The organism is Acidimicrobiia bacterium, from assembly GCA_040880805.1.
Taxonomy (GTDB): Bacteria; Actinomycetota; Acidimicrobiia; order IMCC26256; family DASPTH01; genus DASPTH01.
The window spans coordinates 1-48,627 of record JBBDHW010000004.1 but is presented as its reverse complement, the minus strand read 5'-3'; the positions used below and the strand labels follow the sequence as shown (position 1 = coordinate 48,627).

The window sequence follows — 48,627 nt, the reverse complement described above, 5'->3', positions numbered from 1 at the left end:
GTGGCGCGGTGTGCTCGCGGCCGCGAGCGGGCTCCCCGTGGTACGGCGTGCCGTCGACGACGCCGCGTCCGTCGGCGCGCGGTTGGTCGTCGCGGCCGCGCTCGGTGAGCGGCTCGACGCCGACGCGGTGAACCCGGTGGTCGAGCGCGAGCCGCCCGACGCGTCACTCGTCGAGACCTACCGTCCAGTTCGAGTTGTCTCGGATGCAGCCGCCACGGCCGTGCTCGGCATTGCCCCCGAGCCAGAGCTGCGAGAACCGTCGCTATGGGCCCCCACTAACGACAGTTAAAGAGTAAACTGTCACTTATGAGCAGCCGAGCGCTGGTTGGTGATGGGACCCGACGTGGCTGACCCGCGTTCGGTGGCCGTCGTGGCCGAATGGCCGGCGCACACGCAGGAGCCTCGCCCATGGACGACCAACCCCGACGCGCGCGACAGTTCTGGACGCCGGCCCCCGTACGAGGATCGCACGCTCGAAGAGATCATGGTCTCGATCCCGCCGAGCATCGCCGATATCACTCCTCGACTCTCGCCGTCGACCACGATCGCGGTCGAAGAGGCCGCGGCAGCGATCGTGACCCTCGATGAGGGCATTGGAGCGCGGCTCGGTGCGCTGAGTGGGTTCCTGCTTCGGTCGGAGTCGATTGCAACCTCGAAGATCGAACGGATCTACGCAAACCTCGACGATTTCGCGCGAGCGCTCGCCGGCCAGCACGCAGGTGAGGAAGCCCGTCAAACTGCTGCCGCGGTCGCGGCGATCGGGAGTCTCGTCGACCGCGCCGAAACGAGTCCCCTCACGGTAGAGGTGATCGACGAAGCGCACAGAAGGCTGCTCGCCGACGACCCAACCGAGGGACACTACGCCGGTACTCACCGACCGATGCAGAACTGGATCGGAGGGAACGACTTCTCGCCACGGCTTGCCGAGTACGTGCCGCCCCCTCGCGAACTTGTCGGCGCCTTGATGGGCGATCTCGAAGCGGCGGCGAACCACACCGACGTTCCCGTGTTGTCGCAGGCTGCGATCGTGCACGCGCAGTTCGAATCGATTCATCCCTACACCGATGGCAATGGGCGCATCGGGCGCGCGTTGATCAACGTGGTGCTGCGCAGGAGACGGCTCACTCGCCGGCTGGTCGTGCCGATCGCGTCGGTCATGCTCGCTGACGTCGACGAATACTTTGCGCGCCTCGACGCCTATCGCGGCGGCGATGCTGACGGTTTCGTGAGGTACACCGCGAACGCGGCCACCCTCGCGTCCGATGAGGCGACCACGAGCGCTCTGGCACTCGCCGAGTTGCCGGGACGCTGGCGAGGGGCAGTGCACGCGCGAGGAGGTTCTGCCACCGACAAGCTTCTTGATCGACTCCTCGACACACCGGTACTGACTGATAAGACTGCTGCTGCTGCCGCGGGCTCGTCGGTGCGCAGGATCTACGACGCGCTCGAGCGTCTCGCCGAGGGACGCATCCTGACCGAGGTGACCGGCAAGGAGCGCGACCGGGTCTGGGTGGTCGCCGACGTGCTCGACGAACTCGATCGACTCGAACAGCGCATCGGCCGACGCAAGCGCGGAGCAGGCTGACGGACTTTCCGGCGGTTCAGCCCTGCCGCACGGTGATCGACGCGGTGGGGCAGTGCTGGGCTGCCAACTCGACGCGGTCTTCACGACCGGTCGGATCTCCGGTAACGACGGCCAATCCCTCGTCGTCGAGGTCGAACACTCCGGGTGCCCAGAACGAGCAGTTGCCCGACCCCATGCACGTCTCGCGGTTGATCTGGATCTCGACGCTCATGCGGGATCGAACACCAGTGGAAGGTGCTCGGCTTGGCGGATACCGAGGGAGTAGTGGACCTCCGCACCGTCGGCGACGCGGTAGTCGGGGATCCGCCGGTGGAACTCGTCGAGGGCGACGCGCAACTCCAGCCGGGCGAGGTGCGCGCCGAGGCACAGGTGATGGCTGCCCCCGAACGCGAGGTGCCGGTTGGGGTCACGCGCGAAGTCGACCTCCGAGGGTCCGAATTCGTCCTCGTCGTCGTTGGCCGCGCCGAGCACGAGGTTCACGCTGTCGCCCGCTTTGAGCTGCACACCGCGCAGCTCCACGTCTTGCGCGACCGCTCGCGGAACGAGCATCACCGGGGTGAGCCATCGCAGCAGCTCTTCGACCGCGGCGGGTATGCACTCGGGGTTGTCGACGATCTCGCGTCGGTGGTCGGGATTCGCCGCGAGGAACGCGATCATGCAGTCGAGCGTGGCGGTCACGGTGTCGAGCCCGCCGATGAGGAGCAGGTGGCTCATCCCGAGCAGCTCGCGCTCGCTCAACGGCTCGCCGTCGATCGTCCACTGGACGATCTGTGACAGCAGGCCGTCGTTGGGTTCCTCCCGCCGGAGCGCGATCGCCTCGCGGAAGTACTCGTTCATCTCGAGGCTCGCCTGCCGGCGGATCCGTGCGGCCCCCTCGAAGTCGCCCGGTTCGACCGCCGGGCGGACGTTGTCGTCGCGCCACTGCAGGAACTTGGGCAGGTCCTCCCGGGGCAGGCCCATGAGCGGGAGGAAGATGCGCGACGGCAAGGGCGTGGCGAGCTCCTCGTGGAAGTCGCACGAGCCGCGACCCGCGAAGCCGTCGATGAGCTCGCGCACGGTGCCGCGCACCTCGGGCTCGAGCTTCTCGATCTCGCGGGGTACGAACTGGGGGTTGAGCAGCCGCCGGTACTTGGTGTGCTGAGGGGGGTCGACCTCGAGCGGAATCTGGGGTTGCTCGCCGAGGTACAGACCCATGTCCTCGGAGGTGAAGTACTCCGGGTGGCGCATCGCCCAGAAGATGTCGTCGTAGCGGCTGAGGAAGACCTCGCCGCGAGGCTCGGTGTCGCGACGCGCGACGGGGCACTCCTCGCGCAACCGGCGGTAGTTGGGATGAGGATCGTCGGCGGTGGCCGAAGTGAGCAGCGCACGGGTCGCGTCGGACTTGTGGGTCTGGGTCATGTCACTCCCTGCGATCGAAGCCGTCGCGCGAAGCCTCCGTCCCCCGACCGTACCCGTTACGCCGGAGCAGACGCCCGGTCCTTGGCCACCTCGTCGAGGAGCGTGTACTCCTCGCCGGTGTCGACCCAGTCCTCGAACTGGATCACGCCGAGCTCGGTGAAGCGGTCGCGCAACCAGCCGTCGCCGGCGTCGAGCAGTCCGAGCTTCTTGCAGTTGGGCACGATCTTCGAGAACAACATGCCCTGGAAGATCGGGCGGTCGGGCGAGTTCTGCATGGCACGGACGGCTTCTTTGACGTCGACGCCGAGGCGCTCCCACGTTTCCTGCTGGAGGAACCGGTCACGCATGCGCACGGCGGCCTCGAACGCGAACTCCTGGCGTTCCTTGATCTCGGCGGCGCCGAGCTCGGCGTAGTACTCCTTGAGGGAGAGCACGCCGAACGCGACGTGACGGGCTTCGTCGCTCATGACGTAGCGGAGCAGCTTTTTGAGCAGCGGCTCGGTGGTCATCTGGTGGAGGAACCCGAACGCGGCGAGCGCGAGGCCCTCGACCATGATCTGCATCCCGAGGTAGGTCATGTCCCAGCGGGAGTCGGCGATGATGTCGTCGAGCAGCATCTTGAGGTGCGCGTTGATCGGGTAGTAGCCCGAGAGCTTGGTGTCGAGGTAACGGGCGAAGACCTCCACGTGGCGGGCTTCGTCCATCACCTGGGTCGCGGCGTAGTACTTGGCGTCGATCCACGGCACCGTCTCGACGATCTGCGCGGTGCAGATCAGCGCGCCCTGCTCGCCGTGCATGAACTGCGAGAGGGTCCAGTTCTGCGATTCCACGCCGAAGCGGACCCACTCCTCGTCGCCCCACTTCTCGAACGGGGTGCCCGCGAAGTCGCCCTCGCGGTTGAAGCCGTTCTGGTTCTGGTTCTCCGCCGCCACCTTCTCCTGGTCGACGTCGGTGTCCCATGGGAGGTCGTTGGCGTTCCACTGCGACGTCTTGGCCTTCTCGTAGAGCTTCACGAGCGCGGGACGGCTCCGGTCGTAGTCCCACGTGAAGATCGCTTCGGCATCGGCGCGGACCGCGTGCTCCACCTCGTCGACGTCGGTGTTGGTGATGGCCAGGATCGCGTCGAGGTCGTTCACCTCGTTGCGACCGATGAGCTCCGAGTTCGATGTCATGGCAGCTTCTTCTCGTAGTCCGACCCGATCATGTTACCGACCGGTAACCCGAGAACAATACGTCCCGGGGAGGTGCGGCGGCGGCCCGTCGGGCGCGCCGCGGATACGATGCGCGCCGACTGGGGGTGATGAGTCGGTGACCGAGGTCGAGTCGGCGTGGGGGCGCTACCCCGACTATGAGATCGATCTCGTGCCGTGCGGGGCGACGGCGCGGGTCTGGTTCGGCGACCTGCTGCTGGCCGAGAGCGACTCGTGCCTGCGCGCCGAGGAGACCGAACACGTCGACCGGCTGTACTTCCCCGAGGACGACGTCCGCTGGGAGCTGTTCACGCCCACCGACCGCCACACCGTCTGTCCGTTCAAGGGCGAGGCCGATTACTGGACGCTCACCGCGAGTGACCCGCCGGAGGAGAACCTGGTGTGGGCCTATCGCCGGCCCTTCGACGAGGTCGGGGGTATCAAGGGCCACGTCGCCTTCTACCAGGAGCGCGTCCGCGTCGAGCTCGAGGAGCGGTGGGCCGGCGACGACGCGCGCGCTGTCACCACGAACCGCTTCCCGGCGTGGGGCGACGCGGCAGATCTCCTCCGGCTGCTCGACGTCGAGCCTGACGGACCGAACCGATTCGTCGGACCGCCGTACCGCGACGTGTCGCGCAACGTGGTCGAGGGCGGCCAGATGCTCGCGCAGGCGATCGTGGCCGCGTCGAAGACGGTCCCGCATCAGCGAGTGACGTCGGCGTACATGATCTTCTCGAAGTCGGCCTCGTTCGACGCACCGCTCGACCTGAACGTGGAGGTCCTGCGGGCCGGCCGGACGTTCTCCACGGTCGAGGTGGTCGATCAGCACGACCAGTTGCGCAGCACGGGCTTGCTCCTGCTCGACGCCGGCGCCCCCGACGTGTTCACGGGTGCAGCCGAGATGCCTTCGGTGCCCGGCCCTTACGAGGCCGAGCCCCTCGACATGCGCGTGACCGGCCGCGATCTGCGCATCGTCGACGGCGCCTACTCGCAGGACGCCGACCAGGTAGGCCCGCCCGAGATCTACGCCTGGGTCCGCTTCCGCGACGCGCCCGTCGAGCCGTACCTGCACGCCGCCCTGATGGCCCAGTCCACGACCCACTGGACGATCGCGGCCGCCATGCGGCCCCACCCGGGTTTCGGGGAGGCCCACGCTCACGTCACACTGTCGACCGGCATCATGTCCATCGCCATCGCGTTCCACGACGACGTCGAAGTGACCGAGTGGCTCCTGTACGCGAACCCGGCGACGTACGCCGGGCGGGGCCTCGCGCAGGGCGAAGGCCGCGTGTTCACCGAGGACGGCCGCCTCGTCGCCTCGTACTCGGTCCAGGCGATGATCCGCGGCTTCGCGAAAGATCCCTCCGCGCTGGGACTCGACGCGACCAACGCGATGTGACGACGGGTCGCGTCAGGCGTTCTCCGTCGCAACCGCCGCGGGGCGGTGGAGCACGGCGCGGGTCGGTCGGATGCGGATCATGTTGTCGCCGTTGCCCGTGCCCGACGTATGGGTCACGTCGGCGTCGACGATCAGGCTGTAGCCGGTGGGTTCCTTCGGCGGCCAGAGCACGCTCACGAGCGCGCGTGCACGCGCGTATTCGAGTGTGCGGTTCCCGACCGAGAGCTCCAGTTCGTCGCCGTGCCACGTGAAGTCCACGGCGACGCTATGGGGACGTCCGTCGTCGGACACGGTGAGCAGGTAGGGGGCGCGGTCGGTGTCGTCGATCGCCTCGTGCAGTTGTCGCAGCTCGACCGGGATGCTCACGCGGGGACGGCATTCGCCAGGCCGGCGACGTCGAAGCCGAAGACCTTCGCCGCGTTGCCCGACACGATCGCGCGCAGATCGTCGTCGGGCACGTCGGCGAACTGGCCGCTCGCGACCTCTTGCGACGTGGGCCACGTGCCTTCGGGGTGCGGGTAGTCGTTGCCCCACATCAGCGTCTCCACGCCGGTGATGTCGCGGTTGTTGATCGCGACCGGGTCGTACATGAAGGTCGCGGCGCATTGACGCCGGATCAGCTCGCTGGGTTTGAGCGACAACTTGGGGTTCGCCCACATGTTGTGATCTTCGTAGATGGCGTCGGCCTGGGTCATGATCCACCCCAACCATGCCGCGCCGGTTTCCACGGTGACGAGCCGCAAGCCCGGGAACCGGTCGAGTGCGCCGCCGGCCGCCATGGTGAGCAACACCATCGGTCCGTCGAGTTGCGCGCCCATGATGTAGTTGATCACCGCGCCGCCCGGGCCGCGCACCACGCGCGGCTCGTGGCCGGTGCCGGAGTGGAACGTGAGCGGCAGGCCGATGTCTTGCGCGACTGCCCAGAACGCGTCGTATGCCCCGTCGTTGTACAGGCGCTGCGGCACGTGCGCCGGGAGGAACAACGCGCGGAAGCCCTGTTCGGCAACTCGCTTCGCGTCCTCGATCGCGCCGTCGATGTCGAGCATGGGCACGATGCCGACGGCGAGCAGGCGGGGATCGTCGAACACCTCGGCCGCCCAACTGTTGTAGGCACGGCACAGCGATCGCTGGAACTGCGGGTCGTCGGACGAGAAGCAGGCCTGCAGTGCGAAGGTCGGGAAGATCACCTCCGCGCTCACTCCGTCGCGCGCCTGATCGCGCAGACGATCGGCGGCGTCGAAGTCGCCGACGACAGCGACCTCGCGCTCGGATGCAGGCATCAGCCGTCGCGGCCGCATGTTCTCGACGAGCAGGGTGCGCCACTCGCCGACGGTCTCGATGCGCGGCACCCGGTCGCGGAACTGGGCGTCGACTCGCTCGGCGAAGAGCTCGATCGGCTCGGTCACGTGCGCGTCGGTCGAGATGAACGTCTCGCCTCGGTAGGTCGCGGTCATGTGCGGAACTGTACCGGGCCGAGTCAGCCTCGGCTTCGCCGCGCGTACGCCTCTCGCTGACGCTCGGACATTCCGGCGGGGTCCGAGAGACCTACCGAGCCCGCGGCGATCGCGTCCGGCGACTTCGGCGGGAGATGGAGCAACTCGCGCACGTCGTCGACCGGTCGATGCGCGAGCGCGTGGAAGTCGACCGCGAACAGGTCGGTGCCGAAGCCCTCGGCGACGGCCTTGCCGCGGCGCAACGCGTCGGCGAGTCGCGCGCCCATACCCGTGCCCTGCAGCTTCCGCTCGCGCACGTCCATCTGGAAGAAGCCCTGCTCGTGCACGTAGCCGGTCTCGAAGAGGCCCACCATCGTGGCGATCCACGCGAATCCCTTGGGGTCGGGGTCGGCCCGCCCCACGAGCGCGAATGTCTCCAACTCGCCCTCCAGGTTGGTGCCGTAGTCGCCGAGCACGTGCACGAAGTCGTGTTGGGCGATGAAGGCCGACGCGCCATTGGGATTACCGGGAAGCGCGAAGCCTCGGGTGTCGTACATCTCCCACGTTGTCCGCCCGACGGTCCCCGGTTCCAGCTCGGCAAACGCCGCCCAACTCTCTTCGAGCGCAGGATCGGCGATCGGGTGGTCGAACGGGTCGTCGAAACCGACCGACGTGTGGAGGGCGTCGGACGTCGTTTCGTCCCACCGGTCGGTGAAACCGCTCCGGCGCAGGTCGACCCAGGCGAGCCCGAACGTGCCTTGCGCGTAGCGACGAGCCACACGCACGAAATCGTCGTCGATGCCCAGCGCGTGCGCGTAGGTCGCGACGTTCTGCGCGACCTCGGCGGGAAGCGGTCGCAGGACGAGCTCGCCCAAAACCATGTGGTGCACGATGCGTTGCCGGTATTCGGGGCCGTGCCGCTCGAGCGTCTGCGCCAGCTCCTCGGGGCCGAGGGGCTCGAGATCGCGGTAGTCGACGGAAACGTCGGTGAGGGCCTTCGTGATCGCCTCGAGGACCGCTACCTGCACGTCGGTCAGCCCCGACTCGGGCGCGACCGCGGTGGCGATCCCGCGCGACACTGCCAGGATCTCCTGAGCGTCAGGAGGAGAGAGGTCGAACTCCCGCACCGGTCCGCTCATCGCCCCCAGAATGCCAGGCCGACGGCGTCCTGTGGTAACCGGCATGATCTCGTGACATGGAGGCACCAGTATGAGCGTCAGTGAGAAAGCAGGATCGACTCCCCATGCCGGCGTGCTGGCCGCGCGCACGCTGCGCGCGCACGACGCCGACACTGTCTTCACGCTCAACGGCGGCCATATCTGGCCGCTCTACGACGGTTGCGTCCGAGAAGGCGTGCGACTCGTCGACACGCGTCACGAGCAGACGGCCGGGTTCGCGGCCGAGGGTTGGGCCAAGGTCACTCGCCGCGTCGGCGTCGCCGCGCTGACCGCGGGGCCCGGGGTCACGAACGGCATCAGTGCCATCACGAGCGCATGGCTCAACGGGACGCCCGTGTTCGTGGTCGGCGGTCGCGCGCCCGCGGGTCGTTGGGGTCAGGGCTCGCTGCAGGAGCTCGATCACGTCCCCCTCGTCGCGCCGATCACCAAGTACGCGGCGACGGCTTCCACCGCCGACGACGTGCCCGGCGCGTTCGACTGCGCGCTCCGGGCCGCGCGCACGCCACACCGCGGCCCGACGTTCGTCGACGTTCCCCTCGATCGCTGGGGTCCCACCGATGCCGCGGTGATCGCGCCGGTCGGGCCGGCGGAGACGGCGGGCGCGGCACCCGACCCGGACGCGATCGCGCGCGTGAGTGGACTGCTCGTGGCCTCCGAACGCCCGGTCCTGCTGATCGGCGGCGACGTGTATTGGGCGGGGGGCGAGACCGAAGCCCGCGCGCTCGTCGAGGCGGTCACGCTTCCTGCCTTTGCCAACGACATGGGTCGGGGCGTGCTCGCGGCCGACCATCCGCTCTGCTTCGCGCGGGCGCGCTCGGTCGGCTTCCGGGAAGCCGACCTGGTCGTCGTCGCCGGCACGCCGCTCGACTTCCGGCTTTCCTTCGGTCGGTTCCCGGACGCGGCCGTGGTCCACCTCGTCGACTCGCCCGGCGCGGTCGCGACCCACGCCGACCTCGCCGCGTCGACCGTCGGCGATCTGCGGGCGACCCTCGGCGCGCTGGTGGAGCAGGTCGGTCGCGTCGGCGACACGGGAGGCGCCCGCGCGGCACGGGCTGACTGGGCGGCGCGGCTCCGCGACGAGGAGCAGGCCGCGCGCCACTCCGACAACGCGCGACTCACATCCGACGCGTCGCCGATCGATCCAGTGCGCGTATACGGCGAGCTGCGCCGACGGCTCGAGCGCGACGCGATCGTCGTGGGCGACGGCGGTGACTTCGTGTCCTACGCGGGCCGGTACGTCGACACCTACACGCCTGGCTGCTTCCTCGGTCCCGGTCCATACGGCTGCCTCGGATCCGGAACCGGCTACGCGCTCGCGGCGGCGCTGGCCCATCCGGAACGCCAGACGGTCGTGCTCTACGGCGACGGCGCGATCGGCTTCAGCCTCGGCGACCTCGACTCTCTCGCGCGCCACGGCGCGAACGTCGTGGGCATCGTCGGCAACAACGGGATCTGGGGACTCGAGAAGCACCCGATGCAGGCGCTGTTCGGGTACGACGTGATCTGCGACCTCGCCCCAGCGACGCGCTACGACCTCGTGGCGCAGGACCTGGGTTGCCACGGCGAGCTCGTGACCGAGCCCGCGGAGCTCGGGCCCGCGCTCGATCGCGCGTTCGCGTTCGACGGCCCGACCCTCGTCAATGTGCTCACCGACCCCGCCGACGCCTACCCGCGTTCGAGCAACTTGGGGTAGGCGGCACCACCCAACGGGCCGACCAATCGGGTCCAAAGGCCCTACAGCGAGCCGCGGGCCTCGTGCACCATGCGGTAGGTGCTGCTTTGCGGCAGCCCATGCGGTCGCGGCGCTTCTTGGATCGCGGCTCGAGTTTGAGAGGTGGACTGCGTGACTCGAATCCGAAGGGTGGCGACGCGCGGAGTTGGAATCGCGCTGATCACGATCGTCGCACTGTTGCTCGTCGCTCCGGCGAGTGCTTTCGCGCGGCCGTACCGCGTGGCTTCGGCCTCGACGGCCGTCACGACGGTAAAAGTGGAGGTCGGCGACACCGCGGGCGTCAAAGGCCCGATGACGATGACGGTGACCCCCACGTCCGCGCCGGCGGGCAAGGTGAAGTTCACGGTGACGAACAACGGCACGATCATTCACGAGATGGTGGTGCTGAAGACCAACACCGCGTACGACAAGCTGCCGGTGAACTCCAAGACCCACAAGGTCAGCGAGGCGAAGAGCGTCGGCGAGGTCGAGGACGTCCCCAAAGGCAAGACGAAGTCCAAGACGCTCACGCTCAAGAAGGGCAAGTACGTAGTCGGCTGCAACATCGCCAAGCATTACGACATGGGGATGCGCGCAGCGTTTACGGTTACCTGATGGCCGCGCGTTCGAGCAGCGCGACAACGATCGGCTGGGGACGAGCGCTCGTATCTGCCGCGGTCATCCTCGTCGCCGGGGCGGTGCTCTTGGTGTTCGTGCCCAATTGGCTGCTCACGCATCTGACGGGACTGTCGCGAAACGGGCGTGTCGCCGTCGTCACAACGTCGTTCGTCGTTGTGTTCGTCGCGTTCGCGTGGGTGTTGCGGCGACTGCAGGCACGGCGCGTGATCTGATGCCCGGCGAACCGCGCGTGCCTGACGCGCAGTGGTTGTGGGAGAACGAACCCTGTCGCGCGGCGTGCCCGGTCCGCACCGACGCGGGTGGTTACGTCACCGCGATCGCGGAGGGCCGTTACCGGGATGCCTACCTGATCGCGCGGGCTCCGAATCCGTTCGCGTCGATCTGTGGTCGCGTCTGCGCGGCGCCCTGCGAGACCGCGTGCCGGCGTGGCACGGTCGACGCGCCGATCTCCATCCGTGCGCTCAAGCGGTTCGTGACCGAGCGCTTCGGGGTCGAGAGCTTCGCCGCCAACGCCGTTTGGCACGAGGCACACGGCCCGGTGCCGCCCGCGACCGGACCGTCGGTCGGCGTGATCGGCGGCGGCCCCGCCGGTCTGGCGGCCGCGCACGATCTTCGCCTCGCCGGTCATCCGGTCACCGTGTACGAGGCCAACGAGCGGCTCGGCGGGATGATGGTGCTCGGGATACCCGAGTACCGACTGCCCCGAGGCGTGATCGCCCGTGAGATCGGCGCGATCCTCGAACTCGGCGTCGACACCCGCCCCGGCTTTCGCGTGGGCACCGACGCGAGCCTGACCGAGCTCCTCGACCGGCACGGCGCGCTCTTCCTCGCGGTGGGCACCGGCCGCGCTCGCAGCCTCGATCTGCCCGGACACGACCTCGACGGCGTGCTCCGTGCGATCGAGTACCTGCTCAACGTGAACCAGGGCTTCCGGGTCGATCTCGGCGAGCGTGTCGTCGTGGTAGGTGGCGGCAATGTCGCGTTCGACGCCGCGCGCACGGCGCTCCGCGCCGCTGCCGACGGCTCCGCGTCAGAGCCGGCGTCCGTGCCCGGTCCCTCGCTCGAGGACGCACGCCGGGCAATGACGACCACCCTCGACGTGGCGCGTGCCGCGCGACGCGCCGGTGTGCTCGAGGTAACGGTGATCGCGCTCGAATCGCCCGAGGAGATGCCGGCCGATCCCGAAGAGATCGCCGAAGCGGAGCGCGAGGGCATCACGATCCTGTACCGGCGAGGGCCGCATCGCTTCGTGGGCGGCGATCGGGTACGGGGGCTCGAGACGATCGTCGTCGAGTCCGTCTTCGATCGCGAAGGCCGCTTCGCGCCGACGTTCCTCCCCGGCACCGAGGAGGTCCTGCCCGCCGACTCGGTCATCCTCGCCGTCGGCCAGGCCGCCGACCTGAGCCTGCTCGGAGAGGTCGCCCTCGAGCAGACCCCGCAGGGCACCGTGCGCGTGGACCCGATCACGCTCCAAACGTCGCATCCCAAGATCTGGGCCGGCGGCGACGTTGCCAAGGGGCCGCGCAACCTCATCGACGCGATCGCCGACGGGAAGCGCGCGGCGGCCGCGATCCACGCTGCGCTCGGCGACGCGCGTCCCGCGTCGCCGCTCGCGCTCGCGATCGAGATCAGCATCCGTCCGGGCTTTCGCCGTCTCGACAGCGGCTACGACGCCATTCCTCGCGTCGACGTGCCCACGACGCCCACCGATCGTCGCATCGGCTTCGCCGAGGTCGAGGTGGGCTTCGACGAAACCGACGCCACGCTCGAGTCGCTGCGTTGCCTGCGCTGCTTCGACAACATCATGCTCGACCCCGCGCTCTGCATCCTGTGTGGCCTCTGCGTCGACATCTGCCCCACCGACTGCATCACGATCGTGCGAGCCGACCGCGTCGGTGCCGGCGCCGAGATGCAGTCTGCCTTGCTGCTCGAAGAAGACCGCTGCATCCGTTGTGCGCTGTGCGTGAACCGCTGTCCGCCCGGCGCGTTGTCGATGGTCTACGCGAGGGAGGTCGTGCGTGCCTGAGCCGACGCGCGACGCGCTCGAGCCCGAGGTTGCCACGCCCGCGCACGGCCTGATGGGGAGGATGCAGCGCAGTGAGCTGTGGCGGTCGATGTTCCGTCACCCGCAGCTCGACACCCCGCGCGGACGCGCGCTCCAGTCGTTCAGCAACTTCTTCCTCCACGTGTACCCGGTCAAGATTCCGGCCCGGGTGTTGCGGCTGCGCTACTCGTTCCGGCTCGGGTTCATCGCCGCGGTGCTGTTCGGGATCCTGGTCGCCACGGGCGTGTACCTGATGTTCTTCTACACGCCGTCGCCGACGGCCGCGTACGGCGACATGCAGCACCTGAAGACCGGAGTCGGCTTCGGCCAGCTCATCCGTAACGTGCATCGCTGGTCGGCGCATCTCATGGTGCTGGTCATCGTGCTGCATCTCGTGCGCGTCTTCTACGCCGGCGCGTACAAGCGCCCGCGCCAGTTCAACTGGGTGATCGGCGTGATGCTGTTGCTGCTCACCCTCGGTCTGTCCTTCACCGGATACCTCTTGCCCTGGGACCAACTGAGCTACTGGGCCGTGACTGTGGGCACGAACCTGGTTCATTACGTGCCCGTGCTGGGCGGAACGCTGCAGGACCTGCTCATCGGTGGCGACCAGATCGGGGCGAGCACGCTGCTGCGCTTCTACGCGCTCCACGTCGCGGTGCTGCCCGGGTTGCTCATCCTCGTGCTCGCGGTCCACATCTGGCGGGTCCGCAAAGACGGGTTCGCGGTGACGCGTTCGAGTGCAGGTGCGTTCGAGGAGGAAGCAACCGCCCGGCCTGCTGTGGGCGTGCCTGCCCTGGGCGCGCCCGCCGCGCTGTACGAAGGGCGGACGCGGCTGCTCGGTGTGGTCGACCGCGAGTCCGTGACGGCCGAAGATCGTCCGGTCGACGACACGGTCTTCAGCTGGCCTCACCTGGTCGCGCGGCACGTGGTCGTCGCGCTCGGGGTGGCGGCCGTCGCGCTCGCGATGGGCGTGGCCTTCGTGGCGCCACTCCGGGGGCTCGCAAACCCGAACGTGACCCCCGAGCCCTCGAAGGCGCCGTGGTACTTCTCGGCGCTGCAGGAGTTGCTCTCGCGCTTCGACCCGCTGGTCGCCGGCGTCCTCGTTCCCCTGGGCATCGTGCTGGTGCTCGTGCTGCTCCCGTACATCGACCACAACCCCGCGACGGAGGCCCGCAACCGCAAGGTGGCGGTGCTCCTCTTCACCGGGCTGCTGGCGACCGCGGTAGTGCTCACGGTGGTCGGCACGTTCTTCCGAGGTCCGGGCTGGCGTTTCGTCGCCCCGTGGACCCACTGGTACGTCGAGTTCTAGGTAGAAGCGGCTCGCAGAGAGCGACCCATAGTCAGGAGCGAACGGTTGCGAGCCGGGTATCCCGGCTCGCAGAGAGCGACCCATAGTCAGGAGGCCCGACATGGCGCGCAGCAGGCGGCAGTTCCTCGTCGATCTCTGGAAGGTGGGCGGCATCTTCCTGATCGGCGCGGCCGGCTACACCACCTACGAGGCGTTGCGCCCGCTCGCGAGCGCGGCCGGGGGCGGCAAGCTGAAGCTGGGACGGGCGAAGGACTTCGAGCGGGGCACGGCCACCTACTTCCCCGAAGGGCGCCTCTACGTGACGAGCGCGAAGGGCGATCTGTTCGCACTGTCCCAGAAGTGCCCCCATCTCGGCTGCCAGGTGCCCTTCTGTGAGAGCTCGGGACGCTTCGAGTGTCCCTGTCACGGTTCGATCTTCGACCTCGGGGGCGAGTGGATCACCGGGCCGTCGCCCCGCGGGATGGATCGTTACCCGACCGACGTGCAGGGCGGCGTGGTCGTCGTCGATACCGGCACGCTCGAGGCCGGACCCGACCAGGGTGCCAAGAAGTACCTCACGCCCGCCAAGGGCCCGAACTGCGTGAAGGGGGGGTGACGTGCCACGCGAGCGACCGCGGCCGGGCCCGTTTGAGCCGGAAGCGCTCGAGCGGACCCTCAACCGGTATCTGGTGATGGGCCTCGTCTTCATGTTCGTGCTCGTCGCCGGATTCGTGGCCTACCGGGTTCGGGAGCCGTCGTTGCGAGCCGACGCGGCGAGCTCCCAACGCGCGACCTATACGAAGCTCGGCAAGGAGTTGTTCGCGAACAATTGCGCCGAATGCCATGGCGACAACGGCAGCGGCGGCGGCGACGCGCCCACCCTTCACTCCAAGGAGTTCCTCGAGAACACCTCGGACGAGCAGATCCACGCGCTGACCTCGGGTGGGGTCTCGGGCACGGAGATGTCGGCGTGGGGCATCGACTTCGGCGGAACCATGACCGACGAGCAGGTCCGCCAGCTCGTCACGTACCTGCGGTTACTCGAGAAGCACGCGCCGAGCATCCCCGACTGGCGCACCGGCGCGACTGCGCCTTGACCATGGGTCACTCACTGCTCGCCGGGATACCCGGCTCGCAGTCGTTCACTCCGAGCGCGCGGTGGTACCGGTCGTCGGTCGCGCCGTGCGACACGAGCAGATGGAGCCCGGCGTCAAACGGCCGAGGTAGCGCATCAGCCACTCGCGTTTGGACTCCCCGGGCGTGCCGCGCATGCTCAACACGTCGACCGACGCGAACGGCAGCGACCACTCTGAAATCGCTCGTCATCTGTACCGGAACTGTTCCATATGACGCGCGAAAAAACGCGGGTTGCGCGGGCGGGGAGACCATTCGATGATGGGACCTGTGGAGCTCACCTCGGTATTGCAGGGTGGCATCAACGATGGCTCGCTCGACGGCAAGGTGGCCATCGTGACCGGTGGCGGACGCGGGATCGGCCGAGCGGAGGCGCGCCGGCTCGCCGCTGAGGGTGCGAGTGTCGTCGTCAACGACTTCGGGGGAACGCTCGTCGGCGAGAATGCGGACTCCGCGCCGGCAGAAGTCGTCGTCGAGGAGATCCGCGCGGCGGGTGGCAACGCGGTTGCCGACACGGGCGACGTGACTGAATGGGCGACCGGTCGTCGCCTCGTTGCCACAGCGCTCGACGCGTTCGGCCGCCTCGACATCCTCGTCAACAACGCGGGCATCGCTCGCCCGCGCATGAGCTTCAACATGTCGGAGGACGACTGGGACTTGGTCACGAAGATCCACTTGACCGGATCGTTCACGGCGACGCGCTTCGCGGCCGAGCACTGGCGCGACGAATCGAAGCGCGTCGATGCGCCCGTCGACGCAGCGGTCGTGTTCACGACGTCGGTCAACGGGCTCCGCGGCGCGCCCGGGCACGTGAACTACGCGGCAGCGAAAGCCGGGATCGCGGCGATGACCACGGTGCTCGCATCCGAGCTCGCTCCCTACGGGGTGCGGTGCAACGCCATCGCGCCGTTGGCCATGACACGGATGACCGAGGAGTTGCACGAAACTCCGATCTTCGCCGGGCACCCGCCGGATGCGCTCGCGCCTGAGCACGTCGCCGCGCTGGTGACCTGGCTGGTGTCGCCGCGGGCCGCCGGCATCACCGGCCAGGTCGTGGAAGTCACCGGCGAGCGGCTCAACGTGTGGGAGGGCTGGCGACCGGTCGCACGCGCGTCGATCGAAGGCGAGTGGACGCTGGAGCGTCTCGACCGCGTGCGCGAGCAGCTCTTCGGCTGATCAGTTCGCCGGCTCGCGCGGTGCTACGGTCGGGGCTCTTCCCGCGTTTGGGCTAGATCCCCCGCTCACTGCTCCGGACCTCGGTGGTGTGCCACTCGACGACCCCGAGGTTGCAATGCAGATCGAAGCCGAGCACGCAGCGCTCGCAGAGTCCCCCGCTCATCTTGTCGCCGGTGCGGCCGCGCCGCCCGAGCCTGGGACACCGTCGGGTCGCGTGCCGTGGCATCAACGGATCCCCACGGCCGTCATGGTGCTCGCACCTCTTGTCGCACTCTCGCTCGTGGTCGCGGGCTTCCTTGGTGGCGCCAGGTTCGCGTGGCGCAACATCGCTATCGCGGCTGTGCTGTACCTGATCATCGGACACGGTGTCACGATCGGGTTCCATCGTCTCTTCACGCATCGCAGCTTCGAAGCGTCCCGACCGCTGAAGATCGCTTTGGCGATCGCGGGTTCGATGTCGTTCCAGGGATCGCTGATCGGGTGGGTCGCGGAACATCGTCGACACCACATGTTCACCGACCGCGACGGCGATCCGCACTCGCCGGTTCGCCCGGCGTCGCAGAGATTCGGCCGCGCCCGCGGGCTGTTCCAAGCTCACATCGGCTGGTTCTTCAAGCGCGAGGGCACAGTCCGTGAGAAGTACGCGTCGGATCTGCTCGCGGATCGCGACCTTGTCGTCATCGACCATCTCTTCGTCCCGTGCTGCGTTGCCACACTGTTGTTGCCCTTCGCGCTCGGCTACGGAATCGGGGGAAGCTGGGGCGCCGCGTTCGGCGCGCTCCTCTGGGCAGGCGTCTTTCGCATCGCGCTCCTGCATCACGTCACGTGGTCGACGAACTCCCTCTGCCACATGTTCGGGTCGCGTCCGTTCCGGACGAAGGACGCCAGCACGAACCTGGCGCCCCTCGCGTTGCTGTCGATGGGGGAGTCGTGGCACAACGCTCATCACGCGTTCCCGAACCTGGCTCGCCATGGCGTCGACCGGCACCAACTCGACAGCTCGGCGGTGGCGATCCGAGCGTTCGAACGCCTCGGCTGGGCGAAGCACGTCCGGTGGCCCGATGCCGCGCGGCTCGACGCTCGCCGCATTCCGCGCTCGTGAAGTGGAACCCGGGCCCGCGACTGTGTCGGGCACCCTGAGCAATCGCGTGCCGGACGATCGGATGCCCGTACACTCGACATCGTCCATATCGAAGGAGTCGTCGCTATGGGAGACAAGTCTCCGAAGAAACCGAATGCCAAGAAGCCCGGGAAGTCGTTGAAAGAGAAGCGCGCCGCGAAGCACGAGAAGAACCAGTCGGCACGCGGTTTCGGTGCGTCCTGACGTCGCCTAAGTGACCCAGGACGAGGAACGCATCGCGCTGTTCCTGGATTACGAGAACCTGGCGATCGGAGCACGGGAGGCGTTGGGCAGTCAGCCCTTCGACTTCCGACCGATCGCTGATGCTCTCGCGGAGCGTGGGCGCGTCGTCGTTCGCCGGGCCTATGCCGATTGGTCGGCGTTCGACGACGACCGACGCATGCTCACGCGTCATCAGGTCGAGCTCATCGAGATCCCGCAGCGGATGGGCGCGACACGGAAGAACGCGGCCGACATCAAGATGGCCGTCGACGCGGTCGAGCTGTCCTTCGAGCGTGACTACATCACCACGTTCGTGCTCGGCACCGGCGACAGTGATTTCACGCCGCTCGTTCACAAGCTGCGGGAACTCAATCGACGCGTCATCGGCATCGGCATCGAAGCATCAACGTCGGCCTTGCTCCCGCCGGCGTGCGACGAGTTCCTGTTCTACGAACGCCTCGAAGGCGTCGAACCGGCAAGGCCGCGCGCGCGCGCCGCGCGCGCGCCGCGCCGCCCGCCCGCGCGACCGGTCGAGGATGCTGTCGTCGAGAAGGCGACGGTCGTCGGTGCCGAGGATCCCGACCTCGGCGTGCTCGTCACGCAGACGCTCGCCGGTCTCGAGCGCAGCACGAACGGCCCCGTGCTCGCGTCGAGCCTGAAGCGCACGATCCTCCGCAAGGACCCTACGTTCAACGAGGCGAACTATGGCTTCCGTGGGTTCGGCGAGCTCCTCCGCCATGTAGCCGACAACGGCGTCGTGGAGCTGAGCGAGGGGTCCGCGCAGGGGGATCCGGAGGTGCGCTTCCCCTCGCACGCCCGCGATCAGGACGCCGCGTTCGCGCTGTTGCGCGCGACCGTCGAGCGGCTCACGACGAAAGCGGGGCCTCCGCATCTCTCAGGTCTCAAGACCGAGATGCGAAAGCAACAGGTCGACTTCAGCGAGAAGCGTTTTGGATACGGCGGCTTCCTCCAGTTCTGCAAGGCGGCGCGAGCGCGCGGCGTCATCGAGATGGAGTTCGACGAGGCGGCCGACGACTACCTCCTGCGTCTCGCGCCGTGAGCACTCCGTACTCCGGCAGGGTCCACCTCGGCGCGGTCGAAGTGACCGTGACCATCGCCGACGTCGATGCACGCCGCTGGGTGGGCGAGCTCGAAGTCGCCCGGCCTGCGTCGAGCTTCGCGCCGGGCGAACTGACGGCCACGCTGCTCGACCAGCCGCGACCCGGGTGGCAGTGCCAGGCCAACGTCGAAGCGCTGCCGGATGGTTCCGCCCGACTCGTCGGGACCAAGCGGTTCAATCCGCCGCCTCGCAGAAGGTAGCGTGTCGGATGCAGACGATTCACGCGCACTCTCTGTCGGAGTCCGACGCGACGGATCAGGTCGGTGACGCACCGCCGTCCGCTCCCTATACCCCTCCTTTCTACAGCCGCGTCCTGAGTGCCGTCGTCGCGTTCGGCCCTCCGGTGTTGTTGCTGTTCGTCATCTTCCGAGGCACGGGCGGTCCGGTGCGCTGGTGGAACATCGCGCTGGCCGTGGCCTTCGTCGTCGTGATCGGGCATGCGGTGACCGTCGGCTTCCACCGTCTGTTCACACACCGCAGCTTCGTAGCGAAACGACCGTTGAAGATCGCGCTGGCGATCGCGGGATCGATGTCGTTCCAGGGGTCGATGATCGGGTGGGTCGCCGACCATCGCCGGCATCACCGGTATTCCGACCGGGCCGGTGATCCGCACTCGCCGTGGGTGCAGGGCGATCAAGCCGTCGGCGGGTTGCGCGGTCTCTGGCATGCGCACATCGGCTGGTGCTTCACCAACGAGCCGACCTCGCGCACGGAGTTCGCGCCGGACCTGCTCGCCGACCCCGACCTCGTCTTCATCGACAAGCTGTTCGTGCCGTGCTGTGTTGCCACCCTCGCGTTGCCGTTCGCGATCGGGTACGTCCTCTACGGGACGCTCGCCGGTGCGGTCGGGGCACTGCTGTTGGCCGGCATCCTGCGGATCGGTTTCAGCCACAACGTCACGTGGGCGATCAACTCGGTGTGCCACCGCTTCGGCAGGCAACCGTTCCGGTCACACGACCAGAGCCGGAACGTGGCCGGCCTCGCACTCTTCTCGATGGGCGAGTCGTGGCACAACGCGCACCACGCGTTCCCGAGGTCGGCGCGGCACGGAGTCGAGCGTCACCAACTCGACAGCTCCGCCGTGCTGATCCGCCTCTTCGAGCGCCTCGGCTGGGCAACCAATGTGCGGTGGCCAGATCCAGTGCAGGTCGCAGCCCGTCGCGTCGCTCGACCGAGCCCGCTTCCGGTCCGCTGAGCCTCGGGTGCTCACCAGGCGCTCAGCTCCAGTCCATCTGGTCGGACGGGTAGGAGCGCTCGATCATCCCGTAGGTGTCTTCGCCGTCCCACGTGTACTTCACGCCGCCCTGGTGGAGCGGCGGGAAGTCGGCGATGTTGCGGTGGATCACCGACAGGAAGGTCTCGCCCTCGATCTTGGTGGTGCCGATCTCGGACTCGAGGACGCACGGGACCACGCCGCCGTGCGGGACGAACTTCGTCATCCACGGCGCTTCCACGAGCGTGGCGGGAATGAGCTCGCCGTCACCCTCGTACACGTAACACTCGGCGTAGGTGGGAGGGCCACCCTCCCGTGGCGGGTACGCGATGTAACCGAACGCCCGACCACTCGGGAACAACGCCGACTGCCAGCAATGTCCCCAGAAGCCGGTGGTGTCACGCACACCCTGCCGGAAGATCCGGAGCCCGGTGCACGAGAAGGTCTGTTCCGGTTCTGAGCCCACCTTGAACGAACCGCTTCCACGGAACAGCTGCTCGAAGCGCCACCCGCCCATGAACGCGGCCTCGACGGTGTCACTGCTCAACGCCTGCTTGGCGGCTTCGCCCATCGTTCCCTGGATCCATGGCGGGACCGCCATGTCCATCTCGACGTGGAGCTCGACGTCGACCATGTTCGACCGGTTGGCGGTGCCGTTCACCCGCTCCTCGACGGAGGTGTCGAGCACCGTTCCCGCGAAGTCGGCGGTCCAGTGGTGGAACGGCTCGACGCACCGCATCTCGAACGGGCCGGCGCCCATCACCGACGAGTAACCGGCAGGACCCTCCGGCTTCCGCGGGTCGCCGCTACCACCGGAGATGAGGATCCGTCCGTCGGGCCAGCCCGCCTGGAACGAGAAGCCCGGCTTCTCCCACTCCGAGGCGACCGCCTCGAGGCCGAGGCGCGGGAACCCGAAGCCTTGGTCGGGGTCGTCGTTGCTGATCCACAACGACATGCCCTGGCGCATGTCGGGGTTCTCGGGCGCTTCGCCGAATACGTAGTCCTGCTCCGGTTGGAGCCCGCCGGTGAGATCCATGGTCATGACTTGCTCCTACTTCTCGCGGTTTTGGGGTTTCGCGATCGGGAATCGTTCGCCGTAGTAGGCGAACCGTTCAGCTAACTGCTCCGTGTCGAGGCCGAAGTCTTCCGCGCGGTAGCGGTGCGGACCGGCCTGCTCTCGTTCCTCTTCGTTGTTCTTCCACCACTGCTCCATCGCGTCGACGGTCGCCGCCGTGAACTCCTCACCGAGCCACTCGTACAGACCGCGGATCGTCCCGATGGGGTCGGTCTGGAGCTCGTCGAACGCGATGTCGTAGAACCGCTCCTCGCCGACGCGGTCGCGGAACGCGATGAACCGGCGAAGGCAGATGTCCCATGTGTCGGCACAGTGTTTGCCGATGTACTGCGGGTCGGGGTTGCCGGTCATCATGCGTACCACCGCGGTTTCGACGCTCGCGACCGACGGGATCACCCGCGTGACGTCGCGGTGCGTGGTCACAAAACGCGCCTCCGGATACACGCGGTTCAGCGCTTCGATGCCGAGCAAGTGTGCGGGGGTCTTCAGCCGCCACCGCGACGGCGGCCGGTGCCATTGGAGCAGCTTGATCACGCGACGGTGGTACCGGTACGCCGGGCCGAAGTCGCACTCCGTGAAGAGCCACTGCGCGTACGACGGCGTCTTCGCGATCACGTCGAGGGCCATGCACCGGAACGTCATGCTCATGAGATCGAGGCACTCGGCCGGGCCGTCGGGCGACGACGGCAGCATCGACTTCAGCTCCGACGGCAGGCCGCTCATGCCCGCCATCGCGCGCTGGGCGGCGAGGAACCGCGGGTCGGTATCCTCCGTCGCGAGGTCGGGCGGCGGTGTCGGCTGGCCTGCTTCCCACTGCCGGAGCGAGCGCACGTCGCGGTCCTGCGCGAGCAGGTAGCTCAGCGCGGTGGAACCGGTGCGGGGCAAGCCCAGCCCGAACAACACCGACTCGATCTCCTGGTCGTCGATCTCGGGATGGCGCCGGTACCAGTCCTCGACCTCGAGGCGCCTCGTGAGCAACGACCCGATCGTCCCCGCGAACCCCATCTCGCCTTCGGCGCTGAGGCCGGCGTCGTCGTTCGCAGACTGCACCAGCACGCGCAGCCCTTCGACCATGGCCTCGGCGTCGGGACCCCAGTCGCTCACACCGGCCTGCTCCACCGCTCCCGCAAGCAGTTCGTCAACGTCCACGGCCACCTCCCGGCGCACGTTACCTTGCCCGCATGATCGACGTGGCGGCGCTCCCCAAGGCGGAGCTTCATCTCCACATCGAAGGCACGCTCGAACCGGACCTGATGTTCGAGCTCGCCCGTCGAAACGGCATTCCACTCCCGTATGCCGACGTGGAGGCGGTGAAGCGGGCGTACGTGTTCTCGGACCTCCAGTCGTTCCTCGACATCTACTACCAGTCGTGCGCGGTGCTGGTGAAGGAGGCCGACTTCCACGACCTCACGATTGCGTACCTGCGGCGAGCCCACTCGCAGGGGGTGCGGCACGCAGAGATGTTCTTCGACCCGCAGACCCACACCGCGCGCGGCATCTCGATCGGCACGGTCGTCGAAGGGATCCAACGGGCGCTGGGCGCGGCCGAGCGAGAACTTGGCATCACTTCGCGCCTCATCATGTGCTTCTTGCGCCATCTTCCCGAAGACGAAGCCGTAACGACGCTCGAACATGCCCTCCCGTACCGCGAGTTCATCACCGGCGTCGGGCTGGACTCGTCCGAGATCGGCAATCCACCCGAGAAGTTCACGCACGTGTACGACTGGGCGCGCGCCGAGGGGTTCCGCACTGTGGCTCACGCGGGAGAGGAAGGCCCGCCGGAGTACATGTGGCAGGCGCTCGATGTCCTGAAGGTCGAACGCATCGATCACGGGGTGCGTTGCGTCGAAGATGCCGGCCTCGTCGATCGGCTCGCGGAGGAGCGTGTCCCGCTGACCGTGTGCCCGCTGTCGAACGTGAGGCTGCGCGTGGTCGACACGCTCGCTGACCATCCATTGCGCCGGCTGTTGGAGCGAGGCCTGTGCGTCACCGTGAACTCGGACGACCCTGCGTATTTCGGCGGGTACATCGGCGACAACTTCTCCGCGAGCCAAAGCGCCTTGCATCTCTCGGACGACGATCTCGTGCAGCTCGCACGCAACAGCTTCGAAGCCTCGTTCCTCGACGACGCCGCGAAGGCGAAGCATTTGGCGGACCTGGACCGGGCCGTGTGAAACTCGGCGCCGATGCTGTTTCTCCACGAAGTCCACCAGGTCGTCGGTACGAAGGAAGACGCGTTCGAAGCCGCGGTTCGCGACGGCTGGATGCCGACGCTCGCGAAGGACGACGACGCGCGCTTGCTCTGGTACGCGCACCACGCGGTCGGCAGCGGCGTGTCCTACAACGTGATCACGATCACCGGCGTCCGCGACGGAGCCGCGTGGGAGCGTTTGGCCCGCCGCATCAGAAGCGGCGACCTCCAGAGCTGGATGCGCGAGCTCGACGCGCTGCGCCACGACGTGAACGGGAAGCTGCTCCTCCCGCTCCCGTGGTCACCCATGCAAGACGTGGATCTGGCGAATGTCCCGAGCAACGGCCCCGAGCACGGGCTCACGATGTACATGGAAGACACGATGTGGCCCTTCGCGGGCAAGTACCTCGACTACATCGAGGCTTCGGGGTCGTTCTACGCGAAGACCCTCCACGAGAATCGCGACGCCGCGAACCCGCCGTTCCTCGAGATCGAGGCCGCGTTCCAACCGGCGTTCGGCACCCATCGGCGACGAGAGGTCACGCTCATGCAGCGGATCCTCGATCCCGAGCGGTTGTTGGGACTGCTGACGCGTGACATCCCCGCCGACGTGCGTGGTCCGGGTACGTGGATGCACGAGGCCCTCCGGCTGCGTGACCAATGGGAGAGCAAGTTGTTGCGCACCTCGTCGTGGTCTCCGCTGTTTTGAACATCTCACGCGTGCTCGAAGGCGTTGTGTCAGCGGATCCTGTGCGGATCGCGCTCGTGGTCGGTGACGCCGAGTACACGTACGCGGATCTCGATTCAGCCGTGCCCCGCTGCGCGGCGGTGCTGGCGGAGCGCGGGGTCGGCCCCGGCGATCGCATCGCCGTCGTCGACGTGGGAGGGCTGCTGTCGACGGCCATGATCCTCGGCGCGCCACGCGTCGGCGCGGCCGCTGCGCTCATGAACGTGCAGCTGAAGCCGTCCGAGTTCCACGAGCTCGTCCGCACGGCCGGTTGTGCGGCGATCGGTGTCGCGGGCGACCCCTTCCGCGCCGCGCTCGAGCAAGCGGTCGACGGCGAGGTGCTCGGGCCGGCCGAACTCCTCACTCCCGGCGGCTCCGATCACACCGGTTCCGATCACACCGGCTCCGATCACACCGGCACGGTCGAGGACGACGACCTCGACGCGCTCGTGCTCTTTACGAGCGGCACGACCGGACTCCCCAAGGCGATCCCGATCTCACAGGGCACGCTCTCGCGCCGGTTGCGCACCATGACGTTGCCCTTCGACGCCGACGCACCGCCGGTCATCGGCATGATGTGCGTCCCGATCTTCCACGTCGGTGGATCGCTGGGGCTCCTCGGAGCATTGCAGTCGGGCCGGACCACCGTGATCCAGCCGCGCTTCGACGCCGGCGAGTGGCTCCGGCTCGTAGCCCGGCACCGAGTTTCGTCCGCGTTCCTCGTGCCGACGATGCTCCAGCGCATCCTCGCTCATCCCGATTTCTCCACGACCGACCTCAGCGACCTGCGCGCCATCTACTACGGCGCCGCGGCGGCTCCGGTCGAGCTCGTACAACGGGCCATGGCCGCGCTGCCGGATGTCGCGTTCGCCAACATCTTCGGGCAGACCGAGACGCTCGGCGCCTACACCACGCTCACGCCCGACGATCACTTCGCGCCGGAGCGGATCGGTTCCGTCGGCCGCGCGATGCCGGGCGTCGAGATTCGCATCGTCGACCCGATCACCGAGCAGGACGTGGCAACCGGCGCCGTCGGCGAGCTGTGGGTGCTCTCGGACCAGAACGTGCGGCCCGGCTGGCTCCACACCGGCGACCTCGCTCGGCAGGACGCCGATTGCTATATCTACCCCAGTGGTCGACTCTCGGACACGATCAATCGCGGCGGGGAGAAGTTCGGACCGATCGAGATCGAGACGGTCCTGCGCGAGCATCCCGCGGTCGCGGATGTCGCGGCGGCCGGCATTCCCGACTCGGAGATGGGGGAGCGGGTCGGTGTCGCGATCGTGGCCCGAGCTCCGATGACAGCCGACGACGTGAAGGCCTACTGCCGAGAGCACCTCGCGATCTACAAGCTTCCCGAGCACGTCGTGTTCGTCGACGACCTGCCGTACAGCGACACTGGCAAGGTGGTGCGTCGACAACTCGTCGAGCTCGTCGTTTCACGGCTGCCCCAGGGGTAGCAGGAGGTCGTCATGTTGTTCGTGCACGAGGTCCACAAGGTCGTCGGCAAGAAGGAAGACGAGTTCGAAGCCGCGTTCCGCGAGGGCTGGATGCCGACGCTCGCGAAGGACGACGACGCTCGGTTGCTGTGGTACATGAACCATGCGCACGGCAGTGGCGGGTCGTATCAGGTGGTGACGATCACCGCGGTACGCGACGGGGATGCGTGGGAGCGTCTCGCCCGGCGGCTGCAATCGGGTGATCTCCAAGACTGGGTGCGCGAGGTCGACACCTACCGGCACGACGTGACCGGCAAGACGTTGCTCCCGGTCTACTGGTCACCGATACAAGAGGTCGACTTCGCAGAGGTGGCGAGCGACGGCGCCGAGCACGAGCTGTCGCTGTTCATGGAAGACACCGGCTGGCCGTACTCGGCGATCGACGACTACATCACGATGTGGGACGAGCTCTACTACCAGCCGATCGTCAAACGTGCCGAGAACACCGGCACGGTGACGATCGACGTGCAAGCGTGCTTCCAGGTCGCGCACGGAACGGGCTTGCGCCGCGAGGCCATGCTGTGGCAGAAGATCGCCGACCCGTCCACGGTGTTGCACCTCCTCACGCACGATCTCGCACCCGAGATGCGCGAGCCGGGCACCTATATGCACGAATCGCTGGAGTACCGCGACCAATGGGAGAGCAAGCTGCTGCGCACGAGCAAGTGGTCACCCCTGTTTTGAGTACACGAGGAGGTACGAGATGACGAACGCCGTGATCGACTCCGATGGCCATGTGCAGGAGCAGTTGACGCTGCCTCCCGACCTGATGACAGAGATCATGGGGCGCATCGGCGCCGACTTCGCGGCCATGTCGGCAGCCGGCGGCGACGACCCGTTCCCGATGGAGAGCTCGGGTCCGCCGACGCTCCAGACGATCGCCGGCGGATGGGATCCCCTGGCCCGGTTGGTCGACATGGACGCCGACGGCATCGACATCGCCGTGCTCTACCCCACAACCCCCGGCCTCTCGTTCGTTCCCGACCCGGAGCGGTGGGGCGTGGTGTGCCGTGCCTACAACGACTGGCTCGAGCAGTACTGCGGGGCCGCGCCCACTCGGCTCTTCGGTGTCGGCCTCGTTCCACTCCAGGACCCGCACGCGGCGGTGAAGGAGATGGAGCGGAGCCTGGAGCGGGGCTTCAAGGCGGTGATGATCCGCCCGGCCCCGTACATCGAGAACAAGAAGCTGCACGACCCCGTGTACGACCCGTTCTGGGAGGCCGCCGCGTCGGCGGGTTGCCCTCTTGGCGTGCACCCGTTTTCGTTCCCCGACATGCCGAATGTCGTGCAGCTGCTCGGGCTCGACGACGACACCTTCGGCAACCCGAGCAAGGGGCTCATGCTTCGGCAGGGTCTCGGCAACGCGCTCGACATCATGGTGGCGATGGGGTGGTTCGTGGGTGGCGGGATCTGTGAGCGCTTCCCCAACTTGAAGGTGGCGTTCCTCGAAGGGTCGGGTGGTTGGGTTGCCCCGATGCTCGAGCGGTTCGACCACCACCTCGAAGTGTTCGGGAGCCGGTACCAGACGACCCCGCCGTCGGAGATCTTCAAGCGTCAGTGCTACATCAGCTTCGATCCCGACGAGGAAGCGCTCCCGTTCACGGCCAACTCGAAGCACGTCGGCGCCGACCGCATCATCTGGGCCAGCGACTACCCGCATCCCGACGCGAAGATCCCCGGAGTCGTCGCAGAGCTCAACGAGGCGATCGAGACGCTGACCGCCGATCAGCAGCGCATCATTCGCGGCGACAGCGCCGTCGAGCTCTACAACCTCTGAGTCACTCGGGCGTCGGCGCGCCCGACAGGAAGTTTCCGCCCTGCATGAACTGCTTGGCGTTCTGGTCGAGGCCGTGCGAATGCTCCAAGTTGCCGTATTCGCGCGGCGTGGTGTCGACGTCTTCGGCCTGGGCGCGCAACGCTCCGACGGTGCACTCCTCGCGGGTGCGGTGCTCGAACGGGTCGAACTGGTACCAGCGGCACGCGTTCTCCCACGTGACCTTGTGGACGTCGTCGTCGGACAGCTGAGCCGCCGCCACCATCTTCATCATCACCTCGGGCGACTGTGGCCAGGTGGAATCGGAGTGCGGGTAGTCGCATTCCCAGGTGATCGTGTCGACGCCGATGAAGTCGCGGTTCCGGAGGCCGGTGTCGTCGTCGATGAAGCACGTTTGCACGTGCTCTCGGAACACCTGACTCGGGAGCTTGTCGCCGAAGTCGGCACCCGTCCAACGGTGATGGTGGTCGTAGACGAAGTCGGCCTTCTCGAGGAAGTAGGGCACCCAGCCGATCCCGCCCTCGGCGAGCGCGAGCCTCACTGTGGGGAACTTGCGCAGGATCGGTGACCAGAGGAGCTCGGCCGCGAAGATCGCGGTTTGGAACGGCATCGAGTGCGGGATCACGTCGAACGGCGAGCGGGGCATGAAGTTGGGCATCGCGCCGAAGTGGAACACCATGACGGTCCCGGTGTCCTGGCATGCCTGCCACGCCGGGTCCCACTCGTCGCCGTGGTGGTCGGGCATGCCGAAGCGGTGCGGCTCGGCGTGGAACGACACTGCGTGGCAGCCCTGGTCGGCGAGGCGGCGGATCTCGCCGGCCATCCAGTCGGCCCCGAGGATGAAGCCGGAGAGTCCCAACGGGATGAACCGGCCCGGATACGCGCCGCACCACTCGTGGATGTGCCAGTCGTTGTACGAGCGGATCATCGCGGCGACGTAGTCCTTGTCGTCGCTGGCCGCGAAGAACTGTCCACCGAGGCCCGGCCACGACGGGAAGTTGATCGACGCGAGCACGCCGTTCACGTTCATGTCGCGAATCCGCTCGTGCACGTCGTAGCAACCCGGTCGGACCTGATCGAAGCTCGCGGGGTCCTGACCCCAGTGCTCGGGTGGCCGTCCCTGCACGGCGTTGAGACCGAACGTGGCGATCTCCTTCCCTTCGATCAGCCAGGCGTCGGTGCCGTTCTCCCGACGAATGACGCGAGGGACGCGGTCCTTGTACTTCGCCGGGACATGTTCGGCGAAGAAGCCGCTCAGAGACGGCGGCTCGACCACGTGGTCGTCGACGCTGACGAGGATCAGGTCTTCCACTTGCATGTGACACCTCCAGGTGTCCCGGCGATCCCGTCAGCTTAGAGTTTGGGCCAACGCCACGTCCGGAGCGCAATATGGGCGACTGGGATCAGAGCGTCACATGGCAGGACCTCGAAGCGCGCCTCGAAGCGACGGCGAACCCGCGCCACCGTCAGATGCTCCAGGTCGTGATCGACCACGGGAAGGCCGAGGCGGTCGGTGACGTGGAGGCTCTGATCGCCTCCCTGAGTGCCGATCCCCAGTACCGCTTCTGGAGCCAGGGTCGCGATGTGGGGCCGAAAGGCCGCGACGCGATACGCGCGTTCTACGACGATTTCGTTGCTTCCGGCTCAGGGTTCTTCGAGTCTCGGAAGCTTCGCATCGTGGTCGACGACGACACCATTGTCACCGAGAACGCGATGCGCGCCATCGTCCCCGGAGCTGTCGCGCGAGCGCGCGGGTACGCGATCGACGACCTCGAAGGCCACTACCTCGTGGCCAACCGGACGGTGATCCTGTGGGTCTTCGACGAGTCGTGCGCGCTCGTCGGCGAAGACAGCTACGCGAGCAGCGACATCACCGACATCCAGAGGGTCCCCGACGACGAACTCCCCGACGAGTACCTCGCCATGCTCGATGTGATCAAGGAACCCTCGAGGCGCTCGCGATCGGGGCCCCACTAGCTTGTCCGCGAGTGGGGGACCGCGAAGAGATCACCGCGTTGGTGTACCGCTACGCGGAACTGCTCGATGGCGGCGACATCGGAGGGGTCGTGGACCTGTTCGCGGACGCGGCATGGCGTTCGGGCAGCACCGGCGAGGTCCGGCGGGAACGGGAACAGATCAAGAGTGTGTACGACCGGGTGATCCTCTACGACGGCACACCCAAGACCCGCCATCTCATCACCAACTTGACCATCGACCTCGTCGACGGGGCGAGCGTGGCGACGGGGCGGTGCTCCTACACGGTGTTGCAGGGAATCGACGCGGGGTCACCGATCGAGACCATCCTCACCGGGCGCTACCACGACCAATACCGGCGAGGGCCAAGGGGCTGGCAGTTCGCCGAGCGCGTGTTCATCGTCGATCTGGTCGGCGACCAGTCTCGCCACTTCGCGTGAAGTTCGGGTTCGCGGTTCCGGCGTACGGCGCGGGTGCCAACGGTGCAGCCGTTGCCGAGCTCGTCGCCGCCGGCGAGGAGTTGGGCTTCGATTCAGCATGGCTCCCCGATCACGTGGCCGTTCCCGACTACGCGGCGGCGGTGAATCTGTCGCCGCCGTTCCTCGAGCCGTTGGCGACCTGTGCCTGGGGACTGGGGGCCACCCGTCGACTCCGGTTCGGGACGGATGTCTTGGTCGCCCCGTACCGTCACCCCTTGGTCGTGGCCGCAATGGCGGGGACTCTGGGTCGCCTCGCCGGTGACCGGTTGATCCTCGGCGTCGGGATCGGTTATCTGCGGGGCGAGTTCGAGGTGCTCGGCGCCAGTTATGACGACCGGGCGACGCGCACAGAAGAGTGGTTGCGGACAGTGCGGAGCCCGCCCGCGGGATTCTCCGTCGTGCAGGCCCCGGCGCCCGTCCCGATCTGGGTCGGCGGCAACAGCGCGAAGGCCCGACGCCGCGCGGCCCTGCTGGGTGATGGGTGGCATCCGTTGTGGTTGCCGGCCGAGGACTACGCGGCGGCGCGGCGGCGGATCCTGGAGATCAGAAGAGAGGAGGGCATCGACGGGCAGTTCACGTTCTCCTTCAGCGCGCGATTCACCCAGTTCACCGACGAGCCGGCAAGTGGATGGCCGCCGTCGCCGGAACGAGCGCCCGCCGACTCGGAATTCCACTACGCCCCGCCGCCATGGATCGCCCCCGACGGGCGGCCGCGCCTCGTCGGATCGCCCGACGATCTGATCGGTGACCTCCGCTTGCTCGCCGGAGCCGGCGTCGACCACATCACGTTGCGATTCGGCAGCACTGACACGTCGCCATTGGAGCGCTTCGCACGAGACGTGATGCCCGCTCTCACTCGCGGAGAAGCCACCTCTCGATAGGAGCTAGGCCCGTTCGGCGGCCGCGCGCAGCGCGGCTACATCGATCTTCTTCATGCCGAGTTCCGAAAGCCGACGCACGCGGATCAGCGCACCGCGGACCAGCGGACCGGCATCTCGGCGAAGCCGTCGATGAGGTTCGAGTAGACGCGGGGGAGTGTGGCCGGGTCGGCGGTGACCTCGAGTCCCTCGAAGCGCGTCAGGATCTCCTCGAACATCAACGTGCTCTCGAGCCGGGCCAGGTGTGCACCGAGGCAGAAGTGCGGGCCACCGGCGCCGAACGCGACGTGGTCGTTGGGCTCGCGCGCGATGTCGATGTCGTCCGGATTGTCGAAGGCACGCTCGTCGCGGTTGGCCGACGCGTACACCATGAGCACGTGGTCGCCCTCACGGATCTCCTGTCCGGCGATCTCGGTATCGCGGGTGGCCGTCCGCGTGAACGACATCACCGGGGTGGTGTGCCGCAAGAGCTCCTCGATCGCGACGGGGAGCAGTGACGGGTCGGCGCGGAGGCATTCCAGCTGATCGGGTCGCTGCAACAGTGCAAGCGTGCCGGTGGTGATGAGGTTACGCGTGGTTTCGGAGCCCGCGTTCTGGAGCAGCATGAAGAAGGCCGCCAGTTGCATGTCGGTGAGCTTGTCGCCGTCCACCTCGGCTTCGAGCAGCACGGTCATCAGGTCGTCGCGCGGTTGTGCACGACGCTCGGCGCACATCGCATCCGCGTACGCGAACATCGATGTCGCGGCGTTCATCTGCTCCTCGGGCGGCACCGACGGATCGAACCCGAAGGTGAGCTCGGTCCATTCGAACACTTGCTTCCGGTCTTCCTCGGGAACGCCGACGAGGTCGGCGATCGCGTGCAGAGGCAGCCAGAGCGCGATGTCCTTCACGAGGTCACATTCACCGCGATCGGCAACCGAATCGATGACGGAGTCGACTCTGGCCTTCACGTGACCGGCGAGGTCGTTGATGCGGCGAGGCGTGAAGCCGTTGCTGATGATCTTCCGCAGCTTGGAGTGCTCGGGCGGGTCGAGGCTGATCAGCAGCAGGGACTCACCCTGATCGTCGTCACCGAACTGACCGGTGTCGGGGAGGAAGGGATGCGGCGCGTTCTTGAACGCGGTCCAGTCACGAGAAACCCGCTGCACGTCAGCGTGGCGCGTCGCGACCCAGTAGCCACGTTCCCAGGCTGGATGATCGTGGTGCGAGATCGGTTCGTTGTCGCGCAACTCGCGGAACGCCTCGTACGGAAACCCATGCGCGTAGGTCGCCGGGTCGTGCAGGCCGATGGACAAGGGTGTCGACGGCATCGTCACTGCTCCGACATGATTGCTTCGAAACGAGCGCGCGGATCGACGCGCGGCTCGTCGCTCACGTTGACCTCGACACGGTGCAGCGTCGCGTTGAAACGGAACGGCGCGTCGTAGTCGTCGCCGATGGCGGGTCCGAGCTCGTAGCCGCAACTCAAGCCGGCACCGGTGCCGTTGAAGGACGTGGGTGTAAACCGCGGGATCTCGCTTTCACCGACCTGCTCACCGTCGCAGTAGAGCGCGCCGATTCCGGTCGAGTCGCCCGTCTTCGTGAACCGGAACTCCAGCGTGTGAGGCCCCGGTCCGATCACGGTGTCCGAGGTGACGACATAACGATCCTTGCCGTACAAGTTGTGCACGTAGCGGAGCCGGCCGTCCTTCACGTGGAACGAGAACCCACCCAGGACGCACCCGAGCGCCAGCAGCACGCCTTCGGCGACGATCCCGTCCGGCAGCTCGACGTGGGCGGAGATGGTGTGCGAGCGATTGCGCACGATCACCGCGACGCTCTCCGGCACGGGCGCGCCGAACGGCCGATACACGTACCGATCCTGCGATCGCAGCCGACGCGGTCGCGGGTTCAGGATCGCGTCCCACACACGGTTGCTCAGGGGAAGCACCTGGTAGCAAGCAGCTTCCTCCCACCACATCTCCACGAGCGACGCGAGTCGCTCGGGCTCGGCATCGGCGAGGTCCCGTGTCTCGGACGGGTCCTCGGCAACGTGGTACAGCTCCCACACGTCGTCGTCGAACGGGGTGTCGAAGTCGTTGCCGCCGTAGGGCGTGCCCAGCGACTTGAACGTCACTGCCTTCCAACCGCGGTGATAGAGCCCGCGGGACCCGAACATCTCGAAGTACTGCGTGTGGTGTTGTTCGGGCGCGTGGGCAGCATCGTCGGGGAGCAGGTAGGCGAAGCTCGTGCCCTCGACCGAGCGCTGCTCGACGCCGCCGAGCTCCTCGGGCGCGTCGATGCCCACGAGCTCGAGCACGGTTGGGAACACATCGATCGCGTGCGCGAACTGGCGGCGCATGCCGCCACCCTTGTGCGCGAAGCGCCGTGGCCAGCGCACGATGCACGGGTCGGCCACGCCGCCCTCGTGCACTTCGCGCTTCCACCGCCGGAACGGCGTGTTCCCGGCCATCGTCCAGCCGAACGGATAGTTGTTGTGCAACGTGGGCCCGCCGAGCTCGTCGATGCGGTCGCGCATCTCCTTGCGCCCGGCCGGGTCGCGGTTCACCATCCGGATGTCGTTGATGGAACCGGTCGCGCCGCCTTCGGAGCTCGCGCCGTTGTCGGACACGAGCACGATCATCGTGTCGTCGAGGTCGCCGGTCTCTTCGAGGAAGTCGATGAGCCGGCCGATCTGCGCGTCGGTGTATGAGAGGAACGCGGCGAAGCACTCCATGAAGCGGGCCGCGACTCGCTGGTCGGGCTCGTGGAGGTCGTCCCACGCCGGGACCCACTCCGGGCGCGGTGACAGCGCGGTTCCCGGCGGGATGATCCCCGCCTCGAGCTGGCGCGCGTGCGTGCGCTCGCGCCAACGATCCCACCCGTCGTCGAACTGGCCGCGGTAGCGGTCGATCCAGTCCTGCGGCGCGTGGTGGGGCGAGTGGCATGCGCCCGTGGCGAAGTAGAGGAAGAACGGCTGCTCGTGGTCGGCGTTGCGCTGGTCGGACAGGAACTCGATGGCACGGTCGGCGAGGTCGGCGCTCAGGTGGTAGCCCTCGGCCATCGTGCGCGGCGGTTGCACCGAGTGGTTGTCGCAATAGAGCGTGGGCACGAACTGGTGGGTCTCGCCGCCGTGGAAGCCGTACCAGCGGTCGAAGCCGCGACCGAGCGGCCAGGTGCTGCGATCGCCCGCCATGTGCGTCTCGTCGTCGGGTGTGAGGTGCCACTTGCCGACGGCATAGGTCGCGTAGCCGTGGGGTCGGAGGATCTCGGAGAGGAACCCGTTCGCGCGTGGGATGTCACCGCAGTAGCCCGGGAAGCCCATGGCGAGGTCGGCGACCCGGCCCATGCCGTTGCTGTGATGGTTGCGACCGGTGAGCAGGCACGCGCGCGTCGGTGAGCACAGCGCGGCGGTGTGAAAGTTCGAGAACCGCACGCCGCCCGCGGCGAGCCGGTCGATGTTCGGCGTGGAGATGTCGGAGCCATAACAGCCGAGCTGCGCGAAGCCGGTATCGTCGAGGACGATCAGCAGCACGTTCGGCGCGTCGGGCGGTGGCTCGCGCTCGGATCTCCACCACGGCGTCGAGTCGCTCCAATCCCGCCCGATCACACCGCCGAACTCTGTATCAGCCGTCATCCGAGACCTCCAAGAAGCGCGTTCAGCGCAGCTCTGCCCACCCGTGTTTGATCACTGTTGCCCCCGCGCACGTGGCTTCGAACGCGAAGGTGGTCGGGCTCGCGCGGAAAATCTCGACGACGAGGTTGTCGTCGAGCATGGTCGGGGACGCGAACCGCACCGCCAGCCGCCGCACGCGGGTGGGGTCGCCGCCGGCAACCGTCTCGACCACGGCCTGGCCGCACATCGCCATCGTGCACAGACCGTGCAGGAACACGCCGGAGAACCCTTCGGCCTGCGCGACCGCGCGGTCGAAGTGGTGCGGCGACCAGTCGCCGGAGACCTCCCCGTAACGGGTGGGCTGGTCGACGTCGACGTGTACGACGTACTGCCCGACCCGTTCCTCCCGTGCCGACTCGGGAAACGTGTGGTCGGGTGGCTCCGGCCCTCGGTCCTCGCCGAGCACTGCGCCGGCGAAGAACGTCTTCCACCACTGTTCGGCAACGATCTCGTCGGACGTGTCGCGCATCTCGATCCGGAGCACGACACCCGTACCGGCGCGGGTGACCCGTACGCTCGACGCTTCCGAGAAGATCGCGAGGTCTTCGCCGGGCACGAGCGCGCGGTGCAGCACGAGATCGTGCTCGCCGTGGACGACGGCGCGCGCCATGCCAAAGGCCTCGCGCGGGATACCGGAGTTACCCGCGGTCTGCGCGTCGAACACCAGGCTCACCGGGAACGCCACCGGGACGGCCGATCCGTCGCGGTAGCAGGGGTTCGGGTCGTTGGTCGCGGCCGCGTACCGGCGGATCACCTCGCGATCGAGGGTGACCGGGAACGGACCGTGCAGACGGCCGAGTTCGATCGGGGCGAGGGTCACGTGCTCACCCGTTCGCGGCCGTGCGGGAACAACGAAGCGAAGCCCTCCTGCCTGATCGCGGCGGTGAGCGTATCGAGGTTGCGCTCCGACGACACCGGGGAGCGGAGGGTCGCCTGCACGCGGCGGCACAGCACCGACACGTCGTACTCCTCGGCGACTCCGGATGCTCCGTGCAACTGTTGCGCGGTTCGCATCGCGGTGCGCGCGACGTCGGCCGCGTGGAGTCGGAGGGCCAACGCATCGACGCGCGCGCCGGCGCCGAGCTCGCTGATCCGCCAGACCGTGAACAGCGCGAGCTCGGCCAAGCCGCTTGCCGCGACCACGGCGTCGGCGATCTGGAACTGCACCGCCTGGAAGTCGGCGAGTCGTTGATCGAACTGGTGCCGGGTGCGCACATGCTCGACGCAGAGGTCGACGGCCCCTTCTACGTAACCCAGCACCGTCGCCGACGACAGCGCCCACGCGATCGTCGCGGGAGCGTCCACGTCGGCGAAGCCGTCGTGCGGTTGCAGCTCGACCGGGACCGCGAACGGACCGAGGCGCGAGCCCAATGCCGGGCCTGCGACGGTCGCGTGATGCACCTGACCGGCAAGGTCGACCGCGAGCATCGGGTCGAGGAGATCAGCGTGGTCGACCAGAGGATCGGCGGGGTCCACGAGCACGACGACCGCGCCGTCGTGCCGGCAGAGCATTGCCTCGAGTGGGTACGGAAGCGCTACACGTCCTGCCTCGCGGCACAACGCGAGCGCGGCGAGCGCCTGGTCGGCGTCGGCCAGCGGGTCGATGTCGAGCGCGCCGAGCGCAGCGAGCGCGTCGCCCGCGAGCTCGCGTGCACGCGGGTCGGCTTCCGCTTGACGCGCGAGGTCGACGCCGCCGAGCTCGGCGAAGGCGCGCCGTGCGGTCGCGGCCAGCTCGACGATGTAGTCGGGGAGTACGGGGTCCATCAGGCGCGGCCCACGGTCGACCGGCCGACGATCATGCGCTGGATCTCGATCGTCCCTGACGCGACAGTTGCCGCCTGCGCGTACCGGTAGTGATCCTCCACCGCGCCGTGGAGCACCGCGCCGCTCGCCTTGTCGCGCAGGCTGGAACTGTCGAGGGCCTGGAACAGCGCTTCCGCGACGAGCTGGTCCGCCTGCGTCACTGCGATGCGGGCGACGCTCGCGGCCGTGTCGGCCGGGGTGCCTTCCGCCTGGAGGTGCGTGGCGCGGTAGGCGAGTAGTCGCGCGACGCGCACGGCTACCAACGCTCGGGTCCAGGATGCGCGCACCGCGTGCGGGAGCTCGTCGAAGCCGTCGCCGAGCTCGGCTTCGAGGGCCGACAGCAACCGGTCGCAGCGCGCGTACCGCGCGATGCCGACGCGTTCGAAGGCGAGCGCGTGCCGGATCGCCTGCCACCCGTTGCCAACTCCGCCGAGCACCGCATTGTCGTCGACGACCACGTCGTCGAAGAACACCTCGTTGAGGTGGTGCCGCCCGAGCGAGCTCGCGATCGGGCGCACCGTGATCCCGAGGGTGTCCATCGGAACGAGGAACAGCGTGATGCCGTCGTGCTTCTTCTCGCCGCTGCCCACGCGCGCGGCGAGCACGCACCATTGCGCCATCTCGGCGTACGACGTCCAGATCTTCTGCCCGGTGATCTTCCAGCCGCCGTCGACCGCCACCGCCTTCGCGCGGAGGGACGCGAGGTCGGAGCCCGCGTCGGGCTCACTGAACCCCTGGCACCAGATGACCTCACCGGCGCCGATGGCAGGGAGGTGCAGCGCCTTCTGCTCGTCGGTGCCGAACGCCATGATCGCCGGACCCACCCAGTTGACGCCCATGTACTGCGCGCCGCGCGGCTCGTGGTGTGCCCACATCTCCTCGCGGACGACGGTCTGGTCCCACACCGAACCGCCGCGGCCGCCGTACTCGACCGGCCACGCGAGCGTGAGGAGGCGTTCAGCCGCCAGTCGCGCGCAGAAACGCTGCGCGATTGCCAGGTCGTTCGGGTCGTCGGTGAACGCGCCGAGGAAGTCGGCCGGGACCTCGGCGGCGATGAGAGATCGCAGTTCGGCGCGCAGCGCGTCGGCATCCGCGCCGAAGTCGAAGTCCATTACCGCCAGTCCGGGTCGCGGCGCTCGACGAATGCGCGCGGGCCCTCGTCGGAGTCGGGGTGGTCCCAATGGCGCTGCACGGCGTCCCATCCGTCGGCCATCCACGGCCCGACGACCGAAGCTTCGAAGCGGCGGATGACGTCGCGGGTCGCGCGCACCGCGGTGGGTGAGGCAGCCGCGATCGCCGTCGCGATCTCGCTGGCGCGCTCGAGCAGGCGGTCGGGCTCCAGCACTTCGGACACCAGGCCGAGCTCGAGCGCGCGTCGCGCGTCCCAGCGCTCGTTGCGCCCGCAGAGCGCGAGGAGGGCGAGCGCATTCAGGGGAACGCGCAGCCCGAGCGACACCGGTTCGATGCCGCTCACCTGGCCGACGGTGACGTGCGGGTCGGTGAACCAGGCGTTGTCGCCGGCGATCGCGATGTCGGCGTCGGCCACGAAGTGCAGACCGCCGCCGGCGCAGACGCCGTTCACCGCCGCCACGACCGGTACGTGGATGCGCCGGCCCGGCAGGAACGCGATTTCGTCGTCGATGCCCTCACCCGCGGGACGACGCTCGTCGTCGAGGTCGCCCACGTCGATGCCCGAACAGAACGCCGTGCCTGCGCCGGTCACCACGACGCAGCGCACGTCGTCGTCGTCACGGACGTCGGTCCAGAGCTCGGTGAGCTCTCCCCGCATGGTCCAGTCGAACGCGTTGCGCTGCTGCGGGCGGTCGAGCGTGACGGTGAGGACGTGCGCGGACCGCTCGACGCGAAGCGTGGTGAAGGTGCTGCTCATCGGACGCCTAACGTAGGCCGCAATGGACGGCGACACGAACGGGTTCGGCCGGTTCACCCATTCGTCGACGGCAGTCGATCTGCACGCCCGCCTGCTCGAGCGGGTCAGGGCGAACGGCCTCGAACGCAACGTGGCCGAGCTCGACGCGCTCGGGTACACCGTGGTGGCAGACGCGGCTCCGCTCGAGCTCTTCGACCGCGTGCGGGCGGGGATCATCGAAGTGACCGACGCGGTGCGGGCGAAGGGCGAGGAGCCGTTCAACTTCGGCCCGAACACCTCGATGGTCTACCGGCTCCTGTGCCGGAGCGACGCGGTTGCCGAGGCGGTGCTCACGCCGAAGCTCACGGCCTTGATGGGCTACCTCCTCGGCGAGGGGTACGTGGCCCAGGTCGCGACTGGGAGCATCCTCGAACACGGAGCACGCGCTGGTCCGCTGCATGCCGACAACCAGTTCTTCCCCGATCCGTTCCCGCCGCAGGTCCACGTCGCCACCGCGATCTGGTGCTGCGACGACTTCGACGGCGAGCTGGGATCGACGCACCTCGTGCCGGGCAGCAACCACCGGTACCGCCATCCCCGGCCGGGTGAAGGGCTGGAAGAAGCAGTGCCCGTGGTCGCGCCGCGAGGGTCCATCGTGCTGTGGACGGGACACACGTGGCACCGGAGCGGCGAGCGCACCGCGCCCGGCCGCCGGATCGCGCTCCACACGAGCTTCTCCCGGCCGCACATCCGGGCGTTCGAGGCGTACGACCCCGACGACATCGAGCGGCTGATCGCGAACGACTCGCGGTTCACGCGCCTGCTCGGTGCCGACCTGCCCTACGACTTCCGCGGTGACACACCCGACGTCGCCAAGCTCATCGCAATCGCGGTCACGACCCAATCGCAACACTGATCCACTCACCGACCGCGATTGGCGCGTGGTCGGCGTCGGAGAGGTCACGATCGAAGACTCTCGCGACGGAGTTGCCGGCCAGGTCCTCGAGCGTGGTGTCGACGATCAGCCGGAGGCCGGCGCGTGGCCAGGGTGTTGTCGGGGTGAACGCCCAGGATCCTTCGCCGGCCGGCACGGAGACGCGCCCGGCCACTCGGCGATCGTTGCCGTCGACGACTGCGAGGCACCGGTGGAGCAGCGCGTGGTCGAGAGGACGGTCGAAGCGAACGACCAGAGGACGGAGCGTGCCGCCGGCCGGTGACGCGAGCTCCCACTCGTTCGGGTCTACCCGCTTGTGGACGTCGCCGCTCACGTCGTAGCGGCGGGAACTACCGGAGGCGAGTTGCCGGCCGTCGGCGTCGACGAAGTCGTCGGCGACGACGAGCGCCACAGGTACACCCTCGCGTAACGCGTATCCCGCTTCCTCGTGCGGGGCGAGCCCGCGCTTGATGCGCGCCGGATCGAACAGGATGGTCACCCGCCGCCGTTCCGGATCCCACAGCTCGTGTTCCATGGGGAGGAACGCGGCAACGAGTGGTTCGCCGGTGTCCGCGCGCACGACGTGGACGTGGGCGTCCACGAACCCCTCGCTCATCGGGTTCGAGAAGTGCACGTAGAACCGGAGGTGATTGCGAGGAAGGCTGGCGGCCGTCGGATAGATCTCGACCACTCGCGTCGTCGGTTCGGACGACGCGAGGGGACGCAGGATCGTGACCGGCTCGAAGTCCTCGAGCTCGAACGTGATCACGCCGTCGTCGCGGTCGACCGAGTGGTGGACGAGCACCGTGTACGACGTGCCGGCGAGGAACGGGTACTTCGGCAGGAAGCACACGGCATCGTCGTCGACGTCGTAGCGCCCTCCGACTCCTGGCGGCGCCGGCAGGGTGGGAGACGAGGGCCCGACCAGCTCAGTCGCGTAGACGGGCAGTCGGCGCGCGAGGTCGGTCTCAGGCATGGCGCGCAGGGAGTGGAGCGCGCGGGGCGACCAGCCCGTCAGCCGCAGGCAGTCATCGCCCTGGTGGCACGACCATGCGAGCCGCAAACGACCGCGTTCGACTCGACGGTCAGAGCGACGCCGTCTTCAGCGAACGAAGATGACGTGTTCCCGACTCGTCGCGCTGCATCGCGAGCACGTAGTCGCCGTTGAAGTTGGCCAGCTTCTTCACGCCGGGAATGTCGATCTCTTCACGTGGCACGCCACGCGGCTCGCGCGGCTCGGTGAGCGCTTCCTGGGTGTCGATGTCGTTGCACGCGATCTTCATCAACGGGTGCGTGCTGTGCGCGATCAGGAGGTACTCGTTGCCGCCCAACGTGTACGACACGATGTCGAGCGGCTGGTTCATGGCACCCAACTCCGCGACCGTGCGTCCCTTGGCTTGGGCACCCGACGCCAGGTCGTTGAGCGAGAAGTGCACGAGCGGCGTGCAGGTGTAGCTGGCGAGGATGCTCCGGCCCGCGTCGTAGGGCACGAACGTGCGGATCGGTGCGGCGGTCTCCCACTTCCCGTGCGACACGTGGAAGATCTCGAGGTTGCTGTCGGCGATCTCGCCGGTGAACGGGAACGGGATGCGCCGAAGCGTCGAGGAGAACTCTTCGTTCGACATGCCGGCGACGATGAGCATGCCGTCGACGTAGGCCATGTCGGTGACGGTGGCTGTGCGTGCCGGCGGGCGGGCGAAGCGGAGAGTGTGTCCAGCAATCTCGACTTCTTCGCCCTCCGGCGGTTCGGCGAACTGGACGTCGGTGCGCTCGTCGCTTTCGCTCGGTGCGTTCGCGATGGCAACCTGCGAGAACGCCACGTCGTCGAGTGGAACGTCGGCCAACGAACCGCTCCGGTGGTCGATCTTGACGAGCAACGGGGTCCCCTCGTTGCCGCGACCGCGCATCACCGAGAGGTAGACGTTGTGGGTGCGCGGGTGCACGGCGAGGTCGCGGATGATCACGTCATCGACGCCGCAGCCCAAGAAGGCCGCGAGCAACGTGTCGATGTCGTCGAGGTCGAACGCATCCACGCCGCTCGCGTCGTCGTCGGCGCCACCCTCGTCGGATACGGCGATGGCGAACACGTTCGCGGTGACGTTGTCGGCGACGAACAACACGTTGTCGGGACCGAACGTGATCGGGCCGACCGACTCGATGGCGGGCGTTCCGACCTGCGGACCGTGCTCACTCATGGCAATTCCTCCTCGGAGTCAAGTCTCCTCGGCCACGTCTGCGGGTGAGCCTACGCCGCTCCCGAACGGTGCCGCGGCCGGTCGGCCCGGGCGCGTCCGGGCGAGTTGTGCAACGCTTGGTCCCATGGAGACGATGCCGGCAGTTGTGTATCTGGGCGATGGTGCGATCGAGGTGCAGCGCGTGGAGGTGCCCGGGCTCGGACCGGACCAGGTCCGCATCGCGGTGTCGCACTGCGGCATCTGCGGCACGGACCTCCACCTCGTCCTCGAGAACATGGGGAGGCCGGGGTCGGGCCTCGGTCACGAATGGGCGGGCACCATCGCCGCGGTGGGCGACAACGTGACCGGGTGGAAGCCAGGCGACCGCGTCGTCGCCGGACCGGGCCCAGGGTGTGGCGAGTGCCGAGCGTGCCGTCGGGGCCGGCCGTCGGTCTGCCTCAACCGTCCGCAGATGGCGGACCCGGGCGGTGGGCACCGGGGGGCGTTCGCTCAGTACACGACCGTGTCGGCGGACCGGCTCCTGCGGATACCCGACTCACTGTCGACGAGGGACGCGGCGCTCACGGAGCCCACCGCCGTCGCGATCCACGCCGTCACGCTCTCGGGGGTCACGCCCGAAGACTGCGTGCTCGTCACCGGCGCCGGGCCGGTCGGGATGCTCGTCACTGCGGTGCTGAAGGCGAAGGGCGTGGACGACATCACCGTGTCGGAGCCGGCACCGGCGCGGCGTGAGCGCGCGCTCGCGGTCGGCGCGGCGCGCGTGATCTCGCCCGACGAGCTCCCGCCCGCGAGCCGCGGAGCCCGCGCCGCCGAGCCGTACTCCGTGGTGTTCGAGTGCTCGGGACGCGGCGAGGCCGCCGAGGCGGGGCTCGACCAGCTCGACTACGCCGGCACGCTCGTGTTCGTCGGTACGAGCATGAAGTACCCGCGCGTGAACCACAACCGCGTCATCATCCTCGAGAGCACCATCGTCGGGGCGTTCAACTACGACGCCGAAGGCTTCGGCCCCGCGCTCGATCTGCTCGCGTCGGGCAGGATGCCGCTCGACGAGCTCATCGAGCCGGTCGACGTGTTGCTCGACGGCCTCTTCGACGTGATGCAGCGTTGCGCGAGGGGCGAGGTACCAGGCAAGGTCATGATCCGACCGGAGGTGTCAGCATGAGCGGAGCGGCCGCGAGCCGGGTATCCCGGCGAGCAGCGAAGCGGGGCCTGAGCGGCCCGGCGCGGAGCGCCGAGAGCGGGACAGCATGAGTGCCGAACCGGAGTACAGGCCGCGACTCAACCACGTGGCGATCACCATGGATCGAGACTTGCTCGACGACAACGGTCGCAAGGAGATCCTCGATTTCTACGGCGACGTGTTCGGGTGGACCGAAGGTGACAACACGGGGGAACAGGGGAACCCCCTCATCATGTACACGGGAGAGTTCGGGCAGTTCGTGTTCCTGGTGCCCGGTGACGCGTCGACCGCGACGACGGTCGACCACTTCGGTCTCCAGGTGTCGACCTGCGAAGAGATCGAAGAGATCGTCGCCAAGGCGAAGAAGCGGCAGGAAACTGACGACCGCGTCCGCGTCACCGACATCCACTCGCGTATCACGCGCGGTCCCGTGCACGAGTACACACTCACCAGCGTGTACATCGGGTTCGCGCTGCCGCTCACGATCGAGCTGCAGAACATCACGCGCCGCGAGCCATGAGCGAGACCGACGTCCTCTTCGAGCACGACGGGTACGTCGGGCTCATCACGCTCAACCGGCCCGAGCGCCTCAACGCGATCAGCACCGACATGCTCGCCCAGCTCTCGGAGCTGTTGCTCCGTTGCGAGCACACCCGCAAGGTGCGGGCGATCATCCTCACCGGCGCCGGTCGCGGGTTCTGTTCGGGACTCGACCTCCAAGACGTCGCCTCGAGGACCGCGGGCATCGGCGAGGGCGGGAGCACCACCGGTATCGCGATCAGCGAGCACCCGCCCTTCGTGCTGCGCCGCATCGACACACCCGTGATCTGCGCGCTCAACGGCCCTGCCTCGGGTTACGGCATGGACCTCGCCCTCGGCTGCGACCTGCTCATTGCCTCCGAACAGGCGAGCTTCGTGTCGCCGGTGCGCCGCAGCCTCGTCCCCGAGAGCGGGGGTACATGGCTGCTGCCCCGACTGATCGGGTGGCAGAAGGCCTGCGAGGTGGTGTTGCTTGCACGCAAGCTGGACGCGCGCGAGATCGAGCGGCTCGGCATGTGCAACACGGTCGTCGCGCCCGACGAGCTCATGGCCGAAGCGCGTCGATGGGCCGACGAGCTCGCGGCGAACCCGCCGCTCGCGGTCGCGGCGGCCAAGCGCGGCATGCGGTTCGCAATGGACTCCACGTTCGAGGCCAACGCGCACTTCGTGATGGCAGAGCTCCGTCAGCTCATGCGGACCGCCGACTTCCAAGAGGGTGTGCAGTCGTTCGTGGAGAAGCGCCCGGCCACGTACGAGGGGCGTTGATGCCGGTCGCAGGACAGCTCGAGCCCGAGGAGCTCGAGGCTGCGCTCGGGCCGTGGATGGCACGGCAGATGCCCGACGCGCGCGACGTGCGGATCCTCCACGTGGTGATCCCGCAGACGAGCGGGTTCTCGAACGAAACGTTCCTCGTAGACGCAGCATGGACCGACCACGATGGTGACCAAGAAGTGGAGCTCGTCGTACGCGGCCAGGCACCCAGCAACGTGCTCTTCCCCGAAGCCGACCTCGTGAACCAGCAGTTCCGCACGATGCAACTGCTCGGGGAGCACACCGACGTTCCGGTGGCGAGGATGCGGTGGGCCGAAGCCGATCCCGCAGTCCTCGGCCGGCCGTTCTTCGTGATGGACCGGCTCCACGGGCTCGTGCCGGGCGACAGCCCGCCGTACACCACCGTCGGGTTCGTGATGGAGATGGACGCCGACGCTCGTCGACGGTGGCATCGCAACGCGATCGAAGCGATGACGCGCGTGCACGCAGTCGACTGGCGCGCAGTCGGCTTCGACTACCTCGACCAGGCGCACCACGGCGCACTCGGCCCGGAACAGCGCCACAACTACCTCGACAACTACCGGCGCTGGACCACGAAAAACGAGCCCCACCCCGTGATCGACCACGCGTGGAAGTGGCTCGACGCGAACTGGCCGGACGACGGCGCGCACGTCGAGCTGTGCTGGGGCGACGCGCGTCCCGGCAACGAGATGTTCCGCGGTACCGACGTGATCGGCGTGTTCGACTGGGAGATGGTGTCGCTCGGCAACAGCGAATCGGATCTCGGCTGGTGGGTGTTCCTCCAGCGCTTTCACACCGAGGGCACCGGCGTGCCGTTGCCCGAGGGGATGCTCGACCGTGACGAGACGATCGCCGAATGGGAACGGCTGCGCGGTCGACCCGCCACAAACGTCGACTTCTACGAACGGCTCGGGGGATTCCAGTTCTGCCTGGTGATGGTTCGCCTCGCGGAATCGATGGGTGTTCCCGAGATGGCGGTCGAGAACCCGGTCGCGCAGCTCACTCGCGAGCTCATCGAGTCGGCCTGATCACGCCCGCCTCGGCGTCAGTCGGCGGCGGGCGCGAGCGCGAGATCCCCGACAGAGCCAGAGAGAGCGCTCCCGCACGGGCGCGAACGCGGGAGCGGCATTCACGGTGGCTGGCATCGACGAGTACGCCACGTTCACGCAGGCGCTCGTGGGCGATGCCAAGTGGGTCGAGTCTGACGGTGGGCTCCCGCGAAGCCCGAGCCCAGTAGGGTGGTGAGAGAGAAGGGCGTGACGATGGCGTCGACGAGCCGGCCGGGCCCAGCAGCGGACCGCAGCCCCGAAGAGGACGCCTTGGCCCGCGCTTGGTCTCGAGAGATCCGCCGCCTCGCTGACGCAGGACTGCTCCCCGACGAGGGTGACTTCATCGAGCAGAAGCTCGAAGAGGAACAGGCCAAGTAGCGCATTCGTGAGCGAGTGGGTCGTCGTCACACGGGACTCGTACGAGGCGTGGGAGACCATGTTCGCCGCAGTTGACGACAGTGGCGTGTGGATCGAGTACATCGTCCTGCCGTACCTCTTCCCGCCCGCGATCGTCATTCGCCAATACCACTGACGAGGACCCGGCGCGCGCCTGGGGGATCCCAGTCTGTACCGCTGGTAGCGTTCCGCGCCCGCGAGCCGAAGGAAATGGCATGGCTGAGCTCCCCGCAGTGCTGCAACTCGGAGACCTGGGCGACGGTCGCTACGCGGCGCCACACCCGGCGGACGATCCCGAAGGGCGCGACGTCGTGTTCAGCGGCCAGATTCTCGCGCAGATGATCATGGCGTCCGACCGCGCGGTCGACAGTGGCAAGGACGTGAAATCGATTCACGCGATCTTCGCCCGGGCCGGCACGTACAGCGGCGGCCCGATGGAGCTCTCGCTCGAGTCGATGCACTCGGGTCGTGCGTGGGGGAGCGACACGATCACCGCGCGGCAGGGCGAGCGCCTGCTGTCGCGGAGCCTCGTGCTGCTCAACACCATCGAACCCGACCTCATGCGGCACGGCCCGACGATGCCGGATGTTCCCGGACCGGACGCGCTCGCGCCCGACGCCGGTGCGCTCGTGTACCCGGGCGTGGAGACGCGCACCCTCGACGACCCGAAAGCCACCACGCCCGACGGCGTTCCCGCGATGGGCTTCTGGATGCGCAACCCCGAGTCCTACGACTCGGTCGCCGCGAACCAGGCGATCCTGTCCTGGTGCCAGCCCGGCATGATCATCGGCCTGGCGATGCGTCCGCACTCCGACGTCGTCAACATCGGCGACGCGCACCGGACCGTGTCCACCGGCGTCATCGCCCACACGTGCCACTTCCACGAGCGGTTCGACATCGGCCAGTGGCTCTTGGTCGCGCAGGAGGCCACGTACGCAGGACGGGGCCGGGTGAACGGGAGCGGCGCGGTGTTCACCGAAGACGGGCAGCTCGTCTCCACGTTCGCGCAGGACAGCATGGTTCGCGGCGTCGAGGGCACGCTCGATCCGCGCCGCGCGATGTAGCGATGCCGATCAGGGAGTTCTTCCACCTGATCCACGTGGTCGACGACATGGACGAGGTCGACGCCTGGTACGACGCGCTGTTCTCGCCCCGGTGCTTCCAGCCCAAGGGGTACGCCGACTTCGAAAAGCGCTGGGCATCACTGTCGATGATCGGCGACTTCATGATCGAAGTGATCGAGCCGAGCGCGGCACCGGAACACCGGCAGGCGCCGCTTCCGAAGTTCCACGGCCGCTTCCGGCAGCACTTCCACTCGCTCGCGTGGTACGTCGACGAACCCGACGTGAAGCCGCTCTTCGACCGACTGCGCGCGCGAGGCGCCCGGATCGCGAAGCCCGGCGGCGGAATGTTCCCAGACGGTGACGTGGATCCCGGGAACACGATCTTTACCCATCCCAAGGATACGTTCGGTCAGATCGAGTTCGTCGGTCTCAACGAGCTCTGGCGCGCACACGATCCGCGGTTCACGCCCGGTTGGTCCGGTTCGTGGTGGCGTGACGAGCACCCACTCGGCATCGAACACGTCTCGCACTTCACCACGATCGCCACCGATCTCGATTGCGCACGCGCGCTGTACGAGGACGCGCTCGCGGGCCGCGTGATCCACGAGGCATCGTCCGCCGACGCGGAGAGCGTGTTCGTGTTCGTCGGCACCGAGACCGTCGTCGAGCTCGCGAAACCGACACGGTCGGGCTCGCTGCTCGCGCGGGATCTCGAGCAGAACGGCGAATTACCTCACGCGGTCACGTTCACCGTGCGCGACCTCGACGCCGCCGAACGCCATGTCGAGAAGGTGGGTGTCGGTATCGCCGATCGAAGCGGTGACGCGTTCACGCTCGATCCGGCTGACTGCTTCAACGCGGTCTACTCCTTCACCGACCGCGTCATCCCGGGCGATACCCGCGCCTGACATGGCCGAGATCGTGCACCTCTCGCGCGACGGTGACGTCGCGCTGATCGTGCTCAACCGGCCCGAATCGCGCAACGCGATGAACGTGGCGCTCGCCGCGGCCACGTCCGACGCCGTGCGCGATTCGCAGGACGCGGCGGTGATCGTGATCACGGGGGCCGATCCCGCGTTCTGTGCCGGCCTCGACCTCCGCAGCCTCGGCACCGAGAGCATGACCGACCTCCCGCCGTTCAACCAGACGGTGGCCGAGTCGGCGGTACCGACGATCGCGGCGGTGAACGGGCCGGCGGTCACCGGCGGCTTCGAGCTCGCGCTCGCGTGTGACTTCATCGTCGCGTCCGAGCGCGCCGCGTTCGCCGACACGCATCTTCGCGTCGGTGTCTATCCCGGTCCCGTGCTCGTCGACCTGCCGCGCCGTGTCGGCATGGCGTGGGCGCGCGAGATGTCGCTGACCGGCAACTTCGTCGACGCCGCGACCGCGGAGCGCATCGGGATCGCCAACCACGTGGTGCCGCACGACGAGCTGGTGCCCTACGCGCTCGAGCTCGCGCGGGCGATCGCCGAACAGGACCGTGAGATGGTCGCCCGGATGCGACGCGACTGGGACGCGAGTACGGGCGTGCCCATCGAGGAAGCGCGGCGCATCCACGCCGAGCACCAGCGCGGCGGGTCGCTGAGCACGTCGGAGTCCGACATCGCCCAGTATCGGGAGGCGGTACTCGCGCGGTCGCGTGAGCAGCGCAAGCAGGGCACATGACAGGCCGGCTGGCGGAACGGACCGCCATCGTCACGGGCGCGAGCCGCGGCATCGGGAAGGCGATCGCGCTGGCGTTCGCGCGTGAAGGAGCGTCCGTCGCGGTCGCGGCGCGGACTGAAGCGGTCTGGGACGAGCGGCTGCCGGGAACGGTGCACGAGACGGTTGCCGAGATCGAAGCCGAAGGTGGCCGCGCGCTCGCGATCCGCGCCGACCTCGCGCAGCCCGACGACGTCGAGCCTCTGGTCGACGTCGCGCGCGCCGAACTCGGGCCGATCACGCTGCTCGTCAACAACGCGGCGGTCACCGTGCCCGGGCGGCCGCCGACGACCGCCGGTGCAAATGTCGCCGAGAAGCCGCGTCGGACGACTCCACCGGCTCGCGACGCGCGGCTCGGCCCAGGCTCGTTCCTCGACTTCCCACTGAAGGGCTTCCGCCTCCACTTCGAGGTCGGTCTGTTCGCGTCGTACCGGTTGATGCAACTCGTCCTCCCCGACATGATCGACGCGGGGTGCGGCGCGATCGTCAACATCAGCTCGCTCGCCGCGTTCGTTCCCGGCGAGGGTCCCTACGAACGGCCGGGTCGCCTGGGCCCGATCGCCACGGCGGGAACAAGGCGGCGCTCCACCATCTCACGCAGGCGGTCGCCGTCGAGATGGCGCCGCTCGGCATCGCGGTGAACGTGCTCAGCCCGTCGGAGCCCGTGATCACGCCGGGCAATCTGGTCGCCGCCTCCGGCGAGACCGACTGGGCGAGCCCCGAAGACTTCGCCGAGGCGACCGTGCGACTCGCGCTGGCCGACCCGGAAACGACAACCGGGCAGATCCTCTGGAGCGACGACGTGCTCCACCCCGAGCTCGGCCGCCGCGGCTGGCTCCGTGACCTCTGACACGTTTTGGCGTTACCAAGGTCGGCCGATCGGATCCGCTGAGCGCGGCGGTTTTCTCACCACGGAGCGTGGCGTATACTCTCGGGCACGTAGCCGGGCAGGGACAGGGGTACGGGTGTGAATCGATCGACGACACGCCAAGCACGACGGT

Annotated in this window: 52 protein-coding genes and 1 pseudogene; 34 read left to right on the top strand and 19 right to left on the bottom strand. The window is 68.1% G+C overall.

All coding sequences use genetic code 11. The annotated features are described in order from the left end of the window. Positions 1–289, top strand: a 289-nt coding sequence (locus WD271_01065) for a hypothetical protein (GenBank protein ID MEX1006418.1), incomplete at its 5' end; no start/stop codon positions are given. A gap of 54 nt (positions 290–343) precedes the next feature. Then, positions 344–1,585, top strand: coding sequence for a Fic family protein (locus WD271_01060; GenBank protein MEX1006417.1), 1,242 nt, complete (start codon positions 344–346; stop codon positions 1,583–1,585). 16 nt (positions 1,586–1,601) lie between these two features. Here WD271_01060 and WD271_01055 read toward each other — a convergent pair whose 3' ends face one another. From WD271_01055 to WD271_01045, 3 genes are read right to left on the bottom strand one after another with little or no spacing between them, the layout of a single operon-like run. Continuing rightward, complete coding sequence (locus WD271_01055) at positions 1,602–1,796, bottom strand: ferredoxin (protein ID MEX1006416.1); 195 nt, start codon at positions 1,794–1,796, stop codon at positions 1,602–1,604. Beyond that, positions 1,793–2,983 carry a cytochrome P450 gene (locus WD271_01050; protein MEX1006415.1) on the bottom strand — a complete coding sequence of 397 codons (1,191 nt, stop codon included), beginning with the start codon at positions 2,981–2,983 and terminating at the stop codon, positions 1,793–1,795. Before WD271_01050 ends, WD271_01055 begins: the two co-directional genes overlap by 4 nt. Before the next feature lie 56 nt (positions 2,984–3,039). Further along, positions 3,040–4,155 carry a ferritin-like domain-containing protein gene (locus WD271_01045; GenBank protein MEX1006414.1) on the bottom strand — a complete coding sequence of 372 codons (1,116 nt, stop codon included), beginning with the start codon at positions 4,153–4,155 and terminating at the stop codon, positions 3,040–3,042. Between the two features lie 136 nt (positions 4,156–4,291). Between WD271_01045 and WD271_01040 the strand changes: the two genes are divergently transcribed. After that, positions 4,292–5,572 carry a DUF427 domain-containing protein gene (locus WD271_01040; GenBank protein ID MEX1006413.1) on the top strand — a complete coding sequence of 427 codons (1,281 nt, stop codon included), beginning with the start codon at positions 4,292–4,294 and terminating at the stop codon, positions 5,570–5,572. A 12-nt stretch (positions 5,573–5,584) separates the two neighbouring features. Here WD271_01040 and WD271_01035 read toward each other — a convergent pair whose 3' ends face one another. Genes WD271_01035 through WD271_01025 form a run of 3 tightly spaced genes read right to left on the bottom strand, consistent with a single transcriptional unit; the run spans position 5,585 to position 8,144 of the window. Continuing rightward, positions 5,585–5,938, bottom strand: coding sequence for a hypothetical protein (locus tag WD271_01035; GenBank protein ID MEX1006412.1), 354 nt, complete (start codon positions 5,936–5,938; stop codon positions 5,585–5,587). After that, complete coding sequence (locus WD271_01030; GenBank protein ID MEX1006411.1) at positions 5,935–7,026, bottom strand: amidohydrolase family protein; 1,092 nt, start codon at positions 7,024–7,026, stop codon at positions 5,935–5,937. Before WD271_01030 ends, WD271_01035 begins: the two co-directional genes overlap by 4 nt. A gap of 23 nt (positions 7,027–7,049) precedes the next feature. Beyond that, positions 7,050–8,144 carry a hypothetical protein gene (locus WD271_01025; protein MEX1006410.1) on the bottom strand — a complete coding sequence of 365 codons (1,095 nt, stop codon included), beginning with the start codon at positions 8,142–8,144 and terminating at the stop codon, positions 7,050–7,052. Positions 8,145–8,214: 70 nt separating this feature from the next. Here WD271_01025 and WD271_01020 point away from each other — a divergent pair, with 70 nt between their 5' ends. The 7 genes from WD271_01020 to WD271_00990 all read left to right on the top strand — a co-directional run bounded on the left by WD271_01020 (position 8,215) and on the right by WD271_00990 (position 14,965). Then, a complete protein-coding gene (locus tag WD271_01020) occupies positions 8,215–9,876 on the top strand; it encodes an acetolactate synthase (GenBank protein ID MEX1006409.1) in 1,662 nt (553 codons plus the stop codon). Positions 9,877–10,044: 168 nt separating this feature from the next. After that, positions 10,045–10,509, top strand: coding sequence for a sulfocyanin-like copper-binding protein (locus tag WD271_01015; protein MEX1006408.1), 465 nt, complete (start codon positions 10,045–10,047; stop codon positions 10,507–10,509). Beyond that, positions 10,509–10,745, top strand: coding sequence for a hypothetical protein (locus WD271_01010; GenBank protein ID MEX1006407.1), 237 nt, complete (start codon positions 10,509–10,511; stop codon positions 10,743–10,745). The genes WD271_01015 and WD271_01010 overlap by 1 nt, the downstream gene beginning before the upstream one ends. Further along, positions 10,745–12,559, top strand: coding sequence for an FAD-dependent oxidoreductase (locus WD271_01005; GenBank protein MEX1006406.1), 1,815 nt, complete (start codon positions 10,745–10,747; stop codon positions 12,557–12,559). The genes WD271_01010 and WD271_01005 overlap by 1 nt, the downstream gene beginning before the upstream one ends. Further along, the gene (locus tag WD271_01000) at positions 12,552–13,889 is read left to right on the top strand and encodes a cytochrome b N-terminal domain-containing protein (GenBank protein MEX1006405.1); all 1,338 of its coding nucleotides are present in this window, start codon (positions 12,552–12,554) and stop codon (positions 13,887–13,889) included. The genes WD271_01005 and WD271_01000 overlap by 8 nt, the downstream gene beginning before the upstream one ends. A 100-nt stretch (positions 13,890–13,989) precedes the next feature. Further along, the gene (locus WD271_00995) at positions 13,990–14,484 is read left to right on the top strand and encodes a Rieske 2Fe-2S domain-containing protein (protein ID MEX1006404.1); all 495 of its coding nucleotides are present in this window, start codon (positions 13,990–13,992) and stop codon (positions 14,482–14,484) included. A 1-nt stretch (position 14,485) separates the two neighbouring features. Then, a complete protein-coding gene (locus WD271_00990; GenBank protein MEX1006403.1) occupies positions 14,486–14,965 on the top strand; it encodes a cytochrome c in 480 nt (159 codons plus the stop codon). A gap of 7 nt (positions 14,966–14,972) precedes the next feature. Here WD271_00990 and WD271_00985 read toward each other — a convergent pair whose 3' ends face one another. Further along, positions 14,973–15,107, bottom strand: a complete 135-nt coding sequence (locus WD271_00985; GenBank protein MEX1006402.1) for a hypothetical protein — start codon at positions 15,105–15,107, stop codon at positions 14,973–14,975. A gap of 156 nt (positions 15,108–15,263) precedes the next feature. Here WD271_00985 and WD271_00980 point away from each other — a divergent pair, with 156 nt between their 5' ends. Continuing rightward, positions 15,264–16,178 (top strand): SDR family NAD(P)-dependent oxidoreductase, encoded by a 915-nt coding sequence (locus WD271_00980; GenBank protein MEX1006401.1) that lies wholly within the window; start codon positions 15,264–15,266, stop codon positions 16,176–16,178. A 52-nt stretch (positions 16,179–16,230) separates the two neighbouring features. Here the strand turns inward: WD271_00980 and WD271_00975 are convergent, their stop codons facing one another. Next, complete coding sequence (locus WD271_00975) at positions 16,231–16,404, bottom strand: hypothetical protein (GenBank protein ID MEX1006400.1); 174 nt, start codon at positions 16,402–16,404, stop codon at positions 16,231–16,233. Between WD271_00975 and WD271_00970 the strand changes: the two genes are divergently transcribed. The 4 genes from WD271_00970 to WD271_00955 all read left to right on the top strand — a co-directional run bounded on the left by WD271_00970 (position 16,393) and on the right by WD271_00955 (position 19,835). Further along, positions 16,393–17,280, top strand: coding sequence for a fatty acid desaturase (locus WD271_00970; GenBank protein ID MEX1006399.1), 888 nt, complete (start codon positions 16,393–16,395; stop codon positions 17,278–17,280). The two genes, WD271_00975 and WD271_00970, sit on opposite strands and share 12 nt — an antisense overlap. Positions 17,281–17,512: 232 nt before the next feature. Then, entirely contained in the window at positions 17,513–18,580 is a 1,068-nt protein-coding gene (locus tag WD271_00965) for an NYN domain-containing protein (GenBank protein ID MEX1006398.1), read from the top strand. After that, positions 18,577–18,840 (top strand): hypothetical protein, encoded by a 264-nt coding sequence (locus WD271_00960; protein ID MEX1006397.1) that lies wholly within the window; start codon positions 18,577–18,579, stop codon positions 18,838–18,840. The genes WD271_00965 and WD271_00960 overlap by 4 nt, the downstream gene beginning before the upstream one ends. Positions 18,841–18,848: 8 nt before the next feature. Then, positions 18,849–19,835: an acyl-CoA desaturase gene (locus tag WD271_00955; protein MEX1006396.1), complete on the top strand. Its 987-nt coding sequence runs from the start codon at positions 18,849–18,851 to the stop codon at positions 19,833–19,835. 22 nt (positions 19,836–19,857) lie between these two features. Here the strand turns inward: WD271_00955 and WD271_00950 are convergent, their stop codons facing one another. Together WD271_00950 and WD271_00945 are read right to left on the bottom strand one after the other, a co-directional pair. Next, a complete protein-coding gene (locus tag WD271_00950; protein ID MEX1006395.1) occupies positions 19,858–20,895 on the bottom strand; it encodes a hypothetical protein in 1,038 nt (345 codons plus the stop codon). A 9-nt stretch (positions 20,896–20,904) separates the two neighbouring features. Beyond that, positions 20,905–22,077, bottom strand: coding sequence for a sulfotransferase (locus WD271_00945; protein MEX1006394.1), 1,173 nt, complete (start codon positions 22,075–22,077; stop codon positions 20,905–20,907). Positions 22,078–22,109: 32 nt separating this feature from the next. Here WD271_00945 and WD271_00940 point away from each other — a divergent pair, with 32 nt between their 5' ends. From WD271_00940 to WD271_00920, 5 genes are read left to right on the top strand one after another with little or no spacing between them, the layout of a single operon-like run. Beyond that, the gene (locus tag WD271_00940; GenBank protein MEX1006393.1) at positions 22,110–23,102 is read left to right on the top strand and encodes an adenosine deaminase; all 993 of its coding nucleotides are present in this window, start codon (positions 22,110–22,112) and stop codon (positions 23,100–23,102) included. Positions 23,103–23,114: 12 nt separating this feature from the next. After that, entirely contained in the window at positions 23,115–23,828 is a 714-nt protein-coding gene (locus tag WD271_00935; GenBank protein MEX1006392.1) for a hypothetical protein, read from the top strand. A gap of 11 nt (positions 23,829–23,839) precedes the next feature. Beyond that, the gene (locus WD271_00930) at positions 23,840–25,306 is read left to right on the top strand and encodes a class I adenylate-forming enzyme family protein (GenBank protein MEX1006391.1); all 1,467 of its coding nucleotides are present in this window, start codon (positions 23,840–23,842) and stop codon (positions 25,304–25,306) included. Positions 25,307–25,318: 12 nt separating this feature from the next. Further along, positions 25,319–26,029: a hypothetical protein gene (locus WD271_00925; protein MEX1006390.1), complete on the top strand. Its 711-nt coding sequence runs from the start codon at positions 25,319–25,321 to the stop codon at positions 26,027–26,029. 19 nt (positions 26,030–26,048) lie between these two features. Then, a complete protein-coding gene (locus tag WD271_00920) occupies positions 26,049–27,122 on the top strand; it encodes an amidohydrolase family protein (protein ID MEX1006389.1) in 1,074 nt (357 codons plus the stop codon). 1 nt (position 27,123) lies between these two features. On the opposite strand, the gene WD271_00915 is transcribed toward WD271_00920, so the two are convergent. Further along, entirely contained in the window at positions 27,124–28,437 is a 1,314-nt protein-coding gene (locus WD271_00915) for an amidohydrolase family protein (protein MEX1006388.1), read from the bottom strand. 71 nt (positions 28,438–28,508) lie between these two features. Here WD271_00915 and WD271_00910 point away from each other — a divergent pair, with 71 nt between their 5' ends. From WD271_00910 to WD271_00900, 3 genes are read left to right on the top strand one after another with little or no spacing between them, the layout of a single operon-like run. Further along, positions 28,509–29,096: a nuclear transport factor 2 family protein gene (locus WD271_00910; protein ID MEX1006387.1), complete on the top strand. Its 588-nt coding sequence runs from the start codon at positions 28,509–28,511 to the stop codon at positions 29,094–29,096. Between the two features lie 11 nt (positions 29,097–29,107). Further along, complete coding sequence (locus tag WD271_00905; GenBank protein ID MEX1006386.1) at positions 29,108–29,533, top strand: nuclear transport factor 2 family protein; 426 nt, start codon at positions 29,108–29,110, stop codon at positions 29,531–29,533. Then, a complete protein-coding gene (locus tag WD271_00900) occupies positions 29,530–30,453 on the top strand; it encodes an LLM class flavin-dependent oxidoreductase (protein MEX1006385.1) in 924 nt (307 codons plus the stop codon). Before WD271_00905 ends, WD271_00900 begins: the two co-directional genes overlap by 4 nt. 83 nt (positions 30,454–30,536) lie before the next feature. Here WD271_00900 and WD271_00895 read toward each other — a convergent pair whose 3' ends face one another. From WD271_00895 to WD271_00870, 6 genes are read right to left on the bottom strand one after another with little or no spacing between them, the layout of a single operon-like run. After that, positions 30,537–31,760 carry a cytochrome P450 gene (locus WD271_00895; protein MEX1006384.1) on the bottom strand — a complete coding sequence of 408 codons (1,224 nt, stop codon included), beginning with the start codon at positions 31,758–31,760 and terminating at the stop codon, positions 30,537–30,539. Positions 31,761–31,762: 2 nt separating this feature from the next. Further along, positions 31,763–34,066 carry an arylsulfatase gene (locus WD271_00890; GenBank protein MEX1006383.1) on the bottom strand — a complete coding sequence of 768 codons (2,304 nt, stop codon included), beginning with the start codon at positions 34,064–34,066 and terminating at the stop codon, positions 31,763–31,765. Positions 34,067–34,088: 22 nt separating this feature from the next. Further along, the gene (locus WD271_00885) at positions 34,089–34,925 is read right to left on the bottom strand and encodes a MaoC/PaaZ C-terminal domain-containing protein (GenBank protein MEX1006382.1); all 837 of its coding nucleotides are present in this window, start codon (positions 34,923–34,925) and stop codon (positions 34,089–34,091) included. Then, a complete protein-coding gene (locus WD271_00880; protein MEX1006381.1) occupies positions 34,922–35,869 on the bottom strand; it encodes an acyl-CoA dehydrogenase family protein in 948 nt (315 codons plus the stop codon). The genes WD271_00885 and WD271_00880 overlap by 4 nt, the downstream gene beginning before the upstream one ends. After that, entirely contained in the window at positions 35,869–37,020 is a 1,152-nt protein-coding gene (locus WD271_00875) for an acyl-CoA dehydrogenase family protein (protein MEX1006380.1), read from the bottom strand. Before WD271_00875 ends, WD271_00880 begins: the two co-directional genes overlap by 1 nt. Beyond that, positions 37,020–37,796 carry an enoyl-CoA hydratase/isomerase family protein gene (locus tag WD271_00870; protein MEX1006379.1) on the bottom strand — a complete coding sequence of 259 codons (777 nt, stop codon included), beginning with the start codon at positions 37,794–37,796 and terminating at the stop codon, positions 37,020–37,022. Before WD271_00870 ends, WD271_00875 begins: the two co-directional genes overlap by 1 nt. Before the next feature lie 22 nt (positions 37,797–37,818). Here WD271_00870 and WD271_00865 point away from each other — a divergent pair, with 22 nt between their 5' ends. Next, positions 37,819–38,691, top strand: coding sequence for a phytanoyl-CoA dioxygenase family protein (locus tag WD271_00865; GenBank protein MEX1006378.1), 873 nt, complete (start codon positions 37,819–37,821; stop codon positions 38,689–38,691). Here WD271_00865 and WD271_00860 read toward each other — a convergent pair. Next, on the bottom strand, positions 38,669–39,685 hold the full coding sequence (locus WD271_00860) for a hypothetical protein (GenBank protein ID MEX1006377.1): 1,017 nt from the start codon (positions 39,683–39,685) through the stop codon (positions 38,669–38,671). The genes WD271_00865 and WD271_00860 overlap by 23 nt on opposite strands. Before the next feature lie 109 nt (positions 39,686–39,794). Continuing rightward, complete coding sequence (locus tag WD271_00855) at positions 39,795–40,904, bottom strand: hypothetical protein (GenBank protein MEX1006376.1); 1,110 nt, start codon at positions 40,902–40,904, stop codon at positions 39,795–39,797. A 124-nt stretch (positions 40,905–41,028) separates the two neighbouring features. On the opposite strand from WD271_00855, the gene WD271_00850 reads away from it, so the two are divergent. The 10 genes and pseudogenes from WD271_00850 (at position 41,029) to WD271_00805 (ending at position 48,476) form a co-directional block, all read left to right on the top strand. Next, entirely contained in the window at positions 41,029–42,066 is a 1,038-nt protein-coding gene (locus WD271_00850; GenBank protein ID MEX1006375.1) for an alcohol dehydrogenase catalytic domain-containing protein, read from the top strand. Positions 42,067–42,151: 85 nt separating this feature from the next. Then, positions 42,152–42,604 carry a VOC family protein gene (locus WD271_00845; GenBank protein MEX1006374.1) on the top strand — a complete coding sequence of 151 codons (453 nt, stop codon included), beginning with the start codon at positions 42,152–42,154 and terminating at the stop codon, positions 42,602–42,604. Further along, the gene (locus tag WD271_00840; protein MEX1006373.1) at positions 42,601–43,389 is read left to right on the top strand and encodes an enoyl-CoA hydratase-related protein; all 789 of its coding nucleotides are present in this window, start codon (positions 42,601–42,603) and stop codon (positions 43,387–43,389) included. Before WD271_00845 ends, WD271_00840 begins: the two co-directional genes overlap by 4 nt. After that, positions 43,389–44,444 carry a phosphotransferase family protein gene (locus WD271_00835; protein ID MEX1006372.1) on the top strand — a complete coding sequence of 352 codons (1,056 nt, stop codon included), beginning with the start codon at positions 43,389–43,391 and terminating at the stop codon, positions 44,442–44,444. Before WD271_00840 ends, WD271_00835 begins: the two co-directional genes overlap by 1 nt. A 228-nt stretch (positions 44,445–44,672) precedes the next feature. Beyond that, a complete protein-coding gene (locus WD271_00830; protein ID MEX1006371.1) occupies positions 44,673–44,843 on the top strand; it encodes a hypothetical protein in 171 nt (56 codons plus the stop codon). A 7-nt stretch (positions 44,844–44,850) separates the two neighbouring features. Then, on the top strand, positions 44,851–44,997 hold the full coding sequence (locus WD271_00825; protein MEX1006370.1) for a hypothetical protein: 147 nt from the start codon (positions 44,851–44,853) through the stop codon (positions 44,995–44,997). 79 nt (positions 44,998–45,076) lie between these two features. Then, positions 45,077–45,925 carry an acyl-CoA thioesterase II gene (locus WD271_00820; protein MEX1006369.1) on the top strand — a complete coding sequence of 283 codons (849 nt, stop codon included), beginning with the start codon at positions 45,077–45,079 and terminating at the stop codon, positions 45,923–45,925. A gap of 2 nt (positions 45,926–45,927) precedes the next feature. Beyond that, entirely contained in the window at positions 45,928–46,833 is a 906-nt protein-coding gene (locus WD271_00815; GenBank protein ID MEX1006368.1) for a VOC family protein, read from the top strand. Position 46,834: 1 nt separating this feature from the next. After that, positions 46,835–47,590: an enoyl-CoA hydratase gene (locus tag WD271_00810; protein ID MEX1006367.1), complete on the top strand. Its 756-nt coding sequence runs from the start codon at positions 46,835–46,837 to the stop codon at positions 47,588–47,590. Then, positions 47,587–48,476 (top strand): annotated as a pseudogene (locus tag WD271_00805) (SDR family NAD(P)-dependent oxidoreductase). Before WD271_00810 ends, WD271_00805 begins: the two are co-directional and overlap by 4 nt. The last annotated feature ends 151 nt before the right edge of the window (positions 48,477–48,627 follow it).

Bases quoted from the DNA above. Each gene is read 5' to 3' on its own strand.
- WD271_01055 (MEX1006416.1), bottom strand. From the start codon at position 1,796: ATGAGCGTCGAGATCCAGATCAACCGCGAGACGTGCATGGGGTCGGGC.
- WD271_01050 (MEX1006415.1), bottom strand. From the start codon at position 2,983: ATGACCCAGACCCACAAGTCCGACGCGACCCGTGCGCTGCTCACTTCG.
- WD271_01045 (MEX1006414.1), bottom strand. From the start codon at position 4,155: ATGACATCGAACTCGGAGCTCATCGGTCGCAACGAGGTGAACGACCTC.
- WD271_01030 (MEX1006411.1), bottom strand. From the start codon at position 7,026: ATGACCGCGACCTACCGAGGCGAGACGTTCATCTCGACCGACGCGCAC.
- WD271_01025 (MEX1006410.1), bottom strand. From the start codon at position 8,144: ATGAGCGGACCGGTGCGGGAGTTCGACCTCTCTCCTCCTGACGCTCAG.
- WD271_01020 (MEX1006409.1), top strand. From the start codon at position 8,215: ATGAGCGTCAGTGAGAAAGCAGGATCGACTCCCCATGCCGGCGTGCTG.
- WD271_01010 (MEX1006407.1), top strand. From the start codon at position 10,509: ATGGCCGCGCGTTCGAGCAGCGCGACAACGATCGGCTGGGGACGAGCG.
- WD271_01005 (MEX1006406.1), top strand. From the start codon at position 10,745: ATGCCCGGCGAACCGCGCGTGCCTGACGCGCAGTGGTTGTGGGAGAAC.
- WD271_00995 (MEX1006404.1), top strand. From the start codon at position 13,990: ATGGCGCGCAGCAGGCGGCAGTTCCTCGTCGATCTCTGGAAGGTGGGC.
- WD271_00980 (MEX1006401.1), top strand. From the start codon at position 15,264: ATGGGACCTGTGGAGCTCACCTCGGTATTGCAGGGTGGCATCAACGAT.
- WD271_00975 (MEX1006400.1), bottom strand. From the start codon at position 16,404: ATGCCACGGCACGCGACCCGACGGTGTCCCAGGCTCGGGCGGCGCGGC.
- WD271_00955 (MEX1006396.1), top strand. From the start codon at position 18,849: ATGCAGACGATTCACGCGCACTCTCTGTCGGAGTCCGACGCGACGGAT.
- WD271_00950 (MEX1006395.1), bottom strand. From the start codon at position 20,895: ATGACCATGGATCTCACCGGCGGGCTCCAACCGGAGCAGGACTACGTA.
- WD271_00940 (MEX1006393.1), top strand. From the start codon at position 22,110: ATGATCGACGTGGCGGCGCTCCCCAAGGCGGAGCTTCATCTCCACATC.
- WD271_00935 (MEX1006392.1), top strand. From the start codon at position 23,115: ATGCTGTTTCTCCACGAAGTCCACCAGGTCGTCGGTACGAAGGAAGAC.
- WD271_00925 (MEX1006390.1), top strand. From the start codon at position 25,319: ATGTTGTTCGTGCACGAGGTCCACAAGGTCGTCGGCAAGAAGGAAGAC.
- WD271_00920 (MEX1006389.1), top strand. From the start codon at position 26,049: ATGACGAACGCCGTGATCGACTCCGATGGCCATGTGCAGGAGCAGTTG.
- WD271_00915 (MEX1006388.1), bottom strand. From the start codon at position 28,437: ATGCAAGTGGAAGACCTGATCCTCGTCAGCGTCGACGACCACGTGGTC.
- WD271_00910 (MEX1006387.1), top strand. From the start codon at position 28,509: ATGGGCGACTGGGATCAGAGCGTCACATGGCAGGACCTCGAAGCGCGC.
- WD271_00895 (MEX1006384.1), bottom strand. From the start codon at position 31,760: ATGCCGTCGACACCCTTGTCCATCGGCCTGCACGACCCGGCGACCTAC.
- WD271_00890 (MEX1006383.1), bottom strand. From the start codon at position 34,066: ATGACGGCTGATACAGAGTTCGGCGGTGTGATCGGGCGGGATTGGAGC.
- WD271_00880 (MEX1006381.1), bottom strand. From the start codon at position 35,869: ATGGACCCCGTACTCCCCGACTACATCGTCGAGCTGGCCGCGACCGCA.
- WD271_00875 (MEX1006380.1), bottom strand. From the start codon at position 37,020: ATGGACTTCGACTTCGGCGCGGATGCCGACGCGCTGCGCGCCGAACTG.
- WD271_00870 (MEX1006379.1), bottom strand. From the start codon at position 37,796: ATGAGCAGCACCTTCACCACGCTTCGCGTCGAGCGGTCCGCGCACGTC.
- WD271_00865 (MEX1006378.1), top strand. From the start codon at position 37,819: ATGGACGGCGACACGAACGGGTTCGGCCGGTTCACCCATTCGTCGACG.
- WD271_00860 (MEX1006377.1), bottom strand. From the start codon at position 39,685: ATGCCTGAGACCGACCTCGCGCGCCGACTGCCCGTCTACGCGACTGAG.
- WD271_00855 (MEX1006376.1), bottom strand. From the start codon at position 40,904: ATGAGTGAGCACGGTCCGCAGGTCGGAACGCCCGCCATCGAGTCGGTC.
- WD271_00850 (MEX1006375.1), top strand. From the start codon at position 41,029: ATGGAGACGATGCCGGCAGTTGTGTATCTGGGCGATGGTGCGATCGAG.
- WD271_00845 (MEX1006374.1), top strand. From the start codon at position 42,152: ATGAGTGCCGAACCGGAGTACAGGCCGCGACTCAACCACGTGGCGATC.
- WD271_00840 (MEX1006373.1), top strand. From the start codon at position 42,601: ATGAGCGAGACCGACGTCCTCTTCGAGCACGACGGGTACGTCGGGCTC.
- WD271_00835 (MEX1006372.1), top strand. From the start codon at position 43,389: ATGCCGGTCGCAGGACAGCTCGAGCCCGAGGAGCTCGAGGCTGCGCTC.
- WD271_00820 (MEX1006369.1), top strand. From the start codon at position 45,077: ATGGCTGAGCTCCCCGCAGTGCTGCAACTCGGAGACCTGGGCGACGGT.
- WD271_00815 (MEX1006368.1), top strand. From the start codon at position 45,928: ATGCCGATCAGGGAGTTCTTCCACCTGATCCACGTGGTCGACGACATG.
- WD271_00810 (MEX1006367.1), top strand. From the start codon at position 46,835: ATGGCCGAGATCGTGCACCTCTCGCGCGACGGTGACGTCGCGCTGATC.